The organism is Coprobacter fastidiosus (assembly GCF_982245605.1).
Genome location: NZ_CEVCIF010000017.1, coordinates 1 through 57,671 on the forward strand (window position 1 = coordinate 1; position 57,671 = coordinate 57,671).

Below are 57,671 nucleotides of genomic sequence, written 5' to 3' on the forward strand. Positions count from 1 at the left end.
ATTATTACTCAGTATTTTAAATTTATTTCTAACAATATGTGTTGCGGAATTAAGGGATTAAAGTTTGTTGTATAATGGCGCGTATGATGAGAAAGAGGAGGATATAATTCGATTGGTGCGTACCAAGCGGTATTTTTATAAATCATAAAATACCCTGTCGAAACCAAAACCATTATGGCATCGGCAGGGCATGATATCTGATGAGAAAGATAAAATTCGTATTAATCGATAAAACGTTTAATTATGTTTCCATACTCATCGATTCTTCGATCTCTTAAGAAAGGCCACCAGCGGCGAACATTTTCTGATCGGTTCAGGTCTATTTCGACAATGAGATTTTCTTCTTGACTGTCGGATGCCTGAGCTAAGAACTCACCTTGTGGTCCGGCGACGAAACTGCTTCCCCAGAACCGGATACCTCCGGTTTGACCTGATGGATCTGGCTCATAGCCTGTACGATTTACAGAAACTACGGGTAGTCCATTGGCTACCGCATGTCCTCGCTGCGATATGATCCATGCATCTCGCTGTCGATTTTTTTCATCTTCAGTATCACTGCTTTCCCAACCGATTGCAGTCGGATAGATAAGAATATCTGCTCCTTTTAGCGCCATAAGGCGGGCAGCTTCTGGATACCATTGATCCCAGCAAACCAATACTCCGAGTTTTCCTATTGATGTCTGTATCGGCTCAAAACCGAGATCTCCCGGAGTGAAATAGAATTTTTCATAATATGCCGGGTCATCGGGAATATGCATTTTTCTGTATTTTCCGGCAATATTCCCGTCTGTGTCGAATACGACTGCCGTATTGTGATATAATCCAGGAGCCCTTTTTTCAAATAAAGATGTGACCAGTACGATTTCAAGTGATCGTGCTATATCTCCGAAAAAACGGGTAGATGGGCCAGGAATGCTTTCGGCAAGGTCGAATAATCGAGTATCTTCTGTTTGACAAAAATAAAGGCTGTTATGCAATTCTTGTAATACAACGAGTTGAGCTCCTTTTGAAGCACAATCTTCTATATTGGCCTTTAACTGTTGCATATTTGCATGTATGTCATTTGTGTTGGACTGTTGAATAAGTCCGACTTTTATTTTTTTCTCCATAATATGCTTTTATTATTTTATTACGTTTTTCGGGTATTGCATGGTTACACAATGTAAAGATCCGTGCTGCTTGATTAAAGCACGGCAGTCTATCCCGATAATTTGACGTTCAGGAAAAGCTGTTGTCAATATTTCAGCAGTCCGGCTGTCATTTATCGGCTGGTTATAAGTTGGGTATAGAACAGCACCGTTTATGATTAAAAAATTAGCATACGTAGCAGGCAGCCTTTCATTGTCGAATACGATTTCATCAGCCATAGGTAAGGGCAAGAGTCTGAAAGGTCTGTTGTCTTGTGTCCGAAAGCTTTGCAGTTGTGACTCCATATCTTTTAATGCTTTATAATGATGGTCTTTCGGATCATTGCATTGTATATAAGCAATTGTATCATTCGGGCAAAATCGAGCTAATGTATCGATATGGCTGTCGGTATCGTCTCCTTCTAAAAAGCCATGGTCTAACCACAAGATTCGGGATATTCCCAAATTTTCTTTCAAATATTGTTCTATCTGATCTTTGTTCCATGCTCCGTTGCGGTTAGGAGATAACAAGCATTCGCTTGTAGTGAGCAAAGTTCCTTTTCCGTCCGATTCGATAGATCCTCCTTCGATAACGAAATTCAGACAATTTATATATTGGGCATTAAATAATTGGGACTGAAAAATTTCCCCGGTAATAAGATTGTCTTTATTAGCTGCGAATTTCAATCCCCAACCGTTGAATTTAAAGTCGATAATTCCTGCATTGCCGTTTTTATCCAGAATAGAAATTCCTCCATGATCTCGAGCCCAAGTATCGTTTGTTTCACATTCGAAAAAACGAATATTATCTGTATTTATTTTTTTGCAAATTTGTTTCTTTACATTTTCAACATCGGGTGCGACGATCAGAAGTTTTTCTCTTTTAGAAATTTCTTTAGCGATTTCTATAAAACAAGATTGGACTTCTTTTAACATATGTGCCCAATCTGTTCCCGCATGAGGCCATGTCAGTTGCACCCCCGATTGTTCTTCCCATTCGGCAGGTAAATAGAAATTTTGCTTCACTTTGTTTCTGTTTCTTTAGGTTTTCTGTCAAAAAAAGGATTTTTAGAAGATACACTGATCGGGATACCGATAATTTGATGGCATCCTTTCATCCAACCGATTCGCTGAGCAGCCCATCCGGCAGAAAACATTACTCTGCTGTCTACTCTTAGGTCGGATGCTTTTGAGCAAGCTGATCCGATAGCGATACCTACGTCCATAGAATTAATGGCACATGGTGTGTTTTGTGGTTTTTCCGCACATGTGGGAAAGCCGCAATACCCGCAATTTAGAGCCTGTTTTTGTTCTTTTGTTCCGATAAGTATCAAGGCATCGGCTGAAAGAATATTTTCCGAATCACGCATTAAAAACTTCAGACCGGTTTCTTCTGAAAGTTTTTTCATTTCTTGAGAAAGTATTTCTATTTCCCGTTCGGTAATCGTTATAATCTCGAGAATATCTATACCTTTCCCTTTAGGAGCGGTACGGGCAGCTGTCATTATCTGCTTGGCCGCATCCAGCATGTAAGACTGTCTCGATATCCTTTCGTCAATAATCATAATACTTTTATAGTTTTTAGGTATCGACAAAGGTAATGAAACTCTTTTGTAAAATGTAATTTTTATTTTTGCTTTTTTCAAATACGAAACAAAATGAAATTCTCATTTGTTTTTAGACAGGCTCTTAGTTTTAATTGAAATAAAACAAAAAATTGAGATTATTGTTTGACTTATACAAAAGACTAAAACTATATATGGTGAAATTGTGTTATTTGTGATAGAGATTTTCGAAAAAAAATTTTATATTTGAGAATCTTATGATACGGTTAACAAATTGAGAAATTGCTTAAACTCTTGTATTATGGATGGAGATATTGAAGAATTATTTGAAAGTTTGATTAAAAAATATCGTGAACAAGACGCCGCTTTTGATGAATTGAAATTGATGATGGATGAAGATGAAGAGTTAAAAAAATCATACGAAGAATGGTGTGCTGCTATGGGATGTTCCGAGAAAAAAGGTTTTGGAGTATTTTATCAAGAATATATAGAGGGTGATGATTCTATATGGGATAGTATATTCCCGAATAAAGAAGAATATGATGGATATGATAGCTGATTTAGACTATTGACCGATTAGGTCGGATAAATAAAGGCTGTATATTATCTTAATTATTATAGTAAAATCTATATAATTATTAATATACAGCTTTTGTGTAATAAAATAAATGAGAAGTGTGCTATTTTTGCATACGAAACTATGAAAAATCAAAATACTATGAAACGTAATTGGTGCATTCTTATCTTTTTATTTGGATTTAATCTCATTTGTTTTTCTCAAATTAGAAATGAAGTTTTGTTAAAGGAGGGATGGAAATTTACCCGAGACGATAATCCGGAGTTTGTCGATCCTGATTTTGACGATCGTGCATGGCAGCCTGTAGTCGTTCCTCATGATTGGGCTATATACGGTCCGTTCAGCTCTCAAAATGATAAGCAAAATGTAGCGATTACACAAGATGGGCAAAAGGAAGCGCTGGAACATGCCGGTAGGACTGGAGGTTTACCTTTTGTCGGAGTAGGCTGGTATAGAATCGAATTTGAACTTCCCGATTTCGCTCCAGATAGACAGTCTTTTATTTTATTCGATGGTGCAATGAGTCAGGCGAATGTTTATATTAATGGACAGAAAGTCGGAGAGTGGCCTAACGGCTACAATTCGTTTTATTTCAATATTTCTCCCTATTTGGTTTCAGGCAAGAAAAATGTATTGGCCGTTCGTTTAGAGAATTTACCGGAATCGTCCCGTTGGTATCCTGGGGCAGGGTTGTATCGAAATGTTCATATTATAACAACGTCAGATGCATACATTCCGATTTGGGGTACTTATATAACTACTCCGGTTATTCATAAAGATTTTGCAAAAGTTAATATCCGTACAAAAGTCTGTTTGCCGGAAAATGCTGATCCGGAACTTTATACGATAGAAACTATTATTTTTGATTCGTCGCATAAAGAAGTACAGAAAACAAAGACTTCGCTTACATCTTTACCGTATGGAGACATTTCACAAGAAATAATTATTAAGAATCCTGTTTTATGGTCTCCTGATCAGCCGGTTTTATATACAGCTAAGACTCTTTTATACGAAAGAAATATATTGAAAGACCAGTATGAGACTCCATTCGGAATTCGTTCGATAGAAATAATTCCGGAGAAAGGATTTTTTCTGAATGGAGAAAAGACTGTTTTTAAAGGCGTTTGCAATCATCATGATTTAGGTCCGTTAGGAGCAGCAGTGAATGATGCAGCTATTCGTCGTCAGATACGATTGTTAAAAGATATGGGATGTAATGCGATAAGAACTTCTCATAACATGCCGGCACCAGAATTAGTAAAAGCTTGTGATGAAATGGGCATGATGCTTATGGTAGAAAGTTTCGATGAATGGAATACACCTAAATGTAAAAACGGGTATAATCTTTTTTTTGATGAATGGGCGGAAAAAGATTTGGTAAATTTGATATGGCATTATCGCAATAATCCGAGTGTAGTTATGTGGTGCATTGGCAATGAAGTCCCTAATCAATGGACAGAAGGTGATTGTAAAATTGCTAAGTGGTTGCAGGACATTTGCCATCGGGAAGATCCGTCTCGCCCGGTAACTCAAGGTATGGATGCTCCTGATGCGGTAGTGAATAATAATTTCGCTGCAGTAATGGATGTTGCCGGATTTAATTATCGTCCTTTCCGTTATCAGATTAATTATAAAAAATTACCTCAGGGAATTATTTTAGGAAGTGAGACTGCTTCGACGGTCAGCTCTCGAGGTATATATAAATTTCCGGTAGAACGGAAAGCGATGCAGCGCTATGAAGACCATCAAAGTTCGTCTTATGATGTAGAGCATTGCGGTTGGTCTAACCTTCCGGAAGATGACTTTATACAACATGAAGATCTTCCTTATTGTATAGGAGAATTCGTTTGGACAGGTTTCGATTATTTGGGAGAACCGACTCCTTATTATACAGATTGGCCTAGCCATAGTTCTCTTTTCGGAATTATAGATTTGGCAGGTATTCCCAAAGACCGTTTTTATCTTTATCGGAGTCATTGGAATAGGGAAGAAGAGACTTTACATATATTGCCTCATTGGACGTGGAAAGGACGTGAGGGAGAAATCACGCCGGTATTTGTATATACTAATTATCCTTCGGCCGAATTATTCATTAATGGAAAGAGTCAGGGGAAAAGAACAAAAGACCTGAGTATCGGTATAGACAGTACTTATACAGATGCCGCTCAAAAAAGTTTCGAACGGCAGAAACGATATCGGTTAATGTGGATGGATACTCGTTATGAACCGGGAACGGTTAAAGTGGTTGCTTATGATAATGAAGGAAAAGCTGTTGCCGAAAAAGAAGTACATACGGCAGGGAAACCACACCATTTAGTGCTAACGGCAGATCGAGATCGTTTGGCGGCAGATGGAGAAGATCTATCTTTTATTAATGTAAAGGTTGTAGATAAAGATGGAAACTTATGTCCGGATGCTACGTCAAAAATTAAATTCAAGGTAAAAGGTGCTGGCGTTTTCCGTGCTGCGGCAAACGGTAATCCGGCAAGTCTCGAGTCATTTCAGAAACCGGAGATGAAACTTTTCAGCGGTCAGTTGACTGCAATTGTGCAAACAATATCGAAGGCCGGTACAATTATTTTTGAAGCATCATCACCCGGAATAAAAAGCGCGTCTATTAAGTTGATAAGCGAATAAAACTATAAATATTAAGAAGAAAAGTCTGGCTGAATAAAGTCAGACTTTTTTATGCTGGATATTATTATAATATTTTTTTTCTTATCTATTTCTAAACATTCGCCTTGTTAAACCGTTAAATATAGATCGGGAATTTAGAAACTGCGGTTAGATTATGAGTTTAAAAGAACAATATTTTAAGTATTCGATTATTATACTGATTCTGGGTTTGGGCATTGTTATTTTTTTCGAACTTATTCCTTTTTTAGGTGGTTTGTTAGGAGCATGCACTATATATACATTGATTAGAAATCAGATGAAACATCTTGTTGAAAAAAGAAAGATGAAACGTTCTATTGCCGCATTTCTTTTAATCATGGAAACCGTACTTTGTTTTTTGATCCCGATCTCTCTCGTTGTTTGGTTTTTGATAATGAAAGTGCAGCATATCAATCTTGATCCTCAGGTGGTACTTGCACCGGTAGAACAAATATCCGTATTGATAAAGCAAAAGATAGGTTATGATATTTTGAATACAGATAATTTAAAATCTGTAATATCATGGGCTCCTCAAGTCGGTCAGATGTTAATGGGAGGAATTACAAGTTTGGCACTGAATATTTTTGTTTTGATTTTTGTCCTTTATTTCATGTTATTGGGAAATGACAAAATGGAAAATTATATAATGGATATACTCCCTTTTACAGAAAAGAATAAATTGACAATTTTGCATGATGTAAATATGGTAGTAAAATCCAATGCCATAGGTATTCCTTTATTAGCTGTGATACAGGGAGCAGTAGCCATGTTGGGATATTATATATTCAATGTTCCCGACTTATTATTGTGGGGAATATTGACATGCTTTGCGACAGTGATTCCTATCATCGGTACGGCATTGATTTGGGTACCTTTAGTTATTTATTTTGCCATTATAGGAGATTGGTGGGATGCCGTAGGGTTATTGATTTATGCAGCACTTATTATTACACATGTCGATAATCTGATACGTTTTGTTATTCAGAAAAAAATGGCAGATATACATCCGTTGATAACAATATTTGGAGTTATTATAGGTCTTCCGTTATTTGGCTTTATGGGAGTTATTTTCGGTCCGCTATTGTTATCTATATTCCTCCTTTGTGCCGATATTTTTAAGCGTGAATATTTAGAGAATAACAATTCTTCTTCGAGAACACATATAAAGAGATTATAGACAAATCGTCCAGATGATTAAGAATTGGAAAAGAGAGGGCCTTTTGTTTCTATTTTTAAGTCTCTTTTCAGTCTGTTTATCCGTCTTTATTTGTCGGATGAACGATATTGGATATCGCAGCGGCCGATCCTATAACTCATTTGTAAGCAGTTTTACGAGTTTTTTTCAAAAAATCTGTGTTGCCATTCCGAGCCTTTGAGGATTTAGAGAATACCGTTCGTAAGTCTTCTATATATATGATCTGTTATTCTTTAATACTCGGATATACAAGATTTTTTTCTTCTATAATATCCAGAACCTCTTTCAAATATTTATCTGCTTCATATTTGGCCATCGGAAGATCGTGTAACAAGTAATTTCCACAATCTTGAGGTGCAGCTCCCGGAATTTTGCCTTCGAAGTCTCGTATAAACCGAAATGTTTCACGCATAAGTTCGACAATATCTTTTGATTCTAAATCTCCTTGTACCAAAAAATAATTTCCAGTACAGCATCCCATGGGTCCCCAAAATACGATTTTCTCTCCCCATATATTGTGGTTTCTTAAATAAGTTGCAGCCAGATGCTCGATTGTGTGTAAAGCTCCATATCCGAGTGCCGGTTCACGGTTCGGTTCTTTCATTCGTATATCGAATGTAGTTATCGTGTGATTTCCTATATAGTCTTTTCGTGAAACATAAATGCCGCGTAATAAATGGATATGATCTATTGTAAAGCTGGGTATTTTTTTCATAATTGTTTTTATAATATATCGATTAATTGTTTTATTATTTCGAATGATTTTTGAGGAGCTTCTTCCCAAAAGCGATTGTATTGAGTCGTATGGTCTTCTATTCCGGGAGTATCGCTGATGATGCGGAAACTCAAGAACGGTATTTTATTCATGTAACAAACATGTGCAATAGAAGCTGATTCCATATCTACAGCAAGACCGTTTGGAAAAGTAGCTTTTATTTTGTCTAATTCTTTACGGGTGGTAATAAATTGATCCCCGCTACATATTAGACCGCTGTATATTCGTGTTGACGTTTGTAGAGATAAGGCTTTTTCCAGCAGTTCGGGATCGGAATAGAAACGGGCGGGATATTCAGGAATTTGTCCAGGTTCGTTTTCTTCTCCGCACCATACATCGTGATAAACGATTTCTTTCCCGGTTACGATGTCAAAAACTTGGGTCGATATATCTATACCTCCGGCAACACCTGTATTCAATATACAGTCTGGATGATAATGATATATCATATTCAGAGTTCTTGTCGCAGAGCAGACTTTGCCTATGCCGCTTTGTGTTAAAATGAGAGTATGATTTCCTCGTTTTCCTATATAAAAAATTGCTCCTTCGTTCGATTCTTCCCGACAGTCGGTAAGCAAATCTTTTATACATGCTAATTCCGATAGCATGGCAACTATAATTCCTATTGTCATTTTTATTTTTATTTATCGGCAAATATACGATTTGTATGGGATAATATAAAATTGAAAGCGTGTCTCTCCCTAATAAATAGGATAAACACGCTTTTTATTGTCAATATTTATTGATCATTTCAACTGATCCGCAATTTTTCTACCGGCCTCCAATGCCTTAAGATTCATTTCTACTATATTCTCGCCTTTACGTCCGAATATGTCCCGTATTCCGGTTTCTATTTGTTCGTAGGGGATACCTAAAAATGGAGAAGCTGCACCTAACATGACTATATTGGCTGTTCTGGGCGAACCGCTTTCTTTTGCAATCGTATCTACGTCTAAAATGATTTTATGGGGCATTTTATTAATTTCTTTTATGACATCTTCCGGTTCTGGATAGTTCGGGATATTGATGAACGGTGTTGAATTAGTTACAATCCAACCGTCTTTGGCAAGATACGGAAGATAACGTAAAGCCTCCATCGGTTCGAGAGAAATGATGAGATCTGCTTTCCCTAAAGGAATTAGGTCTGATGCTATGGGTTTATCCGAAATACGTAAATTAGATTGTACGTCGCCTCCTCGTTGACTCATGCCGTGAACTTCAGCTTGTTTCATATATAGTCCGTTATGTATAGCGGCTTCACCGATTACTGCAGCGATAGATAGAATACCTTGACCGCCTACACCCGAAAGAATTATATCTGTTTTCATATTTGTCGGATTTTATTTTTGACGTTTTTTTCTACTTAAAGTCTGGATACATTCTCGACGAGGAATTAATACCGAAACACCCTTATATTCTATTTCTTCCCGTATAGTCCGTTCCATTTCTTCCATATTCTTTTTTAGAGGAATCAGTACGCGAATGTGTTCCGGAGCAACGCCTATACCTTTGCATATAGCCTCTATTTTCCCTGTTCCGGCAGAATCTTGTCCTCCGGTCATGGCAGTAGTTTCATTATCGGATATGACGATCGTGACGTTTGCATTTTCATTGACGCAGTCAAGTAATCCGGTAATTCCCGAGTGCGTGAATGTCGAGTCCCCGATTACGGCAATAGCCGGAAATAATCCTCCGTCAGCGGCACCTTTAGCCATAGTGATGGATGCTCCCATATCTACACATGAATGTATAGCTCTGAAAGGCGGTAACGCTCCTAATGTATAACATCCTATATCGCTGAATATCCGGGCATTTTTATATGTTTTGGCTACATTATTGAGCGCTTCATACATATCACGGTGTCCACATCCTTGACAAAGAGCTGGTGGACGCATGGCTACAATATTCGGTATTTCAAACTCTGCACCTGATTTCAGTCCTAAAGCTTTTGCTACACGATCGGGATTTAATTCTCCGTCACGATTCAGTGTTCCGTCAAGTTTCCCTTTTATTATTTTAGACGGAATAATACCTTTTATTTTTTCCTCAACGAATGCATACCCATCTTCCAAAACCAATATCTCATCACATGTGTCGAATAATTTTTGTAACATTTTCAACGGTAACGGATATTGAGATAGTTTGACAACCGGATAATCGCATCCCTCAGGGTAATTCTCCATTAAATAATTATAGGCTATACCGCAGGCGATGATTCCCATTTTTTTGTTCGGACCATCGATATAACGGTTGAAAGATGAGTTTTCAGACGCTTCTGTAAAGTCTTTTTGTTCGTTTAACAACATTCTGAAACGACGTCTGGAGTTTGCAGGTAATAAGATAAATTGTCCGGTATTATCAGGAAACGAAATCTCGTTTTGATCCTTTATTTTCAATGTTGTCGTTACACCTGCACGAGAATGTGCCAGTCGGGTGGTAATTCTCAATAACACCGGAATTTTGAATTTTTCAGATAGACCGAACCCTGCTGCCATCATGTCGTATGCTTCTTGTTGGTTGGAAGGCTCGAACATCGGAACAAATGCAAAGTTTCCATAAAAACGAGAATCTTGTTCATTTTGGGATGAATGCATGGACGGATCATCTGCCGCTACGACAATGAGTCCACCATTGACTCCGGTCATTCCGGCATTGATAAACGCATCGGCGGCAACGTTCATTCCGACATGTTTCATACAAACTAACGCCCGTTTACCTATATAAGACATACCCAAAGCTGCTTCCATAGCGGTTTTTTCATTCGTACACCAGCGGGTATGTATCGTATTGTTTTTTGCTTCAGGAGAAATTTGTATATATTCGGTTATTTCGGTAGAAGGAGTACCGGGATATGCATAAACTCCCGAAAGACCTGCATCGAGTGCGCCTTGGGCAATAGCTTCGTCTCCTAAAAATAGATGTTTGTTCATTCTTTTATACTTTGACGGTTATTAGACTTGTAAATTTATGTGTGTTTCTTTCAAAAAGATATCTGATAATCCTGTGAAGATTCTTTTTGTTATGATTTAGTTGCAAATATAAGAAAATATTTATCGAAATATTGTATTATCGGATGAATTTACATATTTTCGTAAATCATTCTGTGTTCGGAACAATGATATGTTTTTAGGAAAAGCAGAGTTTGTTTTGAATTTGGAACTTCAAGATTAAAATCTAAAAAATGTGATACTATGAAATTTAAAAGTTTAGCCTGTACCGGGATTTCTTTCTTTTCGTTATTGCAACCTATTGTGTCGTTGTCTGCAACTAAACAACCTAATATTCTTTTTTTTATGGTAGATGATATGGGATGGCAAGATACATCGGTGCCTTTTGCTGATGAAAAAACTCTTTTTAATAATTTATATGAAACTCCTAATATGGAGCGACTTGCAAGAATGGGTGTGAAGTTTACGAATGCTTATGCGGCATCGGTTAGCTCGCCTTCAAGATGCAGCCTTATGACGGGGGCGAATGTTTTGCAGCATAAAGTTTCGAACTGGACATTGCATTATGATACTCCTACCGATGGAAATAATGAATATTTTGATTTTGAGTGGAATTGGAATGGAATATGTCCGTCAAACGCTGTCGCTCAAAATTATTCCCACATGTTTTATGCTAAAATGTTACCCCAGATTCTGAAAGAAAACGGTTACCAGACTTATATTGTAGGTAAAGCCCATTTTGCTTCTCGAACAACCACGGCTGCTGATCCGTTGACTTGTGGTTTTGATGTCAATATAGGGGGACATGCAGCCGGAGCGATGGGGAGTTATTCAGGATGTCGGGGATATGGAGCTGATCGAGAAGATGCGGAGATATGGCAAGTACCGATGCCTAAGATAGATTATTATTGTAAAGAAAACATATTTCTTACCGAAGCTTTGACTATGGAGGCAAAAAAATTAGTAAATCGGGCATTAGAATCGGACCGCCCGTTTTTTATGTATTTATCTCATTATGCCGTTCATGCTCCGTTCGAGAAAGATATGCGTTTTTATGATAAGTATATAAAAAAGGGGATGTGCGATCGTGAAGCACAATATGCCTCTTTGATAGAAGGAATGGATAAAAGTTTAGGAGATATGATGGATTTATTTGAGGAAAAAGGGATTGCCGAAAGTACCATTATTATTTTCATGTCTGATAATGGAGGGTATTCTTCATCGTACCGTGAGCCGAACAGAAATGCTCCTTTACGGTCGGGAAAAGGTAGCCTTTATGAAGGAGGAATTCGAGAGCCGATGTTAATTTGTTGGCCGGGAGTAACTCAACCGAATAGTGTTAATCGCTCTAATGTGATTATCGAAGATTTTTTTCCAACGTTACTTGATATGGCGCAGATAAAAAATTATTCTGTTCCTCAGCGGGTTGATGGAGTCAGCATGGTAAAACTGTTGAGATCAGGAGCGGTAGAAAAAAACAGGGCACTTTATTTTCATTATCCGAACGATTGGGGAGAACGGGCAGATGATGCCGGACGTCCGGCAAGTGCTATTATAAAGGGAGATTGGAAGTTATTATTTGATTATGAAACACGATGCACAGAATTATATAATTTAGCGAATGATATCAGTGAAAAACATGATTTGAGTGAAAATCCTCTTTATGATAAAATAAAAGAGAACCTTTCTAAAGACCTAAGCAATCGTTTACGTGAAACAAAAGCCAATATGCCTGTTTACAAAGTTTCTGGTATACCGTGCGGTTATCCTGATGAATAGCTTATTTTAATATATTACGTTTGTTTAGGGCTTTATGATATTTTATCGCATTATTTTGGTGCTCTGCGTATGTTGTCGCAAAATTGTGCCGTCCTGAAAAATCTTCCTTGGCGCACATATATATAAACGGATGGTGACGATAATTCAGAACTGCTTTTATTGCGGCTTTTGAAGGAATGCGTATAGGACCGGGAGGTAATCCGGTATTTTTGTATGTGTTATATGGTGAGTTGACTGTTAGGTGTTCATGGAGAATACGCCGTATCGAAAAATCTCCTACTGCATATTTTACAGTGGGATCGGCTTGCAGAGGCATCCCTTTTTTTAAACGGTTTAAATATAGTCCGGCTACCATATTCATTTCGTCCGGAACTTTAGTTTCTTCTTCTACGATTGAAGCTAAAGTCGATACTTCGATCGGAGTGATACCGATTTGTGTTGCAAGCATTCTACGGTCATCAGTCCAGAACCTGTCATATTCTTGACGCATTTTTTCCATTAGTTTGCGAGGTGCAATGGTCCAGTAAACTTCATAGGAATCGGGAAGAAAAAGTACCGGTATCGTATATGTATCGAATCCCATGTCCGTACAAAAAGCCGAATCGTTTAATAATTCGAGGACTTCCTGTTTATCCATTTTTAGTTGTTTATCGATAGTCTCGGCAAGATCATCTTTCGTACGAATATTGTTAAAAGTAAATCTTATCGGAGTTTGGCTTCCGGTAGAGAGTTTACGATAAATACGGATTGCATTCATTTCCGGATCTATTCGATATGCTCCGGGTTTATTCCATGGAGTATATCCATTTAATTTAGAGAGTCGTCTTATTTTGTTGACATCACTTTTTTCTAAATATTTTTGAAGGTCTTCGCTAACACTATCGAGAGAACTGTTTTCATCGATGTATATAAAAAATGAAGTATCTGTGACTTTATCTAATACATACCGTTTGAATATAACACCGATACCGATAAGAAATATTGCAGCTACGGCTGTAATGATGTACAGAATATTTTTTTTAGATCCGGATGTTTTTTTTTTCTTCCGTCTTGATATCTTTGTTGCCATATTTATAAATTAAAAGGCATTTGTAAAATTTGAGAGCGTCGGCAAAGATAAGTATTTAATAGAAATGTTGTTTTTACTGATTGTAAAATAATATTAGAGTTCGTTCTAATAGATTGTTAAATTCTGTACAAACGTTCTTGGGAAAACTGTTTTTGGGGATTTTATTGTTAAGATAAGGAGTGTAGCGGGTTGTGTTATGTATAGAGACGGAGATACCTACCGAAGAGAAACTTAAAGAATTTTTATCGGAAAATTTAAACAGATTCTTACTAACAGTGATTAAGGTATGAATAGCCGTAATTTATGTACTTTTTAAATTCACAAATCAAAGTATTTTTGTTTCGAAAATGAATATAGATGTATGAAAATCTTGAAAAAAAGTAAGATTGCTATGGTGATATTGGTAGTATTGGCGGTTATTATAGTATTGTTTGCTCTTGTTTGTTTGTTCCTTAATCAACCGAGCTTTGGACGATTACCGCGAGGGGAACGATTGGTTAGGATTGAACGTTCTCCTAATTTTAAGGACGGAGAGTTTAAAAATGAATGTGTAACTCCGATGTTGACGAATGATGAAAATCGGATTAAGAGTTTTATAAATTTTCTTTTTAAGAAAGATCCGGGACTGAGACCGGATGCGGCATTGCAGGTCGTCAAATCAGATATTCGGCATATAAAGAGAGATTCGGATTTTTTGATTTGGTTTGGACATTCTTCCTATTTCATGCAGTTAGAAGGAAAACGAATACTTGTCGATCCGGTTTTCTATGTCGCGTCTCCTGTTTCGTTTATCAATAAACCTTTTAAAGGAACTGATGTCTATTATCCTGAAGATATGCCGGATATCGATTATTTAATTATAACACATGATCATTGGGATCATTTAGACTATAAAACGATTGTTGAATTGAGGCCTCGCATTGGGAAAGTCATTTGTGCTTTAGGTGTCGGAGAACATTTTGAATATTGGAAATTTGATAAAAAGAAGATCGTAGAGCTCGATTGGAATGAGAATGAATCTCTCGATCCCGGGTTGACAGTCCATTGTTTGCCTGCCCGCCATTTTTCGGGGCGGGGACTTACTCCGAATCGAACGTTATGGGCTTCATTTTTATTGGAAACTCCTTCTCAAAAAATTTATATAGGAGGAGACGGTGGATATGATTCGCGTTTTGAAGTTATAGGTGAACGTTTCCCGGATATAGATCTTGCGATTTTGGAAAATGGGCAATATAGTGATGATTGGAAATATATTCATTTAATGCCGCAATATATGTCTCGTGCGGCAAAAGATTTAAAAGCAAAAAAAATATTGACTGTACACCATTCTAAATATGCGTTATCGAAGCATCGTTGGGACGAGCCGTTGAAAAATGCTCGAAATATGCAAGCAGATTCATTGGATGTTTTGATACCTCGTATCGGAGAAGTTGTAAATTGGCATGAGTGATTTATATACTGGCTCTTAGTAGTACTGTTTAATGACTTGTTTTGAATTATCTATATGAACAGAGTGTAAATATGCTTATAAAATAATGTCGGGATATTTGAATATTTTAAAGATTTGACCCATCTTCGCACTCGAAAATAGAACCAATGAGCGTTTTGTAATCCTCATCGGAGGCAAGTGAATGCCGGATAAGATGACTGGGTAAAACCAATCAACTTATCCGGTATTTTTTGTTTAGGAGAAGGTAAACAACAATGTAAAAATTACTATATTATGAAAAGAGATGCGATTGATTTGAAAACAGTAAATGTGTTTACTTTATTCAGAAGGTATTTCATCCCTACTTTATTAGGCATGTTGAGTATGTCTGCTGTGACGGCAATAGACGGTATATTTGTCGGACATGGTGTAGGCAGCGATGGCATTGCGGCTATTAATATTTTAATTCCGGTATTGATGTTCTTTACCGGAGTCGGATTGATGGTCGGTGCTGGTTGTTCGGTTGTCGCTTCTATACATTTATCTCGAGGCAAACAAAATACGGCACGTATTAATGTGACGCAAGCTTTATTTTTTGTTACCATTATTGCAGCGTTACTTTCGTTTTTAATGATGATATTTCCAGATGATACGGCTTATTTACTCGGTGCTTCGGAACATCTACGCCCTATGGTAACAGACTATTTGCTTTGGTTTGTACCATCGTGGATATTTCAAATTTGGATTGCTGTTTCTTTGTTTATTATCCGTCTTGACGGAGCACCGAAACTGGCGATGTTTTGTAGTCTTGTAACAGCGGTAATTAATGTCGTACTTGACTGGATTTTTATCTTTCCTTTCGGTTGGGGAGTAATGGGTGCTGCTTTAGCAACATCTATAAGTATTATTTCGGGTGGGATAATTGCTATTTTATATTTGTTGTTTTTTGCCCGTCGGTTACGCCTGTATCCTTTGAAGTGGAGTGTAAAGAGTTTTCGTTTATTTGTCAGGAACATTGGCTATCAATGTCGCATAGGTTCTTCGGCTTTATTAGGAGAAGCTACATTAGCGGTATTAATGTTTGTTGGCAATCAGGTGTTTATGCATTATTTGGGTGACGATGGTGTAGGAGCATTTGGTATTGCTTGTTACTATATTCCTTTTGTGTTTATGGTCGGAAATGCTGTTGCTCAGTCGGCACAGCCGATTATCAGTTATAACTTTGGCCTTGGATATAGAAAACGAGTGACGGAAGCCGTAAGAATAGCATTGTTAACGGCGGTTTTATGTGGCGTGGTAGTAACGGTCGTATTTGTGGCTTGTCCGGATTTTTTGGTAGGTCTTTTTATTGATAAAGATAATGTCGCAGCCCGTATAGCAATCGAAGGTTTTCCTTATTTTGCAATAGGATTTGTATGTTTTATTTTTAATTTAACAGCTGTCGGTTACTACCAGAGTGTCGAACGGGCGAGACCGGCAACGTGGTTCGCTTTATTACGAGGTTTTATATTTCTTGTTCCGAGTTTTCTTATATTACCCGACTTATTGGGAATTGAAGGAATATGGCTGGCTTTACCTTTGTCGGAGATTGTGACAACTGTCGTTATAATCGTGTTTTATCATTATCGTAAAGAGAATGATTGATTAGAGAGAGCAGTCCGAAAAGAAATTCAAAAAGTTTGAAGGTATGTTTTGATCGGAAAATTTACGACAGGTTCTAAATGAAAATGAAAAGATCGGTATAATAAATATTTTGTAAATCTGTAATTTTGGTTATATTCTCTGTAATTTGTTTACAGATTTTTTGAGCTATCATATTTAAATTTGTACAGTTGATTGATAATAAATTTATACATGAAGAAATTATTGTTATCGTTGTTATTCGTTTTTTTTGTTACAGCATTAGTGATAGCACAAAACAAAAATGAGAAATTTGTTGAAAAAAGTATGAATAGAGTAGATTTATGTAAAGAAAATTATACAAAGTTATTTGGAGGAGAGGCTTTGACAGGGAAAGGAACAGATCCGGAATTGATGGATATTTTGCAAAAGTTTATTTTCGGTGAAGTTTTTAAAACCGGTAGCCTTGATATAAAGACTCGAGAAATGATTACTTGTGTCACTTTAACCGCAATGCAAACTTTACCTCAGTTGAAAACTCATTCTATGGCTGCATTAAATGTGGGTGTTACTCCGATAGAATTACGTGAGGTTGTTTATCAATGTGCGCCGTTTATCGGTTTTCCGAGAACACTGAATGCAATAGAAACGCTTAATGAAGTTTTTAAGGAGAGAGGGATTGCTTTGCCGTTAGAAACTCAAGGAACAGTCTCCGAATATAACCGTTATGAGAAAGGAAGCGACATTCAGACTCCGTTATATGGAACGGAGATAAGAGATGCGTTGAACTCCCTTCCTCAAGGAATGGGGGAGGATGTTTCCCGTTTTTTGACGGAAGTGTGTTTTGGCGATTTTTATACTCGTAATGCTTTGGACATTAAAACTCGCGAATTATTATCTATTTGTATATTGGCGACGTTGGGTGCAGGCAATCAGATTTATTCCCATACGATCGGTAATTTGCGGGCAGGCAATAATAAAGAGACATTATATGCGGCTATGATACAGTGTCTCCCTTATATCGGTTTTCCAAATGCTCTGAATGCCATTAATATCATAAAAGCGGTAGATGTTTCGGAATGAAAAAATCCATCTTATAAACTAAATAATTTTTTGATATGTTACGAACAGTCAGAGTGTCGGTAGCTATAATCTGTTTCTCGCTCATTTCATTATTGTTTCTTGATTTTACAGGGACATTGCATGTTTGGTTCGGATGGCTTGCCAAAATACAGTTTTTACCTGCGTTATTGGCATTAAATGTGGGGGTAATATTGTCTCTTTTACTTTTAACATTGTTATTCGGACGTATTTATTGCTCTGTAATTTGTCCTTTAGGCGTATTTCAGGATATAATAGCATGGTTCGGAAAGCGAGGGAAAAAGTTACCATATACCTATTCCCGTGCACTTTCTTGGCTACGATATGGAATATTGATTGTATTTATTATTGCTGTTTTGGCAGGAGTAGGATCATTCGTTGCGTTATTGGCTCCTTATAGTTCTTATGGCCGGATAGTATCTAATTTGTTTGCCCCTTTATACCAATTAGGGAATAACATGTTCGCTTATTTGGCAGAACGGGCAGAAAGTTATGCTTTTTATGAAGTAGATGTGTGGGTAAAAAGTCTTTCTACTTTTATCATTGCTTTAATCACATTCGGTGTATTAGTCTTGTTGGCATGGCGGAATGGACGGACATATTGCAATACGATTTGTCCGGTAGGAACATTTCTGGGGACCATTGCTAAATATTCCCTTTTTAAACCGGTAATAGATGTTTCTAAATGTAATAGCTGCGGGCTGTGTGCACGGCATTGTAAGGCAGCGTGCATTGATTCTAAAAAACATAAAATAGATTATAGCCGTTGCGTCGTATGTCTGGACTGTTTAGATAAATGTCGGCATGGAGCGATAAAATACATGCGGCGGTCTGCAGTAAAGGATAAAATCAGCAGCCCGGTTGTAACTCAAGATCAGATTGATAGTGCTCGTCGCAATTTCCTTTCGGTATCGGCTCTTTTTGCAGCTACGACGGTTATAAAAGCGCAGGAAAAAAAAGTTGACGGAGGTTTGGCAGTAATAGAAGACAAAAAAATTCCAAATCGTGTGGTGGCATTGACTCCTCCGGGTTCGTTGAGTGTTCGTAATTTTGCAAAACATTGTACGGCATGTCAGTTATGTGTTTCGGTATGTCCTAATCAAGTTTTACGGCCTTCAGGCAGTCTGATGACATTGATGCAACCGGAGATGTCTTATGAACGAGGGTATTGTCGACCTGAATGTACAAAATGTTCTGAAGTTTGTCCGGCAGGAGCGATACGTCCCATCTCTGTTTCTGAAAAGTCTTCTATCCAAATCGGGCATGCTGTATGGATAAAAGAAAATTGTGTAGTTTTGACCGATGGTGTTGATTGTGGAAATTGTGCTCGTCATTGTCCGGCAGGAGCTATACAAATGGTAGCTTCCGACTCTGAAAGTTATGATTCTCCTAAAATTCCGGTTGTGAACGTTGAGCGTTGTATCGGATGTGGTGCTTGTGAGAACTTGTGTCCTGCCCGTCCGTTTAGTGCTATTTATGTAGAAGGGCATGAAATACATAAAACCGTTTAATTAAAGAGAATGGTCATGGAAAAAAATAATAAATCTGGTATAGATCGCCGGAAATTTTTTAAAGTTTTTGGAACTGGGGCTGCGGTGTCGGCAGCCGCATTTTACGGATGTAAAAATAATGCGGGAAGTTCTGTTGCTAGAGGAGAGGGTGAAATACCTACAGATAAAATGACTTATCGGACTTCTCCGACAACGGGAGATAAAGTTTCTCTTTTAGGCTATGGCTGTATGCGATTGCCGACAATATCCCAGCGCGGTGCAGCGGACAATAGTGACGACATTGATCAGGATATGGTCAATAGGCTCACCGATTATGCAATAGAACATGGTGTGAACTATTTTGATACATCTCCGGCTTATTGCAAAGGCCGGTCTGAACATGCTATGGGTATTGCTCTTAGCCGTCATCCTCGTAATAGTTATTTTATTGCGACAAAATTGTCTAACTTTTCACCTGAAACATGGAGTCGTGAAGCATCTATGGCAATGTATCGTAATTCGTTAAAAGAATTGCAAGTAGATTATATAGACTATATGTTGCTTCACGGAGTCGGGATGGGAAATGGTATGGACGAGTTTGAAAAACGTTATATCGATAATGGTATATTGGACTTCTTAGTAGCGGAACGTGAAGCTGGGAGAATCCGCAATCTCGGATTTTCATATCATGGCGATATTAAGGTTTTTGATTATTTGCTTTCGATATATGACACGATGAAGTGGGATTTTGTACAAATTCAACTTAATTATCTCGATTGGAAGTATGCTAAAGAGATTAATCCTCGAAATACGAATGCGGAATATCTGTATAATGAACTGCAAAAAAGAAATATTCCGGCAATTATTATGGAGCCTTTATTGGGCGGACGTCTTTCGAATGTACATGACCATATTGTGTCGCGTCTAAAACAAAGACGACCAGAAGATTCTGTCGCTTCTTGGGCATTTCGTTTTGCCGGATCTTTTCCTGGAGTACTGACTGTTTTAAGCGGTATGACTTATATGGAACATTTACAGGATAATCTTTGGACATATTCGCCATTAAATCCTTTAACCGAAGAAGAGTTCGATTTTTTAGAACAAACGGCCGCACTTATGATGCAATATCCGACAGTACCTTGTAATGATTGTAAATATTGTATGCCGTGCCCCTATGGTATCGATATACCGGGAGTATTGTTACATTATAATAAATGTGTAAATGAAGGAAATATTCCTGAAAATATAGGAACGGAAAATTATAGAAAAGCCCGTCGTGCGTTTCTTGTGGGATATGATCGCAGTGTACCGAAATTAAGGCAGGCAAATCATTGTATAGGATGTAACCAATGTTCGCATCATTGCCCTCAGGGCATTGATATTCCGGAGGAGTTGCATCGAATAGACAGTTTTGTAGAAAAGCTAAAACAAAATGTTGTATGATGACCTCTCTTGTAAATTTGTTACATAAGGAGAATTATTCTTGTGTTATATTCGGTCTCAATGAAACACGGACTTTTAGTCGGAGAGGTGTTATAGATTTATATGATTTATTACTTAATGATCGAACTTTCTTAAAAGGAGCGTTGGTTGCAGATAAAGTTGTCGGGAAAGCTGCGGCATCGTTGATGATACTTGGAGAAATAAGAGAGTTGCATGCAGATGTTATCAGTACGCCGGCTCTGTCTCTATTGAGGAATGCGTCTGTAAAGGTAAGTTTCGGTTGTCAAGTTCCCTATATCAAAAATCGTAATCAAGACGGCTGGTGTCCTTTAGAATCAGCTTGTTTTAAATCTGTTTCTGCAATATCCTCTTTTAGGATTGTACAGGATTTTATGCAGAAAAAGAATGTGAAATAAATGAAAATTATTCTTATAACTCTGATTAAATAGAGTTTGTGATGAACAAAACTCTTGTCTTTAAGGTAATTATAATTGAATTAAAGTATTTAAAAATATGAAAGAAACAACTCTTAATCTTTATGCTCTCGATTATCGAGATATGAGAACATATATGGTGGCAATGTTATTTATATTGGGAAATATGGTATTGCCCCAATTATGTCATCTTATTCCTCAAGGAGGTATTACTTGGTTGCCGATCTACTTTTTTACTCTTATAGGAGCATATAAATATGGCTGGAAAGTAGGTCTATTGACAGGTGTACTATCTCCGATATTGAATTCTCTGTTTTTCGGTATGCCTTTTCCTGAAGTGTTGCCCGGTATTCTTTTTAAATCTGTTGTACTGGCTGTAGCGGCAGGCTATGCAGCAGATCACTTTAAACGTGTATCTATACCTATATTATTAGCCGTTGTTTTGACTTATCAGTTTCTTGGGACATTGGGAGAATGGGCGATTTCTGATGATCTTTACCTTACGATACAGGATTTTCGTATCGGATTACCGGGAATGTGCTTTCAGGTTATAGGAGGATATTTATTTATTAAATATCTAATATATAAATAATTAATAAGAGAAACTAAGGCTGGCTCTAAGAGCCAGTCGAATAATACATAATTATTTGAAGTCGGTTAATCAAAATAATAGCTTTTCGTAAAGAGAGGATTCTTTTTTGTTTTATTATCTATATATGCTTGACGAATCCTTTAAGTCTATAATAAGTTCTCAAAGCAAAATTTAGATAGGCTTTAAATATCCATTAAAATAAAACTCTTATTTTTGCAGCCAGAATAGTGTAAATATGTCTGGTGCTCTCTATATTTTTAATCCCGAGAATGATCTTTCTGTCGCTAATGGCGGTGAAAATTATATGCCTCCTCCTCGAGCCAGAATTATAGCTGAAGATTTGGCGTTCTTGCCGGTTTGGTATGCAGAGAATGGTGATGATGTAATAGTTCCTTCTGAAAGATATATCGATTGGATGCATTCCGAGAGAGCCTCTTTGGGATGCTTTTCTGAGGTTGTGCTAAAGGGTCGTTTACCCGATAAGAATTGGACAGCTTGCATTCCTTGGGGGTGGAGTCCTGAAATTGCCAGACGTTTTTTACGTATGGGGGTATCGGATCGTTTATTACCGGGAAATGTTCTTCTAAAAGAACAGAAACGCTTATATCATAGAAATCAAACACTTGAAATATTAAAAGGACTAAGAGATTATGGAATAGGGGATATCCCAGATTTGTTACCGGAAGAATTATATACGACTGAGTCTGTGTGCCGCTATATACAATCTGCTCCGTTGACAGTTCTTAAAGCTCCATGGTCAGGAAGTGGTAAAGGATTGAGCTGGGGACGTGGTGTATATGATACGACACTTGAGCGCTGGAGTAGAGGAATATTACGTCGGCAAGGAAGTATAATGGGAGAACCGTTTTATGAAAAAGTGCAGGATTTTGCCATGGAGTTTCATTCAGATGGAGTCTCATCCGTAGTTTTTGCCGGGTATTCGTTGTTTGATACAAACAAAAAGGGGGTGTATACCGGAAATATTTTGACTGGAGATGCTGATATATTATCTTGTTTGTCAATTTATGTGGCTACGGAACGTATAGAATCTGTAAAGATAGCGTTACAAGAATTATTGTCGGTAAAAGTTGCACCTTATTATAAAGGATATTTCGGTATCGATATGATGATTTATAAAGAAAACGGTAAGTATCGTCTGAATCCTTGTATCGAATTGAATCTGAGAATGAATATGGGTGTAGTATCCCGCATTTTTTATGATCGTTATACAGCACCCGGATCGAAAGGAATATATGTTGTCGATTATAATCCTGATTCTGCAGCTTTATATACAGATCATTTAACTCGGACAAAAGATAATCCGTTAATTATCCATGACGGGAAAATCATCAAAGGATATTTATCTTTATCTCCACTAACTCCGGAATCTCACTATCGGGCACGAGTAGAAATCTATTAACGAATAATAATATGTATAACTCGATTGGTACGAGAAAGTTACATATCCTAATTATTTTGAAGTCGGAAACATATTTTACAAGCTTTTTGCTTCATTTGTTCAGCTTGTTTCAATGTAATCCTTCTTATTGAAGAAGCATTACACTGCTTTCTCAATTCTCGACATTTGGGATTACGATGATAGATTTTCAATTTGGATTTTGTACAAATATAAACCGCTTCATTTGGTTGCGTTGTTTCTGTCTTGATATCTGTACTAATCAACGGAAAAACAAGAAATAATAGTAATAATAATTTTTTCATGATTAAATGAGAATTTAGGTGTTTAATTCATTAATTGTAAATACAATAGAAGAGATGAAAAGTATTTCCATGTTTATTTTAAAATTTAAATTTTGTCCTTGCTATATCCTTCGTAATAATACGATTGTTCTATCCCTTTAAATATCACTTCTCTATCATCGACTTTTTCGGTTAGTGCCGGTTGCAAAAGAAAACGGAGTTCCAGATCATTGATTGGGCTGCGTCCCATTGCTTGCAGATATAGATCTTTATCAACCATGCGCCAATCAACAACTTTTCCAAGATTCTTTTTCAGAATTAGATCAAGCCATATTCTTGTAGAGCGCCCGTTGCCTTCCATAAATGGATGAGCAATATTCATTTCTACATACTTAGCTGTGATTTCCTCAAAAGTTGTTTCCGGCATTTTTCTATTACAGGAAGTATTACGTCGAGAAACATTGAATTTGCAAAACGAAAGCCTCCTTTAGTAATGTTTTGAGTACGTACCTTTCCGACAAAGTTGTATAGATCGCAGAATAAATACTCATGTATCTGGCATAATCCTTTAGTTTGTACCTACCTCAATGTTATTTATATCACTTGTTTCAAACAAGGCTTTGGCTTTCTCCAGGCTTTGTTCATCTATTATATATTGTTGTTTCTTTTGTTCCATAACCGAAAATTTGTAAAGCGGATCTTTTTGGTATAAGAATAATACGGATTTTTAATTACAAGATATTTTGCAATTAAAAATGTTTGAGTTCTTGATATAGTCGATGTATGGGTAATCCCATAACGTTAAAATAAGAACCGTTAATGCCGTTTACTCCTACAAATCCGATCCACTCCTGTATTCCGTATGCACCGGCTTTATCGAGCGGAGCATAATTTTCTACATAAAAATCGATTTCTTCTTCATCAAGAGTTGCAAATGATACATCGGTAGAAACAGCAAAAGAAATTTGTTTTTCCTGTGTAGTGATGCAAACACCGGTAATCACCGTGTGAATATTTCCCGATAAAGTACGTAGCATATTTTTCGCATCGTCTTTGTCTTTCGGTTTCCCGAAAACCTTACCGTTCAACCATACGATTGTATCTGCGGTGATCAATAGGGTTTTATCGGACATTTCCGGTTTGTAAGCTTCGGCTTTTACCGTAGCAATATATTGGGGAATTTCTTCACCTTGTAATGTTTCCGGATATGATTCGTCTATATTGGGGAGGGCGGTTACTTGGTATTCGATTCCTAATCCGCTCAGTAATTCCCGACGTCTTGGTGAATTGCTTGCCAGCAGAATATCGTACTTTTGTATATGACTCAGCATTTTATAAAACTTTTTATTTATTTTGTTTTGTATTTACCAACCGAAAGCTTCATCAGCCATCCATTTTCCCTGTGCTTTCAGTACCTCTTCTATGACATCCCGTCCACATCCGCATCCTCCTTTTTTGGGGGATATATAAGTTGATATCGCTTTAATTTCAGGTGCAGCGTCAGCGGGGCAAGTAGGTAGGCCTACCAGTTGCATGACTTCATAATCCGGAATATCGTCACCCATATACAGTATCTCTTCCGGTTTTAGGTTTGAAGATTCAATCCATTGATAGTATGCTTCGGTTTTGATTTTTGCACCCATAAAGATATGTTTGACTCCCAATGCGGAGAACCGTTCATGAACGGCTTGGGTACGTCCTCCTGTGATAATTGCTATATTGTAACCTAAACGGACGGCCAATTGTATAGCATATCCGTCTTTTATATTTACCATACGCATCGGTTCTCCGTTGGGATGCAGAGGCACCATATCTGAAGAAAGAACACCATCTACATCAAATGCGAATGCTTTTATTCGAGATAAGTCATAATTTATTTTGCTCATGAGAAATGTTTATTGCAAAAGCGTGAATATTTTTACTCAATAATCGGTAGATTTCTTTTAATTGGTCGTCTTTTAATAGCGATAATTGTTTGTTCATTACATTCTCGTCGTATCTTACAGCAGGACCGGTTTGAGCTGTTACTGGAGATATTTTTTTTATTTTATCAGATGTTTCTTGGATAAGCGGTTGCAGAATGTCAAAAGGTAATCCGTGCTCTTTTAGTAATTTCTCGGATATTGCATACATGTGGTTTGTGAAATTACATGCAAATACGGCAGCTAGGTGAATGTATTTTCGCTGCTCTGAAGATATGACTCTTACATCTTGTGAAATTTTTAAAGCCATATCGGTTAATAACGTAGCATCTTTCTCTGAATTAGCTTCGACAAAAAACGGAATATTTGAGAAATTTACCTTTTTATTTTTACTGAAAGTTTGTAGCGGGTAGAATACTCCATACCTTTTTGCATGTGGCTCGAATACGGACATCGGTATGCTTCCGGCTGTATGTACCCAAAGAGCTTTATTCGGTTTGATAGATCGGATGCATTCTTGTAATGCCGTATCTTTTATTGAAAAAATATAAAGATCTGCCGTATCTTTTATTTGATTGAGGTCATCGGTGTAGTCACAAGATAAGGATGACCCCAATATTTTTGCATTTTTGAGGCTTTTACTATATATCTGGATTATATCGTAACCTTGTTCTTTCATTGCTGACGACAATTGTGTAGCGAGGTTACCAGCTCCGATAAATATTATTTTTTTCATATTTATCTTTTTATGTTACCAATGTTCTATGTGAATCTTTTCCCATTGAGCCTTATCCGGATCAAAAGGCTTTTTTTCTTCATTTTTGTGACCCAGAGTGATAATGGACAAAACTTCCATTCCGTATGGGATTCCCAACATTTCACGGACATAATCTTCAGCAGATTGTCCGTTTTCTGTCAGTCGGTTTCGTATTTGTATCCAACAACTGCCTAGACCGAGATCTTCAGCTTGTAGTTGGATTAGGATTGCCGCAATGGATGCATCTTCGATCCATACATCGCTTTTTGACGGATCAGCAAGAATAACAATAGCCAATTTTGCGCCGGCAATAGGTTTTGCTCCTTGAGCTTTACAGTGAGAAAGTTTTTCTAATTGTTCAGGAATCTCGATCACGACGAATTCCCAACAAAGAGACCGTTTAGACGTCGGCGACATTAAAGCTGCTTCAAGTATTTCTTTTACATTTTCCGGAGAAATGGAATCTTCGGTATATTTGCGAATACTGCGTCTGTTTTTAAGCAGTTCTTTCAGATTTTCCATAAAGTAAATGTTGAATGTTTCTGTACAAAGATACTATATTGTGGTAAAAGCCCCATAAAAAGATGTAAATTTGCACATCTTGAAAACGTAAATATACGTAAATCATGTTTTTTACGTTATATATCTGAAAAGAAAGATTCTTTTGAAAATGAAATTCATGAAAATAAAGCTATATATATTCTTTATATTTCTTTTTATCGGATCTACTGTATTAGCACAATCTCGTATAAAAATTTCCGGGAAAGTGATCGATGCAGATAATCAAGGGTTAGAGTTAGTCAATGTGCGTATAGGGGGAACTACACAGGGAACATTAACCGATTTAAAAGGAGAATATGAGTTGACGGTCGCTTCTCAAGATTCGATAGAGATTATTTTTTCTTGTTTAGGTTATCGAACCGAAAAAAGGGTTTTGGCAGCACCGCAAGGTAATGTGGTGTTAAATATGAGGCTTTATACTAAGGATAAAAAATTGGGAGAGGTGGTTGTGACGGAAATAAGAAAACAGACTAGTACTCTCCAGAAAATAGATGCCAAAGATTTAAGATTGATGCCGGATGCATCGGGAGGAAGCATTGAGAGTATGCTTTCGACCTTAGCTGGGGTTAATTCCAGTAATGAGCTTAGTTCTCAATATTCAGTACGAGGAGGAAATTTCGATGAAAATATTGTTTATGTAAACGGAATAGAGATATATCGGCCTTTGCTCGTGCGTTCAGGTCAGCAAGAGGGGTTAAGTTTTATTAATCCGGATATGGTCGGTAGTATCGGTTTTTCTTCCGGAGGTTATTCCGCAGAATATGGTGATAAAATGTCATCAGTATTGGATATTACCTATAAACAGCCTGAAGCTTTTGAGGGAGCTGTATCTGCCAGTTTTTTAGGTGCTAGTGCCATGATCGGACATAGTACGAAAAGGTTTTCCCAATTACACGGTTTCCGGTATAAAACTAATTCAACATTATTGAGTTCTTTAGATACGAAAGGAGAGTATGATCCTTCGTTTTTTGATTACCAAACTTATTTGACATATAAATTTTCTCCGAATTGGAATATCTCTCTTTTGGGAAATATATCTAATAATATCTATAATTTTACTCCGCAAGAGCGTACGACAAAATACGGAACTTATACTTCAGCATCACAGTTTAAGGTCTATTTTGATGGGCAGGAGAAAGATAAGTTTCAGACATTTTTCGGTGCTCTTTCCTTAAATTACGGTGTGTCGAAATATACCGCATTATCGTTGCTGGCTTCGGCTTTTGCAACAAATGAGATCGTAGCTTATGATATTACCGGAGAATATTGGCTTGATGAATTGGATATGGCGAATAATGGTGGAGTTCCGCAAACTTCCGGGACATTGGGGTATGGAACTTATCATGAGCATGCTCGAAATCGCTTGAATGCTTCGGTTTTTGCAATAGCTGCTAAAGGAGCTACTCGTTTCGGCAAAAATGAATTGAAATATGGCGTTAATTTTCAACATGAAATAATTAAGGACAGGGTACGTGAATGGGAACTGCGTGACTCTGCCGGATATTCTTTACCGCATACGGGTAATGGAATCGATCTTGTTTCCAGTCTTAGTTCTTACCAGAATATGCAAAGCAATCGTTTCTCGTTTTATGCGCAAGATACCTATAAATTACGGGCTAAGTCTGGCTTTTATACATTTACCGGAGGTATACGTGGCTCTTATTGGGGATTTAATAAAGAGTTTATTCTGAGTCCGAGAGCTTCGGTCGGTTACATTCCGAACTTTAATGATCGGTTGACATTCAGGTTTGCGACAGGTCTTTATTATCAAGCTCCTTTTTATAAAGAGTTGAGAGATACAGTACGTACCGGAGAAAATTATGTAGTGCGTTTGAATCGTTCTATTAAATCTCAAAGATCTATTCATTTTGTATTAGGTAGCGATTATTCCTTTAGGGCGGTGAACAGACCATTTAAGTTTACAGCAGAGTTATATTATAAAAAACTGGATAATTTAATACCTTACGAAGTAGATAATGTTCGTATCTGGTATTCGGGACGAAATGAATCGAAAGGGTATGCTGCCGGATTGGATTTGAAGCTTTTCGGACAATTTGTTCCCGGAACGGATTCTTGGCTAAGTTTCTCATTGATGAGAACGCAAGAAACGATAGGAGGGATAAAAGTTCCTCGCCCGACAGAACAGAGGTATAGCGTAGCACTGTTTTTTCAAGATTATGTACCCCGTTTCCCAAAATATAAATTTAGTTTGCGCGCAATTTGGTCGGACGGATTACCTGTCGGTGCTCCTCGGTTGGGACGTCAGGCCGGATACTTTCGTACGACACCCTATCGTAGGGTCGATATAGGGGCTTCCCGTTTGTTGGTCGGAGGAGAAGACCGATTAATGAAACGAGGATTTTTTCGCTATTTTAAGAGTATTTGGATTGGATTGGATGTCTTTAACTTGTTGGATATAAGTAATGTGAATTCTTATTATTGGGTGACTGATATTTATAATCATCAAAGTGCTGTTCCTAATTATCTTACTATGAGGCAGTTCAATCTGAGGTTATCGATGGAATTCTAAGTTGTGTATCTGTATTGAATATCCATGCTCCGGATTTTTTTATCGAATAACAAAATATGCCCAATTGATCGGCTTCTTTTTGTAATGCTTGATGTTTGAAGTAATTGAGATCTGAACAAAGTATAACGGTCTGTATGCTGAATAACTCGGCAATATCTGACAGTTTTCCTGAAAAGCCTTTACTGATAATAGCATAATCGATGGGAAGAAGATAAGTACTTTTTTTGTTTTTCCAATATCCTGAGTTTAGTAACAGTATTTTATTGCCTTTAAAATATATGAAAGGCTGACGGATTATCAGATTTTGAAGATCGCTATTGTCTTTTATGTGTATAATATTTTCTATTCTGTTTTTCATCCAGAAATTGCGGGCTTTTTTTTCTATCGTCGAATCTTGTTTTTCAGGATTTGAATGAAGAATATAATTAGTTCCGTTATCAATGAAATTAATTGTTGTGTTGTGATTATCATGGTAAACGACCCATGCGTTTTGAATAGGATGACTTTTGTAAAAGGTGTCTGCCGTTAGAAACAACACTGTGAATGAAAGAGTAAAAATCAGAATGTCGCTGCGTCGTGATCGGTAAGACCAGACAAGAGTGAAAATTGTAACGAATAGAAACGAAACATAATGAGATTCTATCCAGATATTCTTGATAGAAGAGAAATTAAGTGTAGAAATTATTTTAGTCAGGTGTTCTGTATATATGAGAATTTGGTCTAATCCGTTTACTAGAAAAGTTGCAGGTATCTCAAAATAATTCAATATTAAGACAAGTATCCCGCCTCCTAAGACAAATGGGAGGAGTGGAATAATAATTAGATTTGTTGGTAAAGAAAGTAGAGGTAATTCGTGAAAGTAATATACGGTTAACGGCAATGTTCCTATTTGCGCTGCGGCAGAGACACAAAATATCGATATTATATATGATTTCCATTTCGAAGAAGGGCTTATCAGGTCATAAAGAACCGGATAAATATAAAGAATTGAGAATACCGAGATGAAACTTAGTTGAAAACTGACATTAAATAAATAATACGGGTTGTATAACAACATGAAAAATGCTGCTGCAAAAAGATTATTCATGGATGTTCCCTTACGATCGAGAATTTGTCCGAATAATATGAAACTGATCATGATTGTTGCTCTGGTAGCAGATGGAGATAATCCGGTTAAAAATGCGTATATCCATAAAAAGATAAGTGTAAGTATCGGTCGTAATTTTGACATTTTTATCCATACAAGCGGTGTAAGAAGTACGTATAACAATGACCATATAATACCGGTATGTAGTCCGCTGACAGCCAGTATATGAGCAAGTCCACTTGTAGAAAACGTATTACGGATTTCTGGAGTGATTTCTTTTGTATTTCCTAATAGTAGAGCACTCAGTATAGCATAAGAAGTTTCCGAAAAATTATCTCTTTTCAGTTTTTCTAATGCTGAATCTTGCAATTCTTGAGCAATACCTTTGATAGATTTGTCTTGTTTGTAACCTAACCGTTTCCAATCTTGTGTGTTTAAATATTGTGTGTATAAAATCCCCTTGTATTTCATATAAGATGCATAATCGAAACTTTCGGGATTTTTAGAATTGACAATGGGTATGAGCTTTGGTTTGAATATGATTACATTATCTTTTATTAAGGAACGAGAAAGGTCATCCGGCTTAAAATATAGAATGGCTTTTTGATTGTCACGTATCGTTTGTCCGTTTTGTTGAATCCATTCTTTTATTTCTGTTTCGCAGCAAATCGAACGTTGTGTTTCTTTACAATTGGTGATGGTTGCAATAGCATATTTATAGTTGGGAGAATAATGTCCCGTTTCGCTTTTTTGTTTTATAAATAATGTTGCAATTCCTATGGATATGAGGAAAAAAAATATGGCTATACCGAAATAGTGCCGGTTTATAAATCTTTTTGACGGGAACTTTGACGAATTGTAGTATTTAATGATAAATATGATTCCTAAAAGCGAAAATATATAGATCGCATGGAGGAAAGGTAAAAAATGTTGTAATAAAATTCCTGCTATGAACGGAAGCAGTATGCGTAAAAACGGAGCTTCTTCGATTGGAAAAAAGGAATTTTTCATGCTATTTTTATGTCGGGCTTGTTTTTGCGATATATACGGGAGTACAGGAAATGACAAATAAAGAATTGTGTGTTTCAAATATGGATTAGAATGAGATTAACAAAGAATGTTGTTGAGGTAATTTATCAGAGTTCCTGTCTCCGGTATTATATCGATTTTTATAATGCTTTAAGCTTTGCTATCATTTGCATAGGATCTGGAGTGCTGAATATTGCATTTCCTGCAACAAGAATATCTGCTCCGGCTGTCAAAACTTTTTTACCGGTGTCTAAATTAATACCGCCGTCAACCTCAATGAGCGTATTAGCATTTTTCCGTAAAATCATCTCTTTTAAAACTGAGATTTTTTCAGTGGAATGTTCTATAAATTTCTGTCCTCCGAATCCCGGATTTACAGACATGATAAGTACCATATCAACATCCGAAACAATATCTTCCAATAAAGAAACGGGAGTGTGGGGATTTAGTGTAACACCGGCTTTCATCCCGTTTTCTTTTATCTGTTCTACAGTACGGTGCAAGTGTACGCAAGTCTCATAATGCACATTCATCATATAAGCACCAATCTCTTTGATCTCCTTGATGAATTTAATGGGGTCGGTGATCATAAGATGAACATCTAAAGGTTTTGTACTGATTTCTTTTACATATTTCAAAACCGGAAATCCGAATGAAATATTCGGTACGAATACGCCGTCCATTATATCCAGATGTAACCAATCTGCTTCACTTTGGTTTACCATCTCTATGGCTGCCTGCAGATTGCCGAAATCAGCGGATAAGAGGGACGGTGCTATTTTATGTGTCATATCTTGTAAAATCAGATTATATACAAAGATACGGATAGGATTTGGATTTATGAACAAAAAATAAAAGATTTTCTCTAAGAGCTTAATGAATGTAGCGAGTTAGGTGATGTACAGGAGCGGAAAAACAAGCTTGGAAATTTTGGATACACAACTATTTAAACAAGCATTAAAACTTCTTTAAGCTTTGAGAGTATCTTGCTTCTTTGGGGATGAACGGACAATCATCAGAACTTAAAATCCTGTTTTTTGAAAAGGAATATTTCAAAAAACAGGATAATGGTTAAAAGTCTGTCTCAATTTTACTCGGGTCAGGTTTGTAGGTTTCTTTTGATGATATTTTTCTGTTTTTTACGAGGATGATAGCGGGCTATCTGACGAGAGAAAACGAGAAAAAAGACCGAAAGAAAACATAAAGATGACCTGATAATATTTTTTTGTTGAAAAATTTAGACAGGTTCTTAGTTTAGAATATATCCTCCGAGATTTTGAGGCAATTTGCTTTCGTAGGTATATGACCGTGCAAATTGCTTAAGAAGTTCGACCGTAGAACTTTTAGGTGTTAATATCGGAGCAATAGCTTTCTCTGAAAGCAGTCGAGGAGTAGAGCTTTTTTTCATAGGCACTGTTTTTTATTTTGTTTATTATTAAAACGTGCCTACTCTGTTTTTTATTATCCTTACATGCTATTTTTTTATAAAGAAAGTTCGATGTGATGATCCTCTGCCATTTTTCTCATATTTAAAATTGCATATCTCATTCGTCCCAAAGCAGTATTGATACTTACATTTGTAGCGTCTGCAATCTCTTTAAAGCTCATGTTTTTATAATAACGCATGATGAGTACCTCTTTTTGGTTATCGGGAAGCGCAGCTACCAGTTTGCGAATATCTGCTTGGATTTGTGTCTGTACCAATGAGTCTTCTATCGTACCTTCGCTTAATTCTTTCCGATTGAATACATCAGGATTCATTTCGTCATTAGATAAATGATTTTCACTTTTCTCCTGACGATAATAATCAATAATTAAATTGTGAGCTATGCGGGAAATCCAAGATGGAAATTTTCCGGTTTCGACATAGCGTCCTTGTTTGATAGTCGTGATTACTTTTACGAAGGTTTCCTGAAAAATGTCCTCGGTCAATTCTCTGTCTTTGACTATATAATATATATAAGAATAAATACGGTTTTTGTATCTGTTCAGAAGAATGTCAAAAGCCTCGTTATTACCCTTCGAATAAAGTACGACCAGTTCTTCGTCTGTTCGTGATGCTAAATTATTCATTACCTTGTAGTATGTTGGTTTAAGAGTAATGTTTTTCTATAGGCTCTTGTTTTTTATTTATGTGAATGAATTAGTTGATGATTTGTTGCAAATAAAATATATTTTCTATACAAAAAAAAGCATTCTTGTTATTTTTACTACTTAAAAGTTCATATTTAACAGCTTTAACACGTAAAATGTTAACTGTTTAAGAATTGAAGCTACGATAGGGGAATATAAAAGATTTGATAAAAAAAGTGTATTTCTTACGCATTATTATTACTTTTGTAATTCGTTTACCAACTAAATTAACGTGAATTATGAAACCTACACTATTTGTTTTGGCTGCCGGAATGGGTAGCCGTTATGGCGGATTGAAGCAGTTAGACGGGCTTGGTCCTAATGGCGAAACTATCATGGATTATTCTATTTTTGATGCAGTGCGTGGTGGCTTCGGGAAAGTTGTTTTTGTAATCAGACATTCTTTTGAAGAAGATTTCAGGACAAAAATTTTAAAGAAATATGAGAATATAATACCTGTTGAGGTAGTATTTCAAGAATTAGATTATTTACCTGATGGGTTCTCTCTTCCTGAAGGTCGGGAGAAGCCGTGGGGAACTAATCATGCTGTATTAATGGGGAAAGATGTGATTAAAGAGCCATTTGCTGTCATTAATGCAGATGATTTTTATGGCCGTGAAAGTTTTGCCATTCTTGCAGATTATTTGTCTAAATTGGATGGAAAACAGAATGAATATTGTATGGTAGGATATCGTGTCGGAAATACTCTGTCCGAAAGTGGCTCTGTTGCTCGGGGAGTTTGCGAAATGAATGATAAAAATGAGCTGACCTCTGTTGTAGAGCGGACTCAAATAGAACGGCGTGACGGAAAGGTAATGTTTAAAGAGGGAGATGTCTGGACAGAAGTTGACGAGAATGCTCCCGTATCAATGAATATGTGGGGATTTACGCCCGATTACTTTAAATATTCAGAAGATTATTTTGTTCAGTTCTTAAAAGAAAATGCAGAAAATCTTAAGGCTGAATACTTTATTCCGTTGATGGTAAATCATTTGATTCAAAATAAAATCGCAACAGTTAAAGTTTTGGATACGCCTTCTAAATGGTTTGGTGTAACTTATGCTTTAGATCGTCCGGTTGTTGTAGATAAGATCAATGCTTTGGTTGCTGCCGGAGAGTACCCTGCTAAGTTATTTTAAAATATTTATGATGATAAAGAAAATGCACTTGAAATTTCAAGTGCATTTTCTTTATCATCATAATTTATCTTTTAAGTACTTCCCGGTGTAAGATTTTTCACAAGACGCAATATCTTCTGGAGTTCCTGCACAAACAAGAAAACCGCCTTTGTCTCCTCCTTCAGGACCCATGTCTATGACATAATCAGCACATTTAATTACGTCCATATTGTGTTCGATAATTACGACCGTATGCCCTTTTTCTATTAAAGAATCGAATGCTTTTAGTAATGTTTTTATATCATGAAAATGTAATCCTGTTGTCGGTTCGTCAAAAACGAATATCGTAGGCTCTTGCTTTTCATTGCTCAAAAAATAAGCGAGCTTTACCCGTTGATTTTCTCCACCCGAAAGGGTCGAAGAAGCCTGTCCGAGCTTAATATATCCTAATCCTACATCTTGTAGAGGTTTCAGTCTTTTGATGATTTTTTTCTCGGCGCTTCCTTGCTGTTCCGAAAAAAATTCGATAGCCTGATTGATAGTCATTTCCAATACATCATTGATATTCTTTCCTCGATATTCGATTTCAAGTATATCTTGTTTAAATCTTTTCCCGTGGCAACTTTCACATGTAAGAGTAATATCTGCCATAAATTGCATTTCAACAGTGATAGTTCCGTCGCCTTTACACTCTTCACAGCGTCCGCCTTCTACGTTGAACGAAAAGTATGCCGGGGTAAATCCCATTTGTTTAGCAGCCTGCTGGTCGGCATATAATTTTCTGATTTCATCAAAAGCTTTCAGGTATGTTGCCGGATTAGATCTTGATGATTTACCGATCGGATTTTGATCGACAAATTCGATATGTTTTACTAAATGCATGTCTCCGGAAAGTCGGTTGAATATACCGGGTTGTTCCCCGTCTTCTTCATAAAATCTGGAAAGAGATTTAAAAAATACGTCTCTGACCAGTGATGATTTTCCTGAACCGCTGACTCCGGTAACTACTGTCATTATATGTAAAGGAAATATGACATCTATCCCTTTGAGATTATTATGTGCAGCTCCTTCTATTTTTATATAGTTATTCCATTTCCTTCGGTGGGCGGGAGGGGCGATTTTTTCTTCACCGGTAAGATACCGAACCGTATAGCTTTTTGTAGCTTTTTCAAGTTTCGACAGGTCTCCTTGATAAACGACCTCTCCGCCGAGACGTCCTGCTTTAGGTCCTATGTCGATGATATAATCTGCTGCACGAATTATTTCTTCGTCATGTTCTACGACTATTACGGTATTTCCCAAAGCTTGCAGTTCTCTTAATACTTTTATAAGTAAAGTTGTATCACGAGAATGTAATCCGATACTGGGTTCATCCAGAATATATAGAGATCCGACAAGACTGCTACCTAAAGATGTTGCAAGATTGATCCGTTGACTTTCTCCTCCTGAAAGAGTAGAAGATAGTCGATTCAATGTCAGATAACCCAGTCCGACATTTACAAGAAAACCTATTCTGTTCTTTATTTCTGTCAGCAATCTTTTGGCGACAATGCTATCATGTTCATCTAATGCCAAAGTGTCGAAAAAGATTTTTAGATCTGTGATTGGTAAAGCTACCAATTCCGAAATAGATTTTCCTCCGATTTTTACATATTGTGCTTGAGGTTTTAGCCGACCCCCTTTGCAATCGGGACAAACAGTTTTACCTCGATATCGAGCGAGCATGACTCTGTATTGGATTTTGTATTGATTTTCTTCAAGCATTTTGAAAAAATCGTGAATTCCCCCGAAAAGATGATTCCCGTTCCACAAAAGTTCCTTTTCTCGTTCGGTAAGTTGATAATAAGGGCGATGTATGGGAAAATGAGAAGCTTCGGCTACACGAATCAAATTCTTTTTCCATTCGCTCATTTTTTCTCCTTTCCAGCACATGACGGCATCGTCAAATACCGATAACGCTTTATTGGGAATAACTAAATTTTCGTCGATGCCGATAACCTTACCGAAGCCTTCACAAGTCGGGCATGCTCCTACAGGGCTGTTGAAACTGAACATGAGATCGTTCGGCTCTTCAAAAGTGATACCGTCGGCTTCAAATCGTTTTGAGAATGTATGTTCTTCTATACCTTTTTCAGTATAAAATTTAAGAATACATTCACCTCCTCCTTCAAAAAATGCGGTTTCTGCAGAGTCTGTCAATCGGCTTATTGTATTTTTTTCAGAGGAAACAGCCATTCTGTCTATTATTAAGAAAAGAGATGACGTGTCTATGTTAGATGTATGTTCTAATTCTTCTATCCGAATGGTTTTTCCCTTATATTCAACACGATTATATCCCTCTTTTAATAAAATCTCAAGTTGCGTTTCCAAGGTTCGGCCTTTGGGAATATGCAATACCGTGAGAACGGAGAACCGTGTTCCTTCCGAATAATTAGACATACATCTGATTATATCTTCTGTCTGATGTTTTTTGACCTCTTTCCCAGATATTGGAGAAATTGTTTTTCCTATACGAGCATATAATAGCCGTAGGTAATCGTAAATTTCGGTGGAAGTGCCTACCGTGGAACGGGGATTTCGAGTATTGACTTTTTGTTCTATTGCGATTGCCGGAGGGATTCCTTTTATGAAATCACACTCAGGTTTGCTCATGCGTCCTAAAAATTGCCGTGCATAGGCAGAAAGGCTTTCGACATACCGGCGTTGTCCTTCTGCATATAAAGTATCGAATGCCAAAGACGACTTTCCTGAACCGGAGAGTCCTGTTATTACAATTAGTTTATCCCGGGGTATCTCAATGTCGATGTTTTTGAGATTATTCACCCGAGCGCCTTTTATAAATATTGAGTTATCGGTCATATTGGCTGGTCAAATCAAAATTAACTTACAAAGATACGAATAAGTCAAGCGCAAAAACAAATAAAATTTGATTTTGTCGAGCGGGAGTATCTAAGACACAGTCGAAGATAATATATTAAAGTGGATATAAAAAAAGGTTCGTCTCTTTCAGATACATTATATATAATTTTTTCTCTTTGGGGATTTAATAAGGAAAAAATAAAATAATCTCAAAAAAGTGGAATATTTTATGTGGAAAAAAATAAAACCCATCTGATTTTTGTTAACTTTGTAATAGCACTAAAAAATAAATGATTATGAAAAATTTATCAGCATTATTTGCCTTTTTGGGTGGTGCAGCCGTTGGTGCTGCACTGGGAGTCCTGTTCGCTCCGGAAAAAGGAGAGGATACTCGTAAACGAATTTGCCAGCTCCTTCGTGAAAAAGGAATTAAATTGAACCATCATGAGATGGATGAATTGGTAGATCAGATCACTTCAGAATTAAGTTCGGATAAAGAGTAGAAGATTCTTAGGACAAGTATGGCTATTTGTGTTATACTTGTCCTTTAAGTTTATGTGTTTTATGATAAATAATGATCCAAAACCTGTATCTGTGCATCAATTGATTGCTGAAATAAAAGAGTATCTTGAATTACAACGAGATTTATTGAAAGTTGAAGGAGTTGAGAAACTTACAATTCTTATTTCCGCTTTTCTTGTTTTGATGATAAGTATTATTCTTGGGGGAGGAGCTCTTTTTTATTTGCTTTTTGCTTTGGCCTATTTATTGGAGCCGGCTATTGGTTTGATAGGAGCATTCGGTATTATAGGTTGCGTTTGCCTATCGATATTAGTTGTCGTTGTTTTGTTGAGGAAGCAACTCATAATTAATCCGATAGTTCGGTTTCTATACAAATTATTTTTAAAAGATATGTGATGAATGTCCGGGAAAAAAAGGTAACATTAGAGGATTTATTAGTTCAAAAGCAAGAGCTGAAGAAACAAATTGAAAGTCAGCAGCAGAAGCTTGTTGAATCTTATTATTTATTGACAGAGCCGTTTTCTTTTAATCCGATGCATTCGTCATTGATGAAGAAATTAACGACGGGATTTGCCATATTTGACGGTTTTATGATAGGGCTAAAAATTATCCGTAAAATAAAAAATCTGTTTCGATAATTTTTAAATAGAGCATGGATGTTGTAAATAAATAAGAATTTTCTTGGAAATATAGTTTAATTCCTCTATTTTTGTGTTCAAATTTTAAAATCAAATTAATCGAGAAGAGTAAAAAGTAAAAAAAGTAAGTATGAAAAAGAATTTATTCTATTTGTTTATAGCATTGTTTGCTGTTACATCTATGACTGCATGTGGTGATGACGATGATGATAAAGATACAGGTATTAATGTTGCCGGATCATATACCGGTACGATTATTGTTAATATTACCGATGAAGAATCTGAGAATCCGATAAAATTAGAAAATCAGGAATTCACCGTAACTCAGAATGGACAAGAATCTATTAATTTGTCTATTTCTGGACTTGTATTAGCAGAAGGTACTGCCCCTATGGATATTAGTGCACCTAATGTGCCTTTTTCTGTAGATGGTGAAAAAGTTATTTTGAATTCGACAGATCTTAATATTCCCTTGAAAGTATTAGGCGGTTTAGATGCATATATAAAGTCTATGGTAGGAAATTTTCAAGGGAATGAAGTTGCTTTTAAAATTGTTGCAGAACAAGAGTTGGTAGAAAAAGTCTATATAACTGTTACTGGGACGAAAAAGTAAGAATTTTATTCAATAAATCAGGATAAAATAAGGGTGAAGATCTGACCAAATCTTCACCCTTTATTCTTTTTGAAGAAGTTAATTTGCAGCATCATGAGAACTTTACCTTGAAATCTATTGTTTTTTATACATAATGTATAAAAATATTGTTATGTATAAGAAATTATTATTTTTTGTCGGAGTTTTATTGCTCCTGTCTTCGTGTACTAATAACTATACAATCGAAGGAACTGTGGATAAGATGGCAGATGGAGCAAAAGTACTACTCCGAAAACAAGTAAATGAATCGTTTGTCGACTTGGACAGTACTTTTGTAAAAAATGGAAAGTTTGTATTTCGAGGAAAGCAAGATACTGCGACTATGGCGTTATTGACAGTCGAGAGTAGAGAGAAATTGCCTTATATGCCGGTTCTGTTTATTTTGGAAAATGGAAATCTGAAAGTTAAAGTAGATACAGTTTCATCAGTTTCAGGTACGAAGTTGAATGATGTATTTCAAAGTTATATGGAATCTCGATTTAGTACGGATAAAAAAATGGAACAACTAAGTCGGGAATATGTGACGGATTACCTTACGGGGACATTGACGGATAGCATCTTGACAAAATTGAAAAAACAATTTTCAGATGAAGAAGTGAATTTGAAAATCTTGACTCAAAAATATATACAAAATAATACCGACAACGTTTCAGGAATTTACGTATTTCTCCAAAACAGTTATTTATTCTCACCTGAGGAGCAAGCTGCGATAATCCAGGATGCAAAGCAGTTTTTTAAAGAAGATCGTATGATACAGACGTTTTCGGATATTTTAGAACATACCCGAAATATTGCTGTCGGAATGCCATATGTTGATTTAAAAATGCAAGATCCGAAAGGAAAAGAGGTCTCATTATCTGATTACGTTGGAAAAGGGAAATATGTGTTGGTCGATTTTTGGGCTTCATGGTGCGCTCCTTGCCGAAAACAGATGCCGGCATTAATCAGTTTATATGATCGGTTTAAAAATAAGAACTTTGAAATTATCGGTGTTTCGTTTGACAATAATAAAAATGAGTGGATTCAATACATTCAGAATGCAAAACTTCCGTGGCCTCAGATGAGTGATTTGAACGGATGGGAGTCTGAAGCAGTATTACTTTATGCGATACAAGGCATACCGCATACGATATTAGTAGATCCGCAAGGAAAAATTGTAGCAAAAGATTTGAAAGGTTCAGCTTTGGTGAAGAAATTAGAAGAAGTCCTGAAATAATTTGAATAATAAGACTATCTTTGCATTGTCATACAAAAGAGAGGTGTAGGCCTCTCTTTTGGCATTAATTAAGAAGAAATGAAACGAATATTTATTTTTACTATTTTGTCTTTGTGTATAGTGTCGGGGGGTAAAGCCCAGCAGATTGATTATAAAGCTACAGCATTTAACTTATTTTTGAATGGAAAAATTTCCCAGTGGCCGTGGGTCATTAATAAGATGGTTGCTGATCCTAAATTGCAAGATACAGAAGGACAGTTGGAAATTTTAACATATTATTATGGTTTGGTCGGTCATTTGATGGATGTCGGGCAGAAAAAACAGGCATCGGAGAATTTGCGGAAGGCTAATGAGCTTGCGATGAAGCTGTATAAAACAAATCCGGACAATCCTCTTTTACTTGGTCTCATGTCTAATTTGACAGGTTTTCAAATAGCCCTATCCCCTTTGAAAGCTACAACCTTAGCTAAAGGTATGATGAATAAAGCTAAAAAATCTATTGCTAAAGGGCCGAATGATCCGCATGTAAATATTTTATATTCGAATATCTTGTTCTATATGCCGGGAATCTTTGGAGGAGATACGGAGAAAGCGTTACAAGGTTATAAAAAAGCTTTACAAACAATGGAAGCTGATCCCGAGTTGAAAAAAAATAATTGGATGTACATTCAATTAATGGTAACAATCGGGGTCGTAGAAGAAAAACGAGAGAATTATGTGGAAGCTCAGAAAATGTATCGTAAAGTTTTAGAGTTATATCCGGAATATGCACATGTGAAAAATGTTTCTTATCCTCGTTTATTGGAAAAAATGAAAGGTTGATACGATTTTAGTTTATCTCATTAGCTTATAAAAGGATGAATTATATTGAAGTTAAAATACAAATAACCCCCTGTTCCGAAGTAAGTACAGATTTGCTTTCTGCATTTTTAGGGGAAATCGGATTCGATAGCTTTGTTTCTTTTGAAGAAGGACTTTTTGCGTATATTCCGTCATCTTTATTCGATGAAGATCGTATGAAACGATCGTTCGCTTTAGTTCCGGTCGATTGTGCAATCGATTATTCTGTAATCGAAATTCCAGACCGTAATTGGAATGAAGAGTGGGAAAAAAACTATTTTACACCTATTGTAATTGGAAATGAATGTGTGGTTCACAGCTCTTTTCATACCGATATACCCGAGGTAAAATATGACATTTTGATAGATCCGAAAATGTCGTTTGGTACGGGACATCATGAGACAACAAGTACTATGATGGAAATGATGCTTAAAACTTCATTTGAGAACAAGGTTGTGTTGGATATGGGATGCGGAACGGCCATATTGTCTATTTTGGCGAGTATGAGAGGTGCGAAATCTGTCACGGGAGTTGATATCGATGAGTGGGCCTATGAAAATGCTCTTGAAAACATTCAGTTGAATCATATTTCGAATATGGATATTTTGTTAGGAGGATCGGAACAAATTGCCGGTAAAAAATATGATATTATATTGGCGAATATAAACCGGAATGTTTTGTTGGAGAATATGAAAATTTATAGTGCTTGCATGAATGAAAATTCTGAACTTTATATGAGTGGATTTTACAAAGAGGATATTCCTGTGATATGCGAAGAGGCAAATCATTGCGGGTTAGTATTGGAAACTTATACCGAGAAAAACCGATGGGTGGGTACTAAATTCGTAAAGAAAGGTAATATATGAAACCATTGCAAAAGGTCACGATATATGATTTAGCCAAAGAACTGAATACCTCGGCTTCAACCGTTTCACGAGCTTTGCAAAATCATCCGAGAATTAGTGAAAAGATGAAAAAAGCGGTGTCGGAGCTCGCAGAGAAGATGAATTATCATCCCGATCCGGTAGCCCATCATTTAAGAACGGGAAAAGGATCGGTTATCGGAGTTATTGTTCCGAGGATCGACCGTCATTTTTTCGCTTCGGTCATCGGAGGAATCGAGAGTGTTGCTCATGCTGCTGGTTATAGTGTTTTAGTTTCTCAGTCGAACGAACGTTGGGAAGAAGAAAAGAATATCGTGAAAACTATGCTTGCGAAGAAAATCGATGGTTTGGCAATATCTTTAGCTTCAGAAACTACAGATTATAAACATTTTGATGCTGTTATTAGCAGAGGAGTACCGGTTGTTTTTTTTGATAGAGTTCCGTTAGACAAGAGGAGCAGTTGTGTGAGAATAGATAATCGGACAGCGGCCTATAATGCAGTAATGCATTTAATAAAGCAGGGTTGTACTCGCATAGTTCATTTATCAGGACCTCAGGCTATTAGTGTTTATAAAGACCGACAAGACGGATATGTTCAAGCTTTGATGGATTCGGATATTCGGGTAGATTCATCTTTAATTTTTGAAAACAGTATCACTTTAGCGACAGGTGAAGAAGCTGGAAAAAAGATACTTGCAATGCCTGTTCTTCCGGATGCGATTTTTTCCGCCGGAGATTATTCGGCAATGGGGGTTATGCATGTTTTGAAAAAAAATGGCGTGAAGGTTCCTGAAGACATTGCTATTGTCGGATTTGCTAATGAACCTTTTGATTCTTTTGTAGAGCCTCCTTTAAGTTCTGTTGATCAGGTAAATAAAAAAATGGGTGAGACAGTAGCTGAAGTTTTATTAGAAGAAATGTCTGTTGATCCGGAAAACCGGAAATGGGTCGATAAGGTATTGGACTCCTCTTTGATTATAAGAGAGTCATCGATTAAAAAAGATAATTTATCAAAAAAAGATATTTAAGGTATTGTTTGAAGATTATTTTTTTATACATTTGTGCAATCGATTACACAATCTAAATGTAAAGTTTGAGTTGAGGGTATTGGTAATTGAAGATAACAATTTAATAATCAAGTATATAAATTAGATAGTTATGAAAACAAATTATGAACTTCGCTATGCGAGCAATCCTCGAGATGCGAAAAGCTATGATACGACTCGTTTGCGTGAAGATTTCTTGATTCAGAACCTGTTTGTAAATAATGAAGTAAATATGGTTTATTCTATGTATGATCGTTTGATTGTAGGAGGAGCTAAACCAGTAGGTGAAGTACTTACATTAGAAGCAATAGATCCGTTAAAAGCGACACATTTTCTTTCTCGTCGTGAATTGGGAATATTCAATGTCGGAGGCCCGGGCTGTGTAAAGGTGGGAGATACGGCTTTTGATTTGAATTACAAAGAGGCATTATATCTCGGAGCAGGTGAACGGACTGTTACATTTGAAAGTTTGGATGATAAGAATCCTGCAAAATTTTATTTCAATTCTGCTCCGGCACATAAAACTTATCCGGATAAAAAAGTAACGAAAGCTGATGCCGTAGTTGCGGAAATGGGCTCATTAGAAGGGTCTAATCATCGTAACATCAATAAGATGCTGGTATCTCAAGTATTGGAAACATGCCAGTTGCAAATGGGTATGACAGAATTGCAACCGGGTAGTGTCTGGAATACTATGCCTGCACATACTCATAGTCGCCGGATGGAAGCATATTTCTATTTTGAAGTTCCTGAAGGAAATGCGGTTTGCCATTTTATGGGAGAACCGACCGAAACTCGTCATATTTGGATGAAAGGAGATGAAGCTGTATTGTCGCCCGAATGGTCGATACACTCTGCTGCTGCGACTAGTAATTATACTTTCATTTGGGGTATGGGTGGTGAAAATCTGGATTATGGTGATCAGGATTTCTATAAAAATACAGATCTTAGATAAAACTTAAACACACTAACTTTATTAAATATGGTAAATTTCTCATTAGAAGGTAAGGTTGCACTTGTAACAGGCGCTTCTTACGGTATCGGTTTCGCTTTGGCTACTGCATTTGCACAAGCCGGTGCAAAAATCGTTTTTAACGATATTAAACCTGAGTTGGTTGAAAAAGGATTGGCAGCTTATGAAGCTGAAGGAATTAAAGCACATGGTTATGTTTGTGATGTAACAAATGAAGATCAGGTTAATGCTTTAGTTGCTCAAATAGAAAAAGAAGTCGGGGTTATCGATATCTTGGTAAATAATGCCGGTATTATCAAACGTATTCCTATGCACGAAATGTCTGCAGCGGATTTTCGCCAGGTGATTGATATCGACTTGAATGGTCCGTTTATCGTATCTAAAGCAGTGATTCCTTCTATGATAAAGAAAGGACATGGTAAAATTATCAATATTTGTTCGATGATGAGCGAATTGGGACGCGAAACCGTATCTGCTTATGCTGCAGCAAAAGGTGGTCTCAAAATGTTGACGAAGAATATTGCTTCAGAATACGGTGAATATAATATTCAGTGCAACGGCATAGGTCCGGGATATATTGCAACTCCCCAAACAGCTCCGTTACGGGAAAAACAGCCTGACGGTTCAAGACATCCGTTTGATTCTTTCATTGTCGCAAAAACACCAGCTGCCCGTTGGGGTACTCCGGAAGATTTGATGGGTCCGGCTGTATTTTTAGCTTCTGATGCATCTAATTTCGTTAATGGCCATATCCTTTATGTAGATGGTGGTATTTTGGCTTATATCGGAAAGCAACCCCAATAAAAAGCGGGGAATAAGATTATACCCTCTATCTCTATTTTGAGACAGAGGGTTGCTTTGTATATATAATAACCAATAAATTAAGATATGAAAAAGATTATTTTATTACTGTTTATTGCAATTATCGGATTCTCTTGCAGTGGAGGTAAGAGTGTCAAAATTTCTGTAAAGAATGACTCGGCGATAGATCGGGAAAATGAAATAGCTGAAATTTCTATGAGTAGCGTGACTGAGATGCTCGGATTATCCGATACGGCACAGTTCGTTATTTTGGATGCACAAGGAAAGCAACTGCCTTACCAATTGACTTATGATGGTAAATTGATCTTTCCGGTTACGGTAAAAGCTAATTCATCTGTTGAATATACTGTACAAGCCGGAATCCCTGAAAAATTTGATACTATAACTTGCGGAAGACAGTATCCCGAACGTGTAGATGATATTGCTTGGGAAAATGATAAAATCGCTTTCCGTACTTACGGACCGGCTCTTCAAGCTACTGGAGAAAGAGCATTCGGTTATGACATTTGGGTAAAATCGGTTGCAGAACCGGTTGTTGAAAAACGATATGAAGGAGAATTGAATCCTGAAACAAAAGCCCGTATCTCGGAATTGAAGAAAACAGATCCCAAAGCTGCTGATGAATTGTATAAATCTGTATCATATCATGTAGATCATGGAAACGGATTGGATTGTTATAAAGTAGGTCCTACTTTGGGTGGTGGAACTGCTGCGTTGATGGTAAACGATACGATTGTGTATCCGTATTGCTATAAAACGTTTGAAGTATTAGATAACGGTCCTTTGCGTTTTACGGTAAAACTGACATATAATCCGTTGATCGTAAATGGAGATTCAGTAGTAGAAACTCGTCTAATTTCATTGGATGCCGGCTCTCAGTTAAACAAAACTGTAGTGACTTATGATAATCTGAAAGAAACTACTCCCGTAGTCGCCGGAATAGTATTGCATGATCCTGAATCTTCGGCTCAATATAAAGTCTCGGCAGAAAAAGGATATGTTACTTATGCTGATCCGACCGATAATCCGAATAATAATAACGGAACAATATTTGTCGGAGCTATTTTGCCAACGGCCAAAGATGCAAAAGCCGTCTATTTTGAAGAAAAAGAGAAAAACGATTTGAGAGGTGGAGCTGACGGTCACGTGCTTGCTATTGCAGATTATACCCCTGGTTCGGAATTAGTCTATTATTGGGGAGCAGGATGGAGCAAGTATGGATTCGATACAATTGAAGATTGGAATGCATACATTGATGAAGAGGCTTCACTAAAGAGTGAACCGTTGACAGTATCTATCATAAAGTAAAATGCTAGTCGAGAATAGAAATAACGACTATGTTCGATTCTCTATTTTAATAGAATTTAAGCAGATGCGAAATTAGTATATATCTATACTTTACTTTGCGAGAGCCGGCCAATATTTACGTTATTGGGCCGGCTTTTTATTCAGATAGGCTCTAAGAACCAATCCGAATTTTGCTCGGGTCAGATTTTAGAGTTTCGTTTGAGGATATTTTCCTGTTTTTACAAGGAAGATAACTGGATATCCGACGAGTGAAAACAGAAGAAAAGACCTGACGAAAACGCAAAAATGACCTGATAATATTTTTTGTTGGAAAATTTGGACTGGCTCTTATTTAGTCAAAAAATATTTTTACGTTTGCAGCTATATTTAAACAATGTAATATATGAAGCGTGTCCGGCGTATTATAAGAAATATTATCGCATTCTTTTTTATTTCGACGATTCTTTCGGTTCTTTTATACCGTTTTGTTCCAGTATATATAACGCCTCTTATGTTGATCCGTTATGCACAAGGTATTATGGCCGGAGAAAAACCCCGTTTATACCATCGATGGGTTTCTTTAGAGGATATGAGCAGATGGTTGCCTCAAGCGGTAGTCGCCTCAGAAGATAATCTTTTTTTAGAACATTCAGGGTTTGATTTTCAGCAGATAAAGAAGGCGATAGAAGAAAATAAAACTCGAAAAAGAGCCAGAGGGGCAAGTACGATATCTCAACAAACCGCTAAAAATGTATTTCTATGGCCGGGGCATTCTTTTGTACGTAAAGGTTTGGAGGCTTATTTTACGTTTTTGATAGAACAGTTATGGGGAAAGAAACGGATTATGGAAGTGTATCTGAATTCTATCGAAATGGGCAAAAATATATATGGTGCGGAAGCTGTCGCAAAATATCATTTTGGAACTACAGCCCGAAAATTGACCCGATCACAGTGTGCTCTTATTGCGGCATCATTACCTAACCCGCTACATTTTGACTCATCTGCTCCATCTTTATATATGCAGAAAAGAAAACGTAAAATCTTGTGGCTGATGGATCAAATAGGTCCTGTGAAATTCTGATGTAAATTTTTATTTCTTGCAAATAGCTATTTTGTAAGATTATTTTTGTTCAAATTTGTAGAATAATAGGATTGTTCGCTTTTATTTTGTTATATTTGCGTTTCAAAATAGATGAGATATGTCAAAACAAAAAAATAACAGTACAAATGCAATATTACTGATGCATTGTCCAGATCAGCCGGGTATATTAGCGGTTGTAACAGATTTTATTAATGTAAACGGAGGAAATATCTTGTATCTCGACCAATATGTAGATCGGGAAAATCATGCATTTTTTATGCGGGTGGAATGGGATCTGACAAACTTTATTATTCCACAGAATAAAATAGAAGATTATTTCAATACATTATACGGACAAAAATATGATATGAGTTTTAATCTCTATTTTAGTGATCGCAAGCCTCGTATGGCCATATTTGTATCGAAGATGTCTCATTGTTTGTATGATATATTGGCGCGATATACAGCCGGAGAGTGGAATGTGGAGATTCCTGTCATTATCAGTAACCATCCTGATTTGGAAAGTGTAGCTAAAAGATTTGATATAGATTATCATGTATTTCCTATCAATAAGGACAATAAGATCGAACAAGAAGCAAAAGAGTTGGAACTGTTGAAAGAGTATGATATAGATTTTATCGTATTGGCACGATATATGCAGGTCGTTTCTTCTGATTTTATAATGCATTATCCCGATAAGATCATAAATATTCATCATTCGTTTCTCCCGGCATTTATGGGAGCTAAGCCTTATCATGCGGCTTTTGAGCGGGGAGTGAAGTTGATCGGAGCTACGAGTCATTATGTAACGACAGATCTTGATGCAGGCCCTATTATCGAACAAGATATCGTTCGTATTTCTCACAAGGATTCTATTGCTGATCTGGTCTATAAAGGTCAGGATCTCGAAAAAATAGTATTATCTCGAGCTGTAGAAAAGCATATTGATCGGAAAATATTGACTTATCGCAACAAAACCGTTGTTTTCAATTAAGGGAAAATGAAAGTTGCAATTGTAAAATATAATGCCGGTAATATTTATTCAGTAGATTGTGCTTTAAGAAGGGTCGGGGTAGAAGCAGAAATTACGGATAATAAGGAAATATTGATGTCTGCTGATAAAGTAATATTTCCGGGAGTAGGAGAGGCGGCGTCAACGATGCATTATTTGAAAAAAAATAATCTGGATTCTTTAATTAAAGATCTGAAGCAGCCGGTATTAGGCATTTGTATAGGAATGCAATTGATGTGTCGGCATTCGGAAGAAGGAGATGTTGACTGCCTGAATATATTTGATGTTGAAGTAAAGCGTTTTCATACTGAAAGCACAGAATATAAAATACCACACATGGGCTGGAATACGGTGAGAAACGTTGATATGCATATGTTTCCGCAACATATTGAAAACCAATATGTATATTTTGTTCATAGCTATTATGTTCCAGTATGTGAATATACCACTGCCGAGACAGAATATATTTTGCCTTTTAGTGCGGCTTTGCATAAAGATAATTTTTATGCTTCTCAGTTTCATATAGAAAAAAGCGGAGCTGTCGGAGAGGATATATTTAATCATTTTTTGTCATTATAAATTATAGAATGATATGATTGAATTAATACCGGCCATAGATATAATAGATGGTAAGTGCGTACGCTTGTCGCAAGGTGATTATGAGCGTATGACCACATATAATCATGATCCGTTGGAGGTTGCAAAAGAATTTCAGGATCATGGAATAAGACGATTGCATGTCGTCGATTTGGATGGAGCTAAGGCCCATCATATCGTGAATTATAAAGCTTTAGAACGCATTGCTTCTCGTACGTCGTTGATAATTGATTTTGGTGGTGGTATTAAATCTGACGGAGACTTGGAAATCGCTTTCGAATCAGGTGCTCAGATGGTAACCGGAGGCAGTATTGCTGTAAAAAATCCGGAGGTATTTTTGTCATGGCTTGAGAAATTCGGCTCGGATAAGATAATTCTTGGAGCTGATGCTAAAAAAGGGAAAATTGCAGTCGGAGGATGGAAGGAATCGTCAGATAAAGAACTTATCCCGTTTGTAAAAACGTATGTAGAATCCGGAGTAAAAAAAGTAATTACTACGGATATTTGTAAAGATGGAATGCTGAACGGGCCGTCTATCGATTTATATAAAAAGATGATGTCTGTAATTCCTGAGATTTATTTGATAGCAAGTGGTGGAGTTGCCTCTATCGAAGATATTGAGAAATTAGAGTTGGCCGGAGTTCCTGCCGTTATATTCGGGAAAGCCCTTTATGAAGGCCGTATAACGTTGAAGGAACTGTTACGTTTTTTATAAAAATAGATATGTTAGCAAAGCGAATAATTCCATGTTTGGATGTAAAAGACGGTAAAACTGTAAAGGGGGTAAATTTTATAAATTTCAGAGATGCAGGAGATCCGGTTGAATTGGGGCACGCATATAGCCGACAAGGTGCAGACGAGTTGGTTTATTTAGATATAACCGCTTCTTATGAAGGACGCAAGACATTTACGGAAATTGTCAAGAAGGTTGCAGCTAAGGTATCTATTCCTTTCACTGTTGGAGGCGGGATAAATGAAATAAATGATGTTGACCGTTTACTGAGTGCCGGTGCAGATAAAGTTTCAATAAACTCTTCTGCATTGAAGAATCCGAAATTAATTGAAGAAATTGCAAAAAATTTCGGTTCGCAAGTTTGTGTTGTTGCTATAGATGCTAACTTTGACAATAATTTATGGCGTTGTTATTTAAATGGAGGAAGAGTTCCGACAGATAAAGAGCTTTTTTCTTGGGCAAGAGAAGCACAGGAAAGAGGTGCAGGAGAGATACTGTTTACCAGTATGACTCATGATGGTGTAAAAGAGGGATATGCAAACGATGCGTTAGCCATGTTAAATTCGGTATTGAGTATCCCGGTGATAGCTTCAGGAGGGGCAGGGAAGAAAGAGCACTTTAAGGATGTTTTTCAGATAGGAAAGGCCGATGCTGCTCTTGCAGCAAGTGTATTTCATTTTGGAGAGATTTCTATTTCTGAACTTAAAGATTATTTAGATCGAGAAAATATTTGTGTAAGAAAATAACGTATTGAAATGAATATAGATTTTGCAAAAATGGGAGGTCTGGTTCCTGCAATTATACAGGATAGTTATACTTCTAAAGTTCTAATGCTGGGCTTTATGAATGAGGAAGCGTTAGCAAAGACCAAGGAATTAGGTAAAGTGACATTTTTCAGTCGTACTAAGAACCGTTTGTGGACAAAAGGGGAAGAAAGCGGTAATTTTTTATTAGTCGATTCGATAAAAGAAGATTGCGATAAAGACACGCTTCTTATCAAAGTCCGTCCGATAGGTCCGGTCTGTCATACTGGTAGCGATACATGTTTTGATGAAAAAAACGAGGAAGATATTATGTTTATTAAGTATCTTCAGGATTTTATAGATCGCCGGAAAAAAGAGATGCCGGAAGGTTCGTACACGACGTCTCTGTTTAACAAAGGAATAAACAGAATGGCGCAAAAAGTCGGAGAAGAGGCTGTGGAGACGGTAATCGAGGCAACGAACGGAACAGATGACCGACTTATTTATGAGGCTTCTGATCTAATTTATCATTTGATTGTATTATTGACTTCAAAAGGATATAGGATAGAAGATCTTGCCAGAGAATTGAAAAAACGGCATAAAGAATAGAACTATATGGAAGATGGATTATTGATACAATATGATCATGTCGAAATTTGTCGTAAGGAGCTTGTTGTTCTGAAAGATGTAAATTTTAAATTGTATTCAGGTGAGTTTGTCTATTTCATCGGTCGGGTAGGTACAGGGAAAAGTAGCTTACTGAAAACGATGTATGCTGAAATTCCGGTGGTTGAAGGAGAAGCTTCTGTCCTCGGATTTAATATGAAGTCTCTCCGAAAGAAGGATATACCTCAGTTAAGAAGAAAAATAGGTATTGTATTTCAGGATTTTCAGTTATTGACGGACAGGTCGGTAAAAGATAACCTTAATTTCGTCCTTCAAGCGACAGGCTGGAAAAATAAAGCAGAGATAACAGAGAGAGTCGAGCAAGTTTTGGTACAAGTCGGTATGCAAAATAAAGCGTACAAAATGCCGCATGAACTATCCGGAGGGGAACAACAGAGAATTGTTATAGCCAGAGCATTGTTGAATTCTCCGCAGATTATTTTGGCGGATGAACCGACGGGAAACCTCGACCCTCAGACCGGACAACAAATTGTATCGTTATTGCATTCTATTTGTGAGACGGGTACGGCTGTTATTATGACGACCCATAATCATCGATTGGTAGAAGAATTTCCCGGACGTTTATTGAAATGTGAGAATAAATGTTTATCTGAAGTCTCTCTTTAAGTATAGAATTGCTTATTATAGATAATATCTTATCTTTGCATTTCAGAAACTATATATATTGAAAATACAGGTATTTAAATATACGAACTATTAATTGAAAGAATAAAAAATGAAAGTCTTAAAGTTTGGTGGAACTTCTGTGGGCTCAGCACAAAGAATGAAAGATGTTGCCAAATTGATTTGTGACGGAGAGCAAAAGATTGTTGTTTTGTCTGCTATGTCCGGTACAACAAATACGCTTGTAGAAATTTCGGATTATTTATACAAAAAAAATCCGGACGGTGCTAACGAAATTATTAATGGCCTTGAGCATAAATATATGCAGGTAATTGATGAGTTGTATAGCACAGACGAGTATAAACAGAGGGCTACTGAAATTGTAAAATCTCACTTCGATTATATCCGTTCTTTTACAAAAGATCTTTTTACTCTTTTTGAAGAAAAAGTGATTTTGGCTCAAGGTGAGCTGATGTCAACGGCTATGGTGAATTTATACTTGAATGAGACTGGTGTAAAATCTGTACTGATTCCTGCTTTGGATTATATGCGGACAGATAAAAATGCTGAACCGGATCCCGTATATATTAAGACAAAACTGAAAGATTTATTATCTGTAAATCCTGATGCACCTATTTATATAACACAAGGCTATATTTGTCGGAACGCTTATGGTGAAATAGATAATTTACAGCGGGGAGGAAGTGACTATTCCGCTTCATTGATCGGTGCTGCTATTCAGGCTGACGAAATACAAATATGGACGGATATTGATGGCATGCACAATAATGATCCTCGATTCGTTAAAAATACTTCTCCGGTAAGATATTTACATTTTGAGGAAGCTGCGGAATTAGCATATTTCGGGGCGAAGATATTGCATCCTACATGTATTCTTCCTGCTAAGCTTAATAACATTCCTGTTCGTCTGTTGAATACGATGGAACCTGAAGCTCCGGGAACTTTGATTTACAATCAATCAGAGCCGGGGAAAATAAAAGCTGTAGCGGCAAAAGACGGTATTACAGCCATTAAGATCAAATCGGGGCGTATGCTTTTAGCTTACGGATTTTTACGTAAAGTCTTTGAAATTTTCGAAAGTTATCAGACAGCCATAGATATGGTGACTACTTCAGAGGTAGGTGTTTCTGTGACTATCGATAATACAAAACATTTAACCGAAATTCTGGATGATCTTAAAAAATTCGGGACTGTCACAGTTGATGAAGATATGGTCATTATTTGTGTAGTCGGAGATTTGGAATGGAATAATATCGGTTTCGAGTCAAATACGATGCAGGCAATGAAAGATATTCCGGTAAGAATGGTATCTTATGGAGGCAGCAATTACAATATTTCGTTTTTGATAAAATCAAAAGATAAGACTGCTGCATTGCAATCTTTAAGTAAATATTTGTTTGATAAATAATAAGAGAAGAACACGGACTACTTTTTATAAATAGTCCGTGTTCTTTTAAAAAACATTTGTGTTTATTATAGTAGAAAACAGGTTTAGAGATATTTTTACAAATTCTTAAAATCATCAAATATTAAAGATAAATATATGAAAGGTGTTTTCCCAATCGATAAGTTTAGAAATATAGAGACCCCTTTTTACTATTATGATACATCTTTACTGAGAAAGACATTAGATAAAATAAAACAGGAAACATCTCTGTATTCAAATTACCATGTTCATTATGCTGTAAAGGCAAATGCTAATAATCGCATACTTTCTATTATCAGAGAAACCGGATTCGGTGCGGATTGTGTGAGTGGAGGAGAAATAAAGGCTGCTTTGGAAGCTGGATTCCCAGCTCATAAAATCGTTTTTGCAGGGGTTGGTAAAGCTGATTGGGAGATTAAGTTGGGACTGGAGTCCGATATATATTGTTTTAACGTAGAATCTGTTCCGGAGTTGGATAATATTGATGCATTGGCTGCCTCATACGGCAAAACAGCATCGATAGCGTTACGTATCAATCCCAATATAGATGCACATACGCATCATTATATTACTACAGGGCTGAGTGAAAATAAGTTCGGAATAAGTTTGGTTCATTTAGATTCGGTACTTGATCATTTAGAGACATTGAAAAATGTCCGACTTATCGGATTGCATTTTCACATTGGTTCGCAGATTACCGATATGGATTCATTCAAGGGGCTTTGTATTCGAATTAATGAAATACAAGAACATCTGTACCAACGGATGATTATCGTAGATTCCATAAATGTCGGTGGCGGTTTAGGAGCCAATTATGAAGAACCGGACAAACAGTCTGTTCCGGATTTTAAAAGTTATTTTGAGGTTTTTCATAAACATCTCAAATTGAGGCCTAAACAGGAAGTCCATTTTGAATTAGGACGATCTGTCGTGTGTCAATGTGGTTCTTTGATTACAAAAGTCCTGTATGTGAAAGAGGGAGTAAACAAAAAATTTGTAATAACTGATGCCGGGATGACGGATTTGATTCGTCCCGCCTTATATCAAGCTTATCATAAAATAGAAAATATTACTTCAGATCAGTTGCCGGAAGAGTATGATGTCGTAGGTCCTATTTGTGAATCGTCTGATTGTTTTGGAAAAATGGTCTCATTAAATAAAACTCAACGAGGAGATTTATTGGCTATCCGTTCGGCAGGTGCATATGGTGAAATTATGGCTTCACAATATAATTGCAGAAAATTGCCTAAAGCTTATTATCAAGATAAAATATGATACTTTCGTAGGTCTCTTGACAAATAAAATAGAGAGGGCTTGTTTACACAAGCCCTCTCTATTTTATTATCGGATATTTTTATTTTTGTTTTGATTTGCTGATTTCTTCTTGTACTATGGCGTCCAAAACGGCAACAGTCGTCAAGTTTACAATATCTCTTGAAGAACTTTCGATATCCGTAAAATGTATAGGTTTGTTTAATCCCATTTGAATCGGTCCGATAGACTCTGCTAATCCCATTTCCAATAACATCTTATATGCCGAATTGGCTGAGCTTAAATTCGGGAAAATGAGTGTATTTACTTCTTTCCCTGCCAATTTGTTGAACGGGAATGTTTTATCTCGCAGGGTTGTATTAAGAGCAAAATTGATTTGCATTTCTCCGTCAATTGCCAATTCAGGATAATTTTCCTGCATTTCTCTGACCGCTTCATGCACTTGTACCGGACTACCGGTATTGTCAGCGCCGAAATTAGAATAAGATACCATTGCCATAACAGGCTCGTGGGCAAAGAATTTTACGGCATGACGGGCTAAGCGGGCAATATCTACTAATGTCTCTGAGTCGGGATGGCGGTTGATGAGTGTATCGGCAAGGAAATAAGTTCCTTTTTTGGTATTCATGATATGCATTGCTCCGAAATGTTTATGACCTTCCCGAATACCGATAACATCTTTTGCAATTTGTATGGTTTCGGTATATTTGGTATAAGTTCCGGTAATAAATGCATCGGCATCGCCTACTTCTACCATCATCATTCCAAAATAGTTGCGGTCGAACATTTTTTCTCGAGCTTCGTCTAAAGTGATACCCTCTCTTTGACGTTTCTGTGCTAATATTTTTGCATATTTTTCACGACGTTCCGTTTCTTCGCCACTTCGTAAATTTACGATTTCAAGGCCATCGAGATTTAAACCGTTTTGTTCGGCTACACTATGTATATAGTCGGTATTCCCCAGTAAGATCGGGAAACAGATGCCTTCTTGATAAGCAGTAACGGCAGCCGAAAGCATATTGGCGTGATTGGCTTCGGCAAATACGACACGTTTTGGATTCTGAACAGCCATTTCGGTGAACCGACGTATCATTTTATTATCATATCCCATTAGAGCTCTCAATTTACTTTCATAAGCATCCCAATCGGTTATTATTGGAGCTGCAGCGCCAGATTCGATTGCTGCTTTTGCAACTGCCGGAGCAACGGTCGTGAGTAAACGGGGATCGAGAGGTTTGGGAATAATATATTCCGGGCCGAAACTTATTCGTTTCAGATTATATGCTGCATTAACGACATCAGGAACAGGTTTTTTAGCTAATCCTGCAATGGCATAAACTGCCGCTAATTTCATTGCTTCATTAATACAAGTTGCTCTTACATCGAGAGCTCCTCTGAATATGTAAGGGAATCCGAGAACGTTGTTGATTTGATTTGGATAGTCTGATCGACCTGTCGCAAAAATTAAATCAGGACGAGAAGATTTGGCTTTATCATATGCAATTTCCGGATTTGGATTGGCTAATGCAAAAACGATTGGTTTCTCGTTCATGGAACGAATCATTTCAACGCTTAATACGTCTGCTTTAGAAAGTCCGAGGAACACGTCCGCACCCCGCATAGCTTCTTCTAAGGTATCAATATCCCGATCTGTGATAAATTGTTTTTTCGATTCGTTCAGGTCGGTACGCTTTTGGTTTATCACTCCACGACTGTCAACCATTACGATATTTTCTTTTTTCGCACCCAACATCATGTATAATTTTGTACATGAACTGGCTGAAGCTCCGGCTCCGTTAACGACGATCTTTACGTTTTCGATTTTTTTACCCTGTATTTCGAGTGCATTTAACAATCCAGCTCCGGATATAATAGCTGTACCGTGTTGATCATCATGCATTACGGGTATGGATAGTTCAGCTTTCAACCGATTTTCGATCTCGAAACATTCGGGAGCTTTTATGTCTTCAAGATTAATTCCTCCGAATGTTGGGGCAATGGCTTTTACGGCTTGGATAAATTTTTCAGGATCTTTTTCGTTTACTTCGATGTCAAAAACATCTATCCCGGCAAATATTTTGAACAGAAGACCTTTTCCTTCCATTACCGGTTTTCCTGCTAATGCACCGATATCACCTAATCCTAACACTGCCGTTCCATTTGATATAACAGCGACCAAATTGCCTTTAGATGTATATTCGTATGCTTTTTGTGGATCTTTCTCTATTTCGAGGCATGGTTCGGCCACACCGGGAGAATAAGCGAGTGATAAATCCATTTGTGTGCTGTATGGTTTAGTGGGAACAACTTCTATTTTCCCGGGTTTGCCCTGACTATGATATAAAAGGGCTGCTTCTTTCGTTACTTTTGACATATGCTGTAAATTATATATGTAATGTAAATAGAATATTAATTCAATATTTATCAAAATTTTCCATGCAAATCTAATAATTTATATTTATCCCGAAAATAAAAAATACAAACTATAACATTGTTAAATAATGTGTTCATTTTGAGATCGCCTTATTTACATTAATTAACTGTATTGAAAAATGGATTATTTAGAAAACTTTATGTGTTTTATAAGTTTTCTTTTATCTTTGTCAAATATAAAAGAGTGATTAAGCTTTTTATTCAAAAAATTTAGACAAGCTATTAAGTAGACTCTAAAAGAAAAAGGCCGTATGAATAAAGAATTGAGAAACAGAATTATTGATAAAGCTGCGGTTTTGTTCACCAGACATGGGATTAAATCTGTGACTATGGATTATATCGCCAGTCAGATGGGAATCTCGAAACGTACGCTTTATGAAAACTTTAAAGATAAGGATCAGTTATTGTTAGAATGTATTTTGTATATTCAGAAAGAGACAGAAGATGAGGCTGAAGAGATTTATAAAACTGCCGAAAATTCGTTAGATCTGTTGTTAAAGGTTTTTCAAAGCACATGGCGTAAAATGCAAAATGTGAATAGAAATTATTTTAGTGATGTAAAGCGCTATCATCCGTCTATCGCACAAGTTCTGGATAATAATAGAGATCAAAGAGCCGGATATATGGCTTCATTAATGGAACAAGGCAAACGAGAAGGTTTGATTCGTGAAAATTTGAAGTCGCAAA

53 protein-coding genes and 1 pseudogene (1 of these 54 running past the window's edge) are annotated in these 57,671 nt (G+C 36.8%); 35 read left to right on the forward strand and 19 right to left on the reverse strand.

Translation table 11 applies throughout. The annotated features are described in order from the left end of the window. Nucleotides 1-221: 221 nt before the first annotated feature. The 3 genes from AC0UMU_RS05975 to AC0UMU_RS05985 are packed head-to-tail and all read right to left on the reverse strand — an operon-like array spanning nucleotide 222 to nucleotide 2,692. Nucleotides 222-1,109: a carbon-nitrogen hydrolase gene (locus AC0UMU_RS05975; protein ID WP_122338308.1), complete on the reverse strand. Its 888-nt coding sequence runs from the start codon at nucleotides 1,107-1,109 to the stop codon at nucleotides 222-224. 12 nt (nucleotides 1,110-1,121) lie between these two features. Then, nucleotides 1,122-2,153 (reverse strand): agmatine deiminase family protein, encoded by a 1,032-nt coding sequence (locus AC0UMU_RS05980; protein WP_278714031.1) that lies wholly within the window; start codon nucleotides 2,151-2,153, stop codon nucleotides 1,122-1,124. Beyond that, entirely contained in the window at nucleotides 2,150-2,692 is a 543-nt protein-coding gene (locus tag AC0UMU_RS05985) for a ferredoxin domain-containing protein (protein WP_278714033.1), read from the reverse strand. Before AC0UMU_RS05985 ends, AC0UMU_RS05980 begins: the two co-directional genes overlap by 4 nt. 301 nt (nucleotides 2,693-2,993) lie before the next feature. Between AC0UMU_RS05985 and AC0UMU_RS05990 the strand changes: the two genes are divergently transcribed. From AC0UMU_RS05990 to AC0UMU_RS06000, 3 genes are all read left to right on the forward strand, one after another. Continuing rightward, nucleotides 2,994-3,251 carry a hypothetical protein gene (locus tag AC0UMU_RS05990; RefSeq protein ID WP_009316879.1) on the forward strand — a complete coding sequence of 86 codons (258 nt, stop codon included), beginning with the start codon at nucleotides 2,994-2,996 and terminating at the stop codon, nucleotides 3,249-3,251. 159 nt (nucleotides 3,252-3,410) lie between these two features. Continuing rightward, nucleotides 3,411-5,906 carry a beta-galactosidase GalB gene (gene galB / locus AC0UMU_RS05995; protein ID WP_278714036.1) on the forward strand — a complete coding sequence of 832 codons (2,496 nt, stop codon included), beginning with the start codon at nucleotides 3,411-3,413 and terminating at the stop codon, nucleotides 5,904-5,906. A 154-nt stretch (nucleotides 5,907-6,060) separates the two neighbouring features. Continuing rightward, entirely contained in the window at nucleotides 6,061-7,101 is a 1,041-nt protein-coding gene (locus AC0UMU_RS06000) for an AI-2E family transporter (RefSeq protein ID WP_022389713.1), read from the forward strand. A gap of 244 nt (nucleotides 7,102-7,345) precedes the next feature. On the opposite strand, the gene AC0UMU_RS06005 is transcribed toward AC0UMU_RS06000, so the two are convergent. From AC0UMU_RS06005 to AC0UMU_RS06020, 4 genes are all read right to left on the reverse strand, one after another. Then, the gene (locus tag AC0UMU_RS06005; RefSeq protein ID WP_022599355.1) at nucleotides 7,346-7,834 is read right to left on the reverse strand and encodes an S-ribosylhomocysteine lyase; all 489 of its coding nucleotides are present in this window, start codon (nucleotides 7,832-7,834) and stop codon (nucleotides 7,346-7,348) included. An 8-nt stretch (nucleotides 7,835-7,842) separates the two neighbouring features. Further along, a complete protein-coding gene (locus tag AC0UMU_RS06010) occupies nucleotides 7,843-8,526 on the reverse strand; it encodes a 5'-methylthioadenosine/adenosylhomocysteine nucleosidase (RefSeq protein ID WP_122338310.1) in 684 nt (227 codons plus the stop codon). Nucleotides 8,527-8,640: 114 nt separating this feature from the next. Continuing rightward, entirely contained in the window at nucleotides 8,641-9,222 is a 582-nt protein-coding gene (locus AC0UMU_RS06015; RefSeq protein ID WP_122338311.1) for an indolepyruvate oxidoreductase subunit beta, read from the reverse strand. Between the two features lie 12 nt (nucleotides 9,223-9,234). Further along, nucleotides 9,235-10,824 carry a thiamine pyrophosphate-dependent enzyme gene (locus AC0UMU_RS06020; protein ID WP_278714041.1) on the reverse strand — a complete coding sequence of 530 codons (1,590 nt, stop codon included), beginning with the start codon at nucleotides 10,822-10,824 and terminating at the stop codon, nucleotides 9,235-9,237. 261 nt (nucleotides 10,825-11,085) lie between these two features. Between AC0UMU_RS06020 and AC0UMU_RS06025 the strand changes: the two genes are divergently transcribed. Continuing rightward, nucleotides 11,086-12,621: a sulfatase gene (locus AC0UMU_RS06025; protein WP_278714043.1), complete on the forward strand. Its 1,536-nt coding sequence runs from the start codon at nucleotides 11,086-11,088 to the stop codon at nucleotides 12,619-12,621. Nucleotide 12,622: 1 nt separating this feature from the next. Here the strand turns inward: AC0UMU_RS06025 and mltG are convergent, their stop codons facing one another. Continuing rightward, entirely contained in the window at nucleotides 12,623-13,690 is a 1,068-nt protein-coding gene (gene mltG / locus AC0UMU_RS06030) for an endolytic transglycosylase MltG (protein ID WP_022389711.1), read from the reverse strand. A 361-nt stretch (nucleotides 13,691-14,051) separates the two neighbouring features. Here mltG and AC0UMU_RS06035 point away from each other — a divergent pair, with 361 nt between their 5' ends. The 8 genes from AC0UMU_RS06035 (at nucleotide 14,052) to AC0UMU_RS06070 (ending at nucleotide 23,219) form a co-directional block, all read left to right on the forward strand. After that, on the forward strand, nucleotides 14,052-15,140 hold the full coding sequence (locus AC0UMU_RS06035) for an MBL fold metallo-hydrolase (protein ID WP_278714046.1): 1,089 nt from the start codon (nucleotides 14,052-14,054) through the stop codon (nucleotides 15,138-15,140). Between the two features lie 273 nt (nucleotides 15,141-15,413). Further along, nucleotides 15,414-16,763, forward strand: a complete 1,350-nt coding sequence (locus AC0UMU_RS06040) for an MATE family efflux transporter (protein ID WP_278714048.1) — start codon at nucleotides 15,414-15,416, stop codon at nucleotides 16,761-16,763. 303 nt (nucleotides 16,764-17,066) lie between these two features. Beyond that, the gene (locus tag AC0UMU_RS06045) at nucleotides 17,067-17,822 is read left to right on the forward strand and encodes a carboxymuconolactone decarboxylase family protein (RefSeq protein WP_278714050.1); all 756 of its coding nucleotides are present in this window, start codon (nucleotides 17,067-17,069) and stop codon (nucleotides 17,820-17,822) included. A gap of 35 nt (nucleotides 17,823-17,857) precedes the next feature. Then, complete coding sequence (locus AC0UMU_RS06050) at nucleotides 17,858-19,351, forward strand: 4Fe-4S binding protein (protein WP_278714052.1); 1,494 nt, start codon at nucleotides 17,858-17,860, stop codon at nucleotides 19,349-19,351. 15 nt (nucleotides 19,352-19,366) lie between these two features. Beyond that, nucleotides 19,367-20,773, forward strand: coding sequence for an aldo/keto reductase (locus tag AC0UMU_RS06055; RefSeq protein ID WP_278714055.1), 1,407 nt, complete (start codon nucleotides 19,367-19,369; stop codon nucleotides 20,771-20,773). Continuing rightward, complete coding sequence (locus tag AC0UMU_RS06060) at nucleotides 20,770-21,189, forward strand: DUF1893 domain-containing protein (protein WP_278714057.1); 420 nt, start codon at nucleotides 20,770-20,772, stop codon at nucleotides 21,187-21,189. Before AC0UMU_RS06055 ends, AC0UMU_RS06060 begins: the two co-directional genes overlap by 4 nt. A 97-nt stretch (nucleotides 21,190-21,286) precedes the next feature. Next, on the forward strand, nucleotides 21,287-21,799 hold the full coding sequence (locus AC0UMU_RS06065; protein ID WP_278714059.1) for an ECF transporter S component: 513 nt from the start codon (nucleotides 21,287-21,289) through the stop codon (nucleotides 21,797-21,799). A 235-nt stretch (nucleotides 21,800-22,034) separates the two neighbouring features. Further along, nucleotides 22,035-23,219: a hypothetical protein gene (locus AC0UMU_RS06070; protein ID WP_278714061.1), complete on the forward strand. Its 1,185-nt coding sequence runs from the start codon at nucleotides 22,035-22,037 to the stop codon at nucleotides 23,217-23,219. 387 nt (nucleotides 23,220-23,606) lie between these two features. Here the strand turns inward: AC0UMU_RS06070 and fic are convergent. The 5 genes and pseudogenes from fic to AC0UMU_RS06095 all read right to left on the reverse strand — a co-directional run bounded on the left by fic (nucleotide 23,607) and on the right by AC0UMU_RS06095 (nucleotide 26,701). Beyond that, nucleotides 23,607-24,176 (reverse strand): annotated as a pseudogene (fic, locus tag AC0UMU_RS06075) (protein adenylyltransferase Fic). Nucleotides 24,177-24,249: 73 nt separating this feature from the next. Beyond that, complete coding sequence (locus tag AC0UMU_RS06080) at nucleotides 24,250-24,831, reverse strand: Maf-like protein (RefSeq protein ID WP_009316900.1); 582 nt, start codon at nucleotides 24,829-24,831, stop codon at nucleotides 24,250-24,252. A 33-nt stretch (nucleotides 24,832-24,864) separates the two neighbouring features. Further along, nucleotides 24,865-25,386 carry a KdsC family phosphatase gene (locus tag AC0UMU_RS06085; RefSeq protein WP_009316901.1) on the reverse strand — a complete coding sequence of 174 codons (522 nt, stop codon included), beginning with the start codon at nucleotides 25,384-25,386 and terminating at the stop codon, nucleotides 24,865-24,867. Further along, nucleotides 25,367-26,158, reverse strand: coding sequence for a Rossmann-like and DUF2520 domain-containing protein (locus tag AC0UMU_RS06090; RefSeq protein WP_278714064.1), 792 nt, complete (start codon nucleotides 26,156-26,158; stop codon nucleotides 25,367-25,369). Before AC0UMU_RS06090 ends, AC0UMU_RS06085 begins: the two co-directional genes overlap by 20 nt. 15 nt (nucleotides 26,159-26,173) lie before the next feature. After that, nucleotides 26,174-26,701, reverse strand: coding sequence for a nitroreductase family protein (locus tag AC0UMU_RS06095; protein ID WP_278714066.1), 528 nt, complete (start codon nucleotides 26,699-26,701; stop codon nucleotides 26,174-26,176). A gap of 157 nt (nucleotides 26,702-26,858) precedes the next feature. On the opposite strand from AC0UMU_RS06095, the gene AC0UMU_RS06100 reads away from it, so the two are divergent. Beyond that, entirely contained in the window at nucleotides 26,859-29,270 is a 2,412-nt protein-coding gene (locus AC0UMU_RS06100) for a TonB-dependent receptor (RefSeq protein ID WP_278714068.1), read from the forward strand. Here the strand turns inward: AC0UMU_RS06100 and AC0UMU_RS06105 are convergent. From AC0UMU_RS06105 to AC0UMU_RS06120, 4 genes are all read right to left on the reverse strand, one after another. Next, nucleotides 29,242-31,368 (reverse strand): ComEC/Rec2 family competence protein, encoded by a 2,127-nt coding sequence (locus tag AC0UMU_RS06105; protein ID WP_278714071.1) that lies wholly within the window; start codon nucleotides 31,366-31,368, stop codon nucleotides 29,242-29,244. The genes AC0UMU_RS06100 and AC0UMU_RS06105 overlap by 29 nt on opposite strands. Before the next feature lie 158 nt (nucleotides 31,369-31,526). Next, a complete protein-coding gene (rpe, locus tag AC0UMU_RS06110; RefSeq protein WP_009316906.1) occupies nucleotides 31,527-32,177 on the reverse strand; it encodes a ribulose-phosphate 3-epimerase in 651 nt (216 codons plus the stop codon). Nucleotides 32,178-32,635: 458 nt separating this feature from the next. Beyond that, a complete protein-coding gene (locus AC0UMU_RS06115; protein WP_009316907.1) occupies nucleotides 32,636-32,794 on the reverse strand; it encodes a hypothetical protein in 159 nt (52 codons plus the stop codon). A 74-nt stretch (nucleotides 32,795-32,868) separates the two neighbouring features. Then, a complete protein-coding gene (locus tag AC0UMU_RS06120) occupies nucleotides 32,869-33,459 on the reverse strand; it encodes an RNA polymerase sigma factor (RefSeq protein WP_022390765.1) in 591 nt (196 codons plus the stop codon). 299 nt (nucleotides 33,460-33,758) lie between these two features. Here AC0UMU_RS06120 and AC0UMU_RS06125 point away from each other — a divergent pair, with 299 nt between their 5' ends. After that, nucleotides 33,759-34,658: a glycosyltransferase family protein gene (locus AC0UMU_RS06125; protein WP_009316909.1), complete on the forward strand. Its 900-nt coding sequence runs from the start codon at nucleotides 33,759-33,761 to the stop codon at nucleotides 34,656-34,658. 57 nt (nucleotides 34,659-34,715) lie between these two features. On the opposite strand, the gene uvrA is transcribed toward AC0UMU_RS06125, so the two are convergent. Further along, nucleotides 34,716-37,496, reverse strand: coding sequence for an excinuclease ABC subunit UvrA (uvrA, locus tag AC0UMU_RS06130; protein WP_278714074.1), 2,781 nt, complete (start codon nucleotides 37,494-37,496; stop codon nucleotides 34,716-34,718). Nucleotides 37,497-37,792: 296 nt separating this feature from the next. Between uvrA and AC0UMU_RS06135 the strand changes: the two genes are divergently transcribed. From AC0UMU_RS06135 to lysA, 20 genes are all read left to right on the forward strand, one after another. After that, nucleotides 37,793-37,999, forward strand: a complete 207-nt coding sequence (locus tag AC0UMU_RS06135; RefSeq protein WP_022390768.1) for a YtxH domain-containing protein — start codon at nucleotides 37,793-37,795, stop codon at nucleotides 37,997-37,999. A gap of 61 nt (nucleotides 38,000-38,060) precedes the next feature. Further along, a complete protein-coding gene (locus AC0UMU_RS06140) occupies nucleotides 38,061-38,414 on the forward strand; it encodes a phage holin family protein (protein WP_022600649.1) in 354 nt (117 codons plus the stop codon). Then, nucleotides 38,414-38,656: a hypothetical protein gene (locus AC0UMU_RS06145; RefSeq protein ID WP_022600648.1), complete on the forward strand. Its 243-nt coding sequence runs from the start codon at nucleotides 38,414-38,416 to the stop codon at nucleotides 38,654-38,656. The genes AC0UMU_RS06140 and AC0UMU_RS06145 overlap by 1 nt, the downstream gene beginning before the upstream one ends. 130 nt (nucleotides 38,657-38,786) lie before the next feature. Continuing rightward, nucleotides 38,787-39,269: a calycin-like domain-containing protein gene (locus tag AC0UMU_RS06150; protein WP_081705607.1), complete on the forward strand. Its 483-nt coding sequence runs from the start codon at nucleotides 38,787-38,789 to the stop codon at nucleotides 39,267-39,269. Between the two features lie 151 nt (nucleotides 39,270-39,420). After that, entirely contained in the window at nucleotides 39,421-40,524 is a 1,104-nt protein-coding gene (locus AC0UMU_RS06155) for a TlpA disulfide reductase family protein (RefSeq protein ID WP_270214278.1), read from the forward strand. A gap of 78 nt (nucleotides 40,525-40,602) precedes the next feature. After that, a complete protein-coding gene (locus AC0UMU_RS06160; protein WP_022600645.1) occupies nucleotides 40,603-41,346 on the forward strand; it encodes a tetratricopeptide repeat protein in 744 nt (247 codons plus the stop codon). A 35-nt stretch (nucleotides 41,347-41,381) separates the two neighbouring features. Then, nucleotides 41,382-42,230: a 50S ribosomal protein L11 methyltransferase gene (gene prmA, locus AC0UMU_RS06165; RefSeq protein WP_278714079.1), complete on the forward strand. Its 849-nt coding sequence runs from the start codon at nucleotides 41,382-41,384 to the stop codon at nucleotides 42,228-42,230. After that, a complete protein-coding gene (locus tag AC0UMU_RS06170) occupies nucleotides 42,227-43,276 on the forward strand; it encodes a LacI family DNA-binding transcriptional regulator (protein ID WP_022600643.1) in 1,050 nt (349 codons plus the stop codon). Before prmA ends, AC0UMU_RS06170 begins: the two co-directional genes overlap by 4 nt. 130 nt (nucleotides 43,277-43,406) lie before the next feature. After that, nucleotides 43,407-44,249 carry a 5-dehydro-4-deoxy-D-glucuronate isomerase gene (gene kduI / locus AC0UMU_RS06175; RefSeq protein WP_009316921.1) on the forward strand — a complete coding sequence of 281 codons (843 nt, stop codon included), beginning with the start codon at nucleotides 43,407-43,409 and terminating at the stop codon, nucleotides 44,247-44,249. Nucleotides 44,250-44,276: 27 nt separating this feature from the next. After that, on the forward strand, nucleotides 44,277-45,071 hold the full coding sequence (locus tag AC0UMU_RS06180) for a gluconate 5-dehydrogenase (RefSeq protein WP_009316922.1): 795 nt from the start codon (nucleotides 44,277-44,279) through the stop codon (nucleotides 45,069-45,071). 84 nt (nucleotides 45,072-45,155) lie between these two features. Further along, complete coding sequence (locus AC0UMU_RS06185) at nucleotides 45,156-46,397, forward strand: BT3233 family polysaccharide utilization protein (RefSeq protein WP_278714082.1); 1,242 nt, start codon at nucleotides 45,156-45,158, stop codon at nucleotides 46,395-46,397. 382 nt (nucleotides 46,398-46,779) lie between these two features. Next, nucleotides 46,780-47,457, forward strand: coding sequence for a monofunctional biosynthetic peptidoglycan transglycosylase (gene mtgA / locus AC0UMU_RS06190; RefSeq protein ID WP_278714084.1), 678 nt, complete (start codon nucleotides 46,780-46,782; stop codon nucleotides 47,455-47,457). A gap of 118 nt (nucleotides 47,458-47,575) precedes the next feature. Next, on the forward strand, nucleotides 47,576-48,451 hold the full coding sequence (purU, locus tag AC0UMU_RS06195; protein ID WP_270214274.1) for a formyltetrahydrofolate deformylase: 876 nt from the start codon (nucleotides 47,576-47,578) through the stop codon (nucleotides 48,449-48,451). A gap of 6 nt (nucleotides 48,452-48,457) precedes the next feature. Then, nucleotides 48,458-49,048 carry an imidazole glycerol phosphate synthase subunit HisH gene (gene hisH, locus AC0UMU_RS06200; RefSeq protein ID WP_022600639.1) on the forward strand — a complete coding sequence of 197 codons (591 nt, stop codon included), beginning with the start codon at nucleotides 48,458-48,460 and terminating at the stop codon, nucleotides 49,046-49,048. 13 nt (nucleotides 49,049-49,061) lie between these two features. Then, nucleotides 49,062-49,781: a 1-(5-phosphoribosyl)-5-[(5-phosphoribosylamino)methylideneamino]imidazole-4-carboxamide isomerase gene (hisA, locus tag AC0UMU_RS06205; RefSeq protein ID WP_270214273.1), complete on the forward strand. Its 720-nt coding sequence runs from the start codon at nucleotides 49,062-49,064 to the stop codon at nucleotides 49,779-49,781. Nucleotides 49,782-49,789: 8 nt separating this feature from the next. Continuing rightward, nucleotides 49,790-50,545 (forward strand): imidazole glycerol phosphate synthase subunit HisF, encoded by a 756-nt coding sequence (gene hisF / locus AC0UMU_RS06210; RefSeq protein ID WP_022600637.1) that lies wholly within the window; start codon nucleotides 49,790-49,792, stop codon nucleotides 50,543-50,545. Between the two features lie 9 nt (nucleotides 50,546-50,554). Beyond that, on the forward strand, nucleotides 50,555-51,151 hold the full coding sequence (gene hisIE / locus AC0UMU_RS06215; RefSeq protein WP_022390778.1) for a bifunctional phosphoribosyl-AMP cyclohydrolase/phosphoribosyl-ATP diphosphatase HisIE: 597 nt from the start codon (nucleotides 50,555-50,557) through the stop codon (nucleotides 51,149-51,151). Nucleotides 51,152-51,157: 6 nt separating this feature from the next. Further along, a complete protein-coding gene (locus tag AC0UMU_RS06220; RefSeq protein ID WP_009316930.1) occupies nucleotides 51,158-51,835 on the forward strand; it encodes a cell division ATP-binding protein FtsE in 678 nt (225 codons plus the stop codon). A gap of 109 nt (nucleotides 51,836-51,944) precedes the next feature. Next, nucleotides 51,945-53,261 carry an aspartate kinase gene (locus AC0UMU_RS06225; RefSeq protein ID WP_009316931.1) on the forward strand — a complete coding sequence of 439 codons (1,317 nt, stop codon included), beginning with the start codon at nucleotides 51,945-51,947 and terminating at the stop codon, nucleotides 53,259-53,261. 135 nt (nucleotides 53,262-53,396) lie between these two features. Beyond that, nucleotides 53,397-54,554, forward strand: coding sequence for a diaminopimelate decarboxylase (lysA, locus tag AC0UMU_RS06230; protein ID WP_022390779.1), 1,158 nt, complete (start codon nucleotides 53,397-53,399; stop codon nucleotides 54,552-54,554). 79 nt (nucleotides 54,555-54,633) lie between these two features. On the opposite strand, the gene AC0UMU_RS06235 is transcribed toward lysA, so the two are convergent. After that, a complete protein-coding gene (locus AC0UMU_RS06235; protein ID WP_009316933.1) occupies nucleotides 54,634-56,925 on the reverse strand; it encodes an NADP-dependent malic enzyme in 2,292 nt (763 codons plus the stop codon). A 310-nt stretch (nucleotides 56,926-57,235) separates the two neighbouring features. Here AC0UMU_RS06235 and AC0UMU_RS06240 point away from each other — a divergent pair, with 310 nt between their 5' ends. Continuing rightward, nucleotides 57,236-57,671, forward strand: partial view of a TetR/AcrR family transcriptional regulator gene (locus AC0UMU_RS06240; protein ID WP_009316934.1) — the 5' portion only. Its footprint extends 182 nt past the window's final position; 436 of the gene's 618 nt are visible here — the first part of the coding sequence; it begins with the start codon at nucleotides 57,236-57,238; its stop codon lies beyond the right edge, outside the window.

Excerpts from the sequence above, each read along its gene's own strand:
- hisH (WP_022600639.1), top strand. The coding sequence starts at position 48,458 with ATGAAAGTTGCAATTGTAAAATATAATGCCGGTAATATTTATTCAGTA.
- AC0UMU_RS06100 (WP_278714068.1), top strand. The coding sequence starts at position 26,859 with ATGAAAATAAAGCTATATATATTCTTTATATTTCTTTTTATCGGATCT.
- AC0UMU_RS06115 (WP_009316907.1), bottom strand. The coding sequence starts at position 32,794 with ATGAAAAAAAGCTCTACTCCTCGACTGCTTTCAGAGAAAGCTATTGCT.
- AC0UMU_RS06070 (WP_278714061.1), top strand. The coding sequence starts at position 22,035 with ATGTCTGGTGCTCTCTATATTTTTAATCCCGAGAATGATCTTTCTGTC.
- AC0UMU_RS06060 (WP_278714057.1), top strand. The coding sequence starts at position 20,770 with ATGATGACCTCTCTTGTAAATTTGTTACATAAGGAGAATTATTCTTGT.
- AC0UMU_RS06035 (WP_278714046.1), top strand. The coding sequence starts at position 14,052 with ATGAAAATCTTGAAAAAAAGTAAGATTGCTATGGTGATATTGGTAGTA.
- AC0UMU_RS06080 (WP_009316900.1), bottom strand. The coding sequence starts at position 24,831 with ATGCTGAGTCATATACAAAAGTACGATATTCTGCTGGCAAGCAATTCA.
- AC0UMU_RS06065 (WP_278714059.1), top strand. The coding sequence starts at position 21,287 with ATGAAAGAAACAACTCTTAATCTTTATGCTCTCGATTATCGAGATATG.
- mtgA (WP_278714084.1), top strand. The coding sequence starts at position 46,780 with ATGAAGCGTGTCCGGCGTATTATAAGAAATATTATCGCATTCTTTTTT.
- AC0UMU_RS06090 (WP_278714064.1), bottom strand. The coding sequence starts at position 26,158 with ATGAAAAAAATAATATTTATCGGAGCTGGTAACCTCGCTACACAATTG.
- AC0UMU_RS05975 (WP_122338308.1), bottom strand. The coding sequence starts at position 1,109 with ATGGAGAAAAAAATAAAAGTCGGACTTATTCAACAGTCCAACACAAAT.
- rpe (WP_009316906.1), bottom strand. The coding sequence starts at position 32,177 with ATGACACATAAAATAGCACCGTCCCTCTTATCCGCTGATTTCGGCAAT.
- AC0UMU_RS06010 (WP_122338310.1), bottom strand. The coding sequence starts at position 8,526 with ATGACAATAGGAATTATAGTTGCCATGCTATCGGAATTAGCATGTATA.
- kduI (WP_009316921.1), top strand. The coding sequence starts at position 43,407 with ATGAAAACAAATTATGAACTTCGCTATGCGAGCAATCCTCGAGATGCG.
- AC0UMU_RS06155 (WP_270214278.1), top strand. The coding sequence starts at position 39,421 with ATGTATAAGAAATTATTATTTTTTGTCGGAGTTTTATTGCTCCTGTCT.
- AC0UMU_RS06085 (WP_009316901.1), bottom strand. The coding sequence starts at position 25,386 with ATGAGCAAAATAAATTATGACTTATCTCGAATAAAAGCATTCGCATTT.
- AC0UMU_RS05985 (WP_278714033.1), bottom strand. The coding sequence starts at position 2,692 with ATGATTATTGACGAAAGGATATCGAGACAGTCTTACATGCTGGATGCG.
- AC0UMU_RS06135 (WP_022390768.1), top strand. The coding sequence starts at position 37,793 with ATGAAAAATTTATCAGCATTATTTGCCTTTTTGGGTGGTGCAGCCGTT.
- AC0UMU_RS06095 (WP_278714066.1), bottom strand. The coding sequence starts at position 26,701 with ATGGAAAATCTGAAAGAACTGCTTAAAAACAGACGCAGTATTCGCAAA.
- hisF (WP_022600637.1), top strand. The coding sequence starts at position 49,790 with ATGTTAGCAAAGCGAATAATTCCATGTTTGGATGTAAAAGACGGTAAA.
- hisA (WP_270214273.1), top strand. The coding sequence starts at position 49,062 with ATGATTGAATTAATACCGGCCATAGATATAATAGATGGTAAGTGCGTA.
- mltG (WP_022389711.1), bottom strand. The coding sequence starts at position 13,690 with ATGGCAACAAAGATATCAAGACGGAAGAAAAAAAAAACATCCGGATCT.
- AC0UMU_RS06180 (WP_009316922.1), top strand. The coding sequence starts at position 44,277 with ATGGTAAATTTCTCATTAGAAGGTAAGGTTGCACTTGTAACAGGCGCT.
- prmA (WP_278714079.1), top strand. The coding sequence starts at position 41,382 with ATGAATTATATTGAAGTTAAAATACAAATAACCCCCTGTTCCGAAGTA.
- AC0UMU_RS06170 (WP_022600643.1), top strand. The coding sequence starts at position 42,227 with ATGAAACCATTGCAAAAGGTCACGATATATGATTTAGCCAAAGAACTG.
- uvrA (WP_278714074.1), bottom strand. The coding sequence starts at position 37,496 with ATGACCGATAACTCAATATTTATAAAAGGCGCTCGGGTGAATAATCTC.
- AC0UMU_RS06050 (WP_278714052.1), top strand. The coding sequence starts at position 17,858 with ATGTTACGAACAGTCAGAGTGTCGGTAGCTATAATCTGTTTCTCGCTC.
- AC0UMU_RS05990 (WP_009316879.1), top strand. The coding sequence starts at position 2,994 with ATGGATGGAGATATTGAAGAATTATTTGAAAGTTTGATTAAAAAATAT.
- AC0UMU_RS06185 (WP_278714082.1), top strand. The coding sequence starts at position 45,156 with ATGAAAAAGATTATTTTATTACTGTTTATTGCAATTATCGGATTCTCT.
- AC0UMU_RS06235 (WP_009316933.1), bottom strand. The coding sequence starts at position 56,925 with ATGTCAAAAGTAACGAAAGAAGCAGCCCTTTTATATCATAGTCAGGGC.
- AC0UMU_RS06000 (WP_022389713.1), top strand. The coding sequence starts at position 6,061 with ATGAGTTTAAAAGAACAATATTTTAAGTATTCGATTATTATACTGATT.
- AC0UMU_RS06225 (WP_009316931.1), top strand. The coding sequence starts at position 51,945 with ATGAAAGTCTTAAAGTTTGGTGGAACTTCTGTGGGCTCAGCACAAAGA.
- AC0UMU_RS06045 (WP_278714050.1), top strand. The coding sequence starts at position 17,067 with ATGAATAGAGTAGATTTATGTAAAGAAAATTATACAAAGTTATTTGGA.
- AC0UMU_RS06125 (WP_009316909.1), top strand. The coding sequence starts at position 33,759 with ATGAAACCTACACTATTTGTTTTGGCTGCCGGAATGGGTAGCCGTTAT.
- AC0UMU_RS06055 (WP_278714055.1), top strand. The coding sequence starts at position 19,367 with ATGGAAAAAAATAATAAATCTGGTATAGATCGCCGGAAATTTTTTAAA.
- AC0UMU_RS06220 (WP_009316930.1), top strand. The coding sequence starts at position 51,158 with ATGGAAGATGGATTATTGATACAATATGATCATGTCGAAATTTGTCGT.
- AC0UMU_RS06005 (WP_022599355.1), bottom strand. The coding sequence starts at position 7,834 with ATGAAAAAAATACCCAGCTTTACAATAGATCATATCCATTTATTACGC.
- AC0UMU_RS06015 (WP_122338311.1), bottom strand. The coding sequence starts at position 9,222 with ATGAAAACAGATATAATTCTTTCGGGTGTAGGCGGTCAAGGTATTCTA.
- AC0UMU_RS06020 (WP_278714041.1), bottom strand. The coding sequence starts at position 10,824 with ATGAACAAACATCTATTTTTAGGAGACGAAGCTATTGCCCAAGGCGCA.
- AC0UMU_RS06025 (WP_278714043.1), top strand. The coding sequence starts at position 11,086 with ATGAAATTTAAAAGTTTAGCCTGTACCGGGATTTCTTTCTTTTCGTTA.
- galB (WP_278714036.1), top strand. The coding sequence starts at position 3,411 with ATGAAACGTAATTGGTGCATTCTTATCTTTTTATTTGGATTTAATCTC.
- AC0UMU_RS06150 (WP_081705607.1), top strand. The coding sequence starts at position 38,787 with ATGAAAAAGAATTTATTCTATTTGTTTATAGCATTGTTTGCTGTTACA.
- AC0UMU_RS06160 (WP_022600645.1), top strand. The coding sequence starts at position 40,603 with ATGAAACGAATATTTATTTTTACTATTTTGTCTTTGTGTATAGTGTCG.
- AC0UMU_RS06105 (WP_278714071.1), bottom strand. The coding sequence starts at position 31,368 with ATGAAAAATTCCTTTTTTCCAATCGAAGAAGCTCCGTTTTTACGCATA.
- purU (WP_270214274.1), top strand. The coding sequence starts at position 47,576 with ATGTCAAAACAAAAAAATAACAGTACAAATGCAATATTACTGATGCAT.
- hisIE (WP_022390778.1), top strand. The coding sequence starts at position 50,555 with ATGAATATAGATTTTGCAAAAATGGGAGGTCTGGTTCCTGCAATTATA.
- AC0UMU_RS06040 (WP_278714048.1), top strand. The coding sequence starts at position 15,414 with ATGAAAAGAGATGCGATTGATTTGAAAACAGTAAATGTGTTTACTTTA.
- AC0UMU_RS06140 (WP_022600649.1), top strand. The coding sequence starts at position 38,061 with ATGATAAATAATGATCCAAAACCTGTATCTGTGCATCAATTGATTGCT.
- AC0UMU_RS06120 (WP_022390765.1), bottom strand. The coding sequence starts at position 33,459 with ATGAATAATTTAGCATCACGAACAGACGAAGAACTGGTCGTACTTTAT.
- lysA (WP_022390779.1), top strand. The coding sequence starts at position 53,397 with ATGAAAGGTGTTTTCCCAATCGATAAGTTTAGAAATATAGAGACCCCT.
- AC0UMU_RS06145 (WP_022600648.1), top strand. The coding sequence starts at position 38,414 with ATGAATGTCCGGGAAAAAAAGGTAACATTAGAGGATTTATTAGTTCAA.